The organism is Methylobacterium mesophilicum (genome assembly GCF_022179445.1).
Lineage (GTDB): Bacteria > Pseudomonadota > Alphaproteobacteria > Rhizobiales > Beijerinckiaceae > Methylobacterium > Methylobacterium mesophilicum.
This window is the reverse complement of sequence record NZ_BPQU01000032.1, coordinates 1-57,671: the sequence shown is the minus strand read 5'-3', so window position 1 is coordinate 57,671 and position 57,671 is coordinate 1. Positions and strand designations below refer to the sequence as shown.

The window sequence follows — 57,671 nt, the reverse complement described above, 5'->3', positions numbered from 1 at the left end:
TCGCCCTCGGCGACGCGGCTCGCGGCGGCGACGGCCCGCTGCAGGCCCCGGGAGATCGACAGCGACAGCCAGATCGCCATGGCGAGCCCGACCGCCACCGCGCCGAGGATCACCGCGAGCAGCACCGTCCGGGTGGTCTCGTAGGCCGCCTGGGTGTCGCGGACGAAGCTCTGGGCGATACCCTCCTCGTAGGCGCGCAGCTTCAAGGCCTCGTCGACCACCGCCAACCGCGCCTGCGTGAACGGGCCGATGAGGACCTGCAGCGCCTTGGAATCGGTGTTGGCGAGACCGAGGGTGAAGATCCGCTCTGCGATCGGCTCCCAGGTCCGGACAGCGGCGGCGATGACCTTGACCGCGTCGAGGAAGCCGGCGGCGCGGCCGGCCTCGGTGAGCCGGGCGAGGTCCTGCTCGAGCTGGCGGCGATGCTCCTGGTACTGGTCGGCGTATTTCGCGAGCAGCCCGTCGTCGCCGATCATCACCTCGCGGTAGATCTCGGCCAGCAGCCGCGTGACCCGCAGCTCGATGGCGTCGACGAGGCGGCGGTTCTCCACCGACAGGTCCGGGCGGGCGGCCAGCTCCTCGATCCGGGCCATCACGGTCGCGTAGGCGGCCGTCTGCTCGCCGCCGGCCAGGGCGACGGCATTGTTGTTGCCGTTCTTGGACGAGAATTCCATGCCCTTGGCGCCGGCCTCGGTCAGCCGCCGCCACGTGTCCTGCAGGGGCAGGATGCGGGCGCGCTCGTCCCCGGTGGTCTGGTCCGAGAACTCCTGCAGGAGCGCGCGGAACCGGTCGTCGGTGGCCTTGAAGTCCACCACGAGCTTCGCGCGACCGGCATCGGTCGGCTCCAGGAGCGTGCGGTTGAAGATGCGCCCCGCCTCGACCGATAGGGTTTCGAAGCGCAGGACGCGCTGGACCTGCGCGAACGGGCCGGACGCGAAGCCCTGCATCCGCGCGTTCGACGCGCCCAGGCTCGCGATGGCGAGGTACCCGGCCCCGCCCAGGAGGACGAGAAGCAGACCGAAGCTCAGTGCCAGTTTGACTCGGATCGTGAAACGCATGGATCTGCTCTGCTGGGTGTCGGGTCCGAGGGCGCGCGCCGCCGACGGGGAGACCGGTTCGGCGGCGCGCGCGCCCTATCGAGGCGTTGGAGTCGAGCCCGATTGCACCGCGATCGGGCTCGACTCCGGGTGTCCGCTCACGCGGCGCGGATGAAGTCCGCGTCGCGGGCGTCGCGGGCGTCGCCCTCGCTCATGTCGAGGTCGAAGCCCCCGCCGGAGGGCAGGGTCTGCCGGCCGGGACGGGCCTTCACCCGGGCCGAAGCCGGGGGCGTCCCCATCCGGGTTGCGGTCGCCCGCAGCCGAGCGGCCGCGGCGTCGCCCCCCGTGGCCGCCTCCTCGATGCGGAAGTAAGCGATGGTGGCCTGCAGCCGCTCGGCCTGTGTCGCCAGCTCCTCCGAGGTCGCCGAGACCTGCTGGGACGCGCTGGCGTTCTGCTGGGTCACCTTGTCGAGCTGCTGGATCGCCTGGTTGATCTGCGCCGAGCCGACATCCTGCTCCCGGCACGCCGCCGAGATCTCTTCCACCAGAAGCGCGGTCTTGCGGATGTCGGGCACCAGCCGCCCCAGCATCTCGCCGGCCTGCTGGGCCGCCTTGACCGTGTCGGCGGACAGGGTCCCGATCTCGGCAGCCGCGGCCTGGCTGCGCTCGGCGAGCTTCCGCACCTCCGAGGCCACCACCGCGAAGCCGCGGCCGTGCTCGCCGGCGCGGGCCGCCTCGACGGCGGCGTTCAACGCCAGCAGGTCGGTCTGCCGGGCGATCTCCTGCACGATGGTGATCTTCTGGGCGATGGTCTGCATGGCGTCGACCGCCCGGCCGACCGCGGCGCCGCTCGCCTCGGCGTCCTTGGCCGACTGGCGCGCGATCGCCTCGGTCTGGCTGGCGTTCTCGGCGTTCTGCTTCACGTTGGCGGCCATCTCCTCGACGGAGGCGGACGCCTCCTCGGTGGAGGCGGCCTGCTCGGTGGAGCCCTGCGACAGCTGCTCGGCCGAGGCCGACAGCTCCTGAGAGCCCGCCGAGACGTTGCCGGCGGCGGTGGCGGCCTCCGTCACCACGGCCCGGAGCTTGCCCAGCATCTGCTCCAGGGCGATGCCGAGGACGTCCTTGTCGGACAGGCGCTTGGCCTCGACGGTCAGGTCGCCCGCCGCGATCGCCGAGGCGACGCCGGCGATCACCTGCAGGTTGTCGGTGGTCGCCCGGAGATGGGCCTGGACCTCGCTGCTGAGCCCGCCGAAATCCTGCGTGAGGGTCTTGGTGAAGTCGCCGAGCGAGGCGGCGGCCAGCACGTCCGAGATCTCCCGGAAGGCCTGCTCCACCGCCTGGGCGGTGCCCTGGATCCGGCCGACCTCGTCGAGGCGGCCGGTGTCGAACGGCGTCGCCAGGGTCGCCAGGCGGGCGCTGATCGCGGTGACCGGCTTCGCCACGGTGCGGACCAGCACGAACCCGATCGCGACGGCGATCACGAGGTTGGCCGCGATGCCGAGCAGGATCATCTGCGTCGTGGTCTCGAAGGCCGCATTCTGCGCGTCCTGGCGGGTGCGCATCAGGGTGTTCTCGACGTTGACCATCTCGGCGACCTCGGCGCGCAGGCCGTCCATGGCCGCCTTGCCGGCGCCGGCGATCTCGGTCTGGCGCGCGGCCTCGCGGGTCTCGGGGTTGGCCATCCCGGCGATGCCCTTCTCGGCGACGCCGTCGTGCCAGGCCTCGGCCTGCTTGCGGATCGTCTCGAGCCGCTCCTGCTGGGCCGGGTTGTCGGAGGTCAGCGCCTTGGCCTGCCGCCAGGCGGCGTTGAAGGCCTCCCAGCCCTTCTGGTAGGGCGCCAGGAACTTGGCATCCCCGGAGAGCAGGAAGCCGCGATAGCCGGTCTCCTGGTTGACCATGCCGGCCAGCGCCCGGTCGGCGGCGTCGATCACCTTGATGGTGTGGTCGGTCCAGTTCACCGACTGACGGATCTCGGCCGATTTCCAGTACACCACGCCGTTGATGCCGAGGCCGACCAGCAGCATCAGGGTGAAGGCCAGGAACAGCTTTCGCGGTATCGAGATGTTGTCGAGCATGTTCATGGCCTTCGTCCTTCGAAGCGGGGATCTCGGTCGGGAGCACCCTGCGGCTGGCGGGGTCCGGGCGGGCCCGGACGGCGGTTGATCGTGGTGGTGCCGGCCGGGACGGGACGCCCGGTCGGCGCCGCTCAGGCGGCGCGGATGAACTCCGAATCGCGGGCGTCGCCCTCGTTCATGTCCAGGACGAAGCCATCCTGTGAGGCCGCCGCGACCGGAGCGTTGATCCGGGCGGGGCGGTTCTTGGCTGCGGCCTTGGCCGGCGCGGCCATCCGGGCCGCCGTCCTCCGCAGCTGCGCGGCCGCGGCGTCGGCCCCCGCCGCGTCGATGCGGAAGTAGGCGATCGTCGCCTGCAGCCGCTCGGCTTGCGTGGCCAGCTCCTCCGAGGTCGCCGAGACCTGCTGGGACGCGCTGGCGTTCTGCTGGGTCACCTTGTCGAGCTGCTGGATCGCCTGGTTGATCTGCGCCGAGCCGACATCCTGCTCCCGGCACGCCGCCGAGATCTCTTCCACCAGCCCCGCGGTCCTGCGGATGTCCGGCACCAGCCGCCCGAGCATCTCGCCGGCCTGCTGGGCCGCCTTGACCGTGTCGGCGGACAGCGTCCCGATCTCGGCGGCCGCGGCCTGCGAGCGCTCGGCGAGCTTCCTAACCTCCGAGGCCACCACCGCGAAGCCGCGGCCGTGCTCCCCGGCCCGGGCCGCCTCGACGGCGGCGTTCAAGGCCAGCAGGTCGGTCTGCCGGGCGATCTCCTGCACGATGGTGATCTTCTGGGCGATGGTCTGCATGGCGTCGACGGCCCGGCCCACCGCGGCGCCGCTCGCCTCGGCGTCCTTGGCGGATTGCCGCGCGATGGTCTCGGTCTGGCTGGCGTTCTCGGCGTTCTGCTTCACGTTGGCGGCCATCTCCTCCATGGACGCCGAAGCCTCCTCGGTGGAGGCCGCCTGCTCGGTGGAGCCCTGCGACAGCTGCTCGGCCGAGGCCGACAGCTCCTGCGAACCCGCCGACACGTTCCCGGCCGCGACCGACGCGTCGGCCACCACGGCCCGGAGCTTGCCCAGCATCGTCTGCAGCGCCCGGCCCATCGAGTCCCTGTCGGAGAGGGGGCGCGCCTCGACCGTGAGGTCGCCCGCCGCGATCGCGTTGGCGATCCCGGCCGTGTCGTTGAGGCTGGCGGTCATGCGGTTCAGGGCGGCGACGAGGTCGCCGATCTCGTCCCGCGAGGTCGCGGTGATCGTCGTGCCGAGGTCTCCCACGGCGACGGCCTCGGCGAGCGAGACCGCCCGCAGGAGACCGCGCGCGATCGAGACGGCGAGCCAGGTGGCGATGACGAATCCGAGGAGAAGCGCCCCGGCGACCGTGGCGATCAGGATCGTCCGCCCGTCGCGCATTTCCAGCCGGGCGCGCTCGGCCGTCTCGGCCATCTGCTGGGTCTCGTACTGGACCAGGGCGTCGAAGGCCTGGAGCGTCCCCGTGCTGGCGGCGGCGTAATCCCCCGCCGCAAGGTCGGCGGCCCGGATGGTCGCGCCGTTCTCGACCGTGGCCAGGGCCTTCCGGAACGAGGCGATCCAGAGGTCGAACGCGGGTCGGACGGGCGTCCCCTGGGCGTGGTCGCCGGCCATCCCGCGCTTGGATTCGATCAGGGCGCGGAGCAGCGCGTCGAGGCTCGGCGCGAGGTCGGCTTCCATCCGCCGCGCGGCTTTCACAGACTGCTCCAGAACGGGGTAGCTGGTCGCCCCGGTGGTGGCCTGCAGGCCGCCCCAGGCCCGTTCGATCCGGATCTGGAGCGCCGCGACGGCGCGGGCCACGCCGGCGTCGGCGCCGGCCTTCGCCGAGACGGCCTCGAGATCCGCCTGCAGCGCCCGCAGCGCCGGGGTGCCGACCCCATCGATCTCGGCCCAGGTCCGGACATTGGAATTGACCTGGGTCAGCGTGATGACCTGCCCGGCGATCACCTTCTGCTTCTCGAACCTTTCCTTGGCCTCATCGTAGAGCCGCAGGCCCTTCTCGGCGTCGATCAGATCCTTGACCCTGGACAGCTTCGCCTGGACGGCGTTGCGCTTCTCCGCAGCCTGCTTGGCGAAATCGGCCATCTGGTCGTCGTCGACTGAGATCACCGCGGCGCGCGTCAGCGACATGGCGCCGAGCAGATCGGCCTTGGCCTCCTGCACGAGGGTGTTCAGGTCCGCGCGGCCGAGCACGTATTGCAGGGCCGCGTCGGCATTCACGAGCTTGTAATAGCCGACCCAACCCGCCAGGCCGACGAGGATCAGCATGACCCCGAACCCGGCCGCGAGCTTGGCCTTGATTGAAAAGCGCATCGATAATCTCCAAGCGCAATCAGTTCAGTATTTGCTGCATATCCGGAATAATGACGAAATCTTCTCCGGACTTCACAATGGAGCGGATGTATTCGGGCCGCCACGCCGTGCCGATCTTGGGCGCGGGCTGGCGGGTCTCCAGCGGAACCGCGGTCACCTCGAACACCTTGTCGGCCACCAGCGCGACCAGGGTCGGGTCGCCGTCGAGATCGAGCTCGATCACCACGAAGCGGGTGTCCGGCGTCGCGGCGTCCATCGGCATGCCGAAGCGCTCGCGGATGTCGGCGAGCGGCACGACGTTGCCGCGCACGTTCACCACGTGGCCGAGATGCGGCCGCGCCCCGGCGACCCGGGTGGTCGGGATCGGGTCGATGATCTCGCGCACCATCCCGGCCCCGAGCGCGAAGGTCTCGGTGCCGATCCGCATCATCACGACCTGGAGGGCGTGGCCCTGCTCGATCGCCTCGACGAAATCGGTCATCACGCCACCTCGCGGTATTCGCGCGGCCCGTCCGGGGCGGCGCCGATCTGTCCGCCGGCCATCAGCTGGGCCGGGTCGATGATGAGCGCCGCGGTGCCGTCGCCCAGGATCGTGGCGCCCGAGAAGGTCGTGACGTCGGCGTGCAGCTTCGACAGCGACTTGATCACCGTCTGGTGGTTGCCGAGGATCTGGTCGGCCACGAGCCCGAACCGGGCCTCGCCTACCGAGACGATAATCACCTTCTGGTACGGGTCCGGCTCGCCGGCCTCCGCGAACAGGCTGCGCAGCCGCAGGAACGGCACGAGGTCGCCGCGGATGTTGAGGAAGTCCCGGCCGCGCTCGCTGCGCCCGCCCTCGGGCAGCTCGACGCATTCCTCCACGGCCGCCAGCGGCAGCACGTAGCGGCCCTCCCCGACCCGGATCAGCAGGCCCTCGATGATCGCCAGCGTCAGCGGCAGGCGCAGCACGAGGGCGGTGCCCGCCCCCGGCGCGGTGGCGATGTCGATCGAGCCGCGCAGGGCCTCGATGGTCCGCTTGACCACGTCCATGCCGACGCCGCGGCCCGACAGCGCCGAGATCGCTTGCGCCGTGGAGAAGCCCGGCGCGAACAGGAACTGGTAGACCTGCTGGTCGGTGAGCGGGGTGCCGGGGGCGACGAGCCCGCGCTCCTCGGCCTTGGCGCGGATGCGCGCCACGTCGAGCCCGGCGCCGTCGTCCCGCACGGTGACGTGGACCTGGGCGCCGACATGCTCGGCGCTGAGCGTGATCCGCCCGGTGGCGTCCTTGCCGGAGGCGCCCCGGCGGGCCGGGTCCTCGATGCCGTGATCGATCGCGTTGCGGATCAGGTGCACCAGCGGGTCGGCCAGGCGCTCGATCACGGTCTTGTCGAGTTCGGTCTCCTCGCCCTCGGTCACGAAGGTCACGGGCTTGCCGAGATCCCCCGAGAGGTCGTGGACCAGGCGCCGGAACCGGCCGAACAGCGCCCCGATCGGCACCATGCGGATGCTCATGGTGGTGTCGCGCAGCTGCGCCGACAGGCGCTCGATCTCCTCCGCGATGGTCTGGAGCCCGGCATCGGCGTGGAGGCCGGCGAGCTGGCTCAGCCGGGCCTGGGCGATCACCAGCTCGCCGACCCGGTCGAGCAACTCGTCCAGCCGCTCGGCCTCGACCCGCATGGTGCCGGCCGTGCGCGGCTCGGCGTGGCGGGCGGGGCCCCGGCGCTCGGGGGTTTTCGCGGCCGGCGGGGGCGCAGTCGGCGGCCGGGCCACGGGCGCCGTCTCCGACACCGCCGGCTCCGGGACGCCCGGGGGCGCGTCGCGCGGTGCATCCAAGGGCGCCAGGGTCAGGACCATGTCGTCGCGCACGAACAGGAAGACGTCCTCGATCGCCTCCCTTGTCGCGGCGCCGCGCAGGGTCACGTCCCAGCCGAGCGCCAGGCTCTCCGGGTCCAGGGCGGCGAGGTCGGGCAGCGCGTCGAGGCGGGGTACGATCGTGCAGGGGCCCAGCTCGCGCAGCTCGTCGAGGAGCGCGAGCGGGTTGGTGCCGTTGCGCAGCACCTCCGGGGCGAACGCGATCCCGATCCGCCAGCCCGCGGCCGGCTCCGGCGCGTCGGCGGCCTCCTGGGCGGCCTCCTGGGCGGCCCCCGCCCGCTGAGCCGGCTGGGCCTGCGCCCGGCCGACCAGGCGCTCGAGTTCGGCCAGGATCGCCTCGCCGATCACCGGGGCGGTGGCGTCGGGATCCTCGATCAGCGTGCGGATGTAGTCTTTCGCCGACAGCGAGACGTTGACCAGTTCGGCGCTGATCGGCACCGCGCCGCGCCGGACCAGGTCGAAGGCGGTCTCGAAGTCGTGCGTGAAGGCCGCGACCTGGTCGAAGCCGAACATCGCCCCCGATCCCTTGATCGTGTGCAGGGCCCGGAACGCGGTGTCGACCAGCGCCGTGTCGCCGGGCCGGTCGCCGAGGTCGAGCAGCGTGGTCTCGAGGCGGTCGAGAAGCTCGTTGGCCTCCGCCAGGAACACCGCGCGTGGATCGTGATCAGTCATCGTCGAGCGGATCCCGTTGCGCCGTCTTCGGATATACCGGGGCGATCACGCGCCCGCTGAGGGCGCCAGCCGAAGGCTAGACCGCGCGATCGACCCAAGATTCGGCCTGCCGATCGGAGCGTATCCTACTTTAAAACCGTTAAAAAATGAAGACCTGATGCCGTTAAAAATCACAAGCCTTCGCTTTTTTCCCCGACGAGATCATTTTTTGAAATGATCTAATTTGGCAACGACCCTAAAGATCTAGGTTTAATCTTTCTGTATGTGATATTTATTGATCTCGATCATAATATCCGGCATCGGATCCGGTCTTTTCGCCATATAACCTGCGGTAGTAGCACCAGATACGTTCATCGCGCTCCGAAGACGGACGCGAATTCAGAACAGATCGACGCCGGCCGGGGGGTCGTCGTCGTGCGGCGGCGCCGGCGCCGCCTTGCCCAGCAGGCGGCGGGACATCCGCTCCCGCACCTCGCCGAGGGTGCAGCCGGCGATCATCGCGGCCGCCCAGTCCCGCTCCGCCTCGGCGCCGGCCTCCGGGGCCGCCCGAAGCGCCCGCAGGATCGCCTGCAGGTTCTGCATCCGCTGCTTGGCGAGGTCCTGGAACTGCATGGCCACGATCGCGCCCGAGACGTCCTGGGTGATCGCCTCGGTGGTCTGCACGGTCTGGCTCAGCACGCCGGCGAAGCGCGAACTCTGCTCGACCAGGGCCTGCATCACCAGGCGGACCCGGGCGTCGGCGTTGCGGCTCTCCACCGACATGTCGATGGTGGCGATGTCGTGCAGCAGGGCGTGGCTGCTGCGCAGGCCGCCGGCGATCGAGCCGATCTGCTGCTTGATCACCCCCGACAGGGCGTTGATCGTGCCGGCCAGGCTGCGCACCTCGTCGGCGACCACCGCGAAGGCCTTCCCAGCCTCCCCGGCCCGGGCCGCCTCGATCTTGGCGTTCAGCGCCAGAAGGTTGGTCTGGCGGTTGATCTTCTCGATCTCGGCGACGCTGCCGTCCACGGAGGACAACTCGCCGAGCACGCCGTTCAACGCGCCCTCCATGGTGGCGCCGCGCGACGCCATGAAGCCGATCCGGTCGTTGAGCATCGCCAGGATCTCGCCGAGCGCCGCCGCGACCTCGGCGAGCGGCCGCTCGGCCCCGTCGATCCGCACCGACTGCACCGCCGTCACCAGCCCCTGCACGATCTCGGACTGGCCCCGCGTGGTCGCGGCGATGCGCTGGAACCGGTCCGACAGGCCGTGCACGTCCGTCTCGACATCCGCCGAGATGATCCCGAGCTCGTCGATCAGCGCGTCCAGGGTCCGGCGCTGGACCTCCGACAGGCCGAGCCGCGCCTGGAGCAGGTCGGCGGCCGCGCTGCGGCCCTCCGGACACGCCGCCACCGGCTCGGCGACGGGCTCGTCCCGCTCGGGCACCTGAGCCGCGCCCGGCTCGAATGCGTCCGCCGGAACGGCCCTCGGATTCGCGCGCCCCCAGAAGACCATCACCGTGTATTCCTCGGACTCTGCCAGATCTTGCCGGGGACAGGCTCGAACGCAGGACTGTCGATCACCCGGTTCCTAGCTGCCTCATCTGAATGAAAAGTTATGCTCCAGGCTGTATGACGCCTGATCATGCAGATGATGTGACTCAGTGTGCTTCGACATGACCACTATCTCAAGAATGCCGAATATCAATACGATCCGTGTATTGGTGCTGAAATACGATCGGATACCAATGCTCGCCGGATAGGCCGATCGAAACAAAGCCTATGAATTCGCCAAATATAAAATCCGCGATCGGCCCCATCCGTGCGGTTTTCAACAGGAATCGCGACACGACGGGTCGGACAATCCCGACCGCTATGGTCAGTTCAAGGAAACTTTAACGGGCGCGATTCTTTAAGCGTCGGGCGGCAGCCAGCCCGGCCGCGCCTCAGCAGCGGATTGCTCATGGCCGAACACGTCACCCTCACGATGCCGGCGGATTGTACGCTGCGGACCGCGCAGGCGCTCCAGGGCGACCTGCTCGCGGCGGTCGAGGGCGGGTCGCGGCTCGTGCTGGATTGCGCCGCGATCGAACGGGTGGACGTCACCTTCGTCCAGCTCGTCGTCGCGGCCGCCCGGACCGCCGGCCGGCGCGGCCTCACCCTGGACCTGACCAACCTGCCCGACACGGCCGCGGCGGCGTTCCGGCGCGCCGGCATCGCCCCGCACGCCCCGTTCGACGCCACCCCCGCTCTCTGATCCCAGGACCGCGCCCCACCATGGCCACCGTTCTCGCCGTCGACGATTCGCCCAGCATCCGGCAGATGATCAAGATCGTGCTGAGCCCCGCCGGCCACACGGTGATCGAGGCCGCGGACGGCGCCGAGGGTCTCGCCAAGGCGAAGGCCGGGGCGATCGACCTGGTGATCACCGACCTCAACATGCCGGTGATGAACGGCATCGAGATGATCCGCCAGCTGCGCACCGTGCCGGTCTGCGCGGGCGTGCCGATCCTGTTCCTGAGCACGGAATCGGACGAGTCGGTGAAGCAGCAGGCGAAGTCCGCCGGCGCCACCGGGTGGATCACCAAGCCGTTCAAGCCGGAGCAGCTCCTGGCGGTGGTCTCGAAGCTGGTCCGGGCCTGAGCCGCGCCCGCGCCCCGTGTGGGCGAAGATGCGCACAGATCGGCCCTCATAGGGCGCGACGAACCCCCTCTCCCGTTCGGGCTGGCGGATTCACAGATCGGTCTGGGCAACACGGTCGGAGGATCAGGCGCGGGTCCCCTCTCCCGCACGGGAGAGGAAGCCGGTCGCGCTCCGTCCCGAGCGGCGGTGTCCGATGCAGATCCGTGAACATCGTAGCGCACGGGAGAGGGGATCCGCGGCTCGGCCGTTAAGGCGTGGATCGGCCGGCCCTCGCGTTAGCGGGGGCGCGCTGCGGCCTGCACGAACGATGCACCCCACATCCCGTGTCGACGGCAGCGCGGCCGGACGAGGAACGTGCGTGCAGCCCCCCAAAAAGCCCCCGCCCCCCGCCGCGTGCGGGAATCCACAGGTCCGTGTGGATGACGGCGGCAGCGGCAACGTGGGATCGGAACGGGGACCCGACCGGCACGTTGACCGGCGCAATCACGAACCAATCACGGCGTCTCACACAGTTCGACACAGCGGGTCGGGTACAGAATGGGCGGTCAGCCACCAGGGTCCGGAATGGCTGCGCCGCCGGCGGCGGACCAGGCGGGAGATCCTTCGCACGGGGCTGCGGTGACGGGCAGCGTCGCGTTGAGCGACAGCTTCCGGCGGTTCGCCGACGTGGTGCCGCTGATGCTGTGGCGCTCGGACGAGAACGGCCACGCGGTGCACCACAACGAGTGCTGGCTGGACTTCACCGGCCGGCCCCTCGAGGAGGAGCTGAGCGTCGGCTGGCGCAGCGGCCTGCACCCGGAAGATTTCGAGCGCCACGCCCAGATCGTCTCGGAGGCCTTCGCGGCGCGCTCGCCGTTCACGGTGGAATTCCGGCTGCGGCGGCACGACGGCGTCTACCGCTGGCTGCTCGACACCGCCCGCCCGCTGGTGGAGGACGGCCGCTTCCAGGGCTATCTCGGCTCCTGCTTCGACATCACCGACCGCAAGCACGCCGAGGAGCATATCGAGCAGGCGCTCGCCGAGAAGGAGGCGCTGCTCGCCGAGGTCTACCACCGGGTCCGCAACAACCTGCAGGTGATGGTCAGCCTGATCGGCCTGTATGGGCGGGCCGCCCCGGAACCGTGCCGCGGCAGCTTCGAGGCGCTGGGCCAGCGGGTGCGGGCGATCGCCCTGGTGCAGCAGCACCTGCACGAGGCGCCCCACATCGCGTCGATCGACCTGCACGACTACCTGCACCGCCTGGCCTCGGGCCTCGGGCAGCTGCGCCGGGCCGGACGGATCGGCGTGCAGGTCGGCGGCTCCGGCACCGGGCTGGTCGAGCCGCGCACCGCCAACGCGCTCGGCATGATCGTCGCCGAGATCGTGGCCGAGTGCCTGGACGCCACCGCCGAGCACGTCGCCTGCTCGATCGCCATCGAGATCGAGCGCGCGGAGGGGCAGCCGCTGCGCGTCTCGATCGTCTCCGGGGTGAGCGAGATGGCCGCCACCGGACGGTCCAACATCCCCAAGCTCGGGCCGCGCCTGATCGCGGCCTACGCGGCCCAGGCCGAGATCCAGGTCGCGGGCGATGCCAGCACGGCCACGCCCCTGATGCTGACCCTGCCGCCGACGCAGCCGCCGGAGACCTGATCCCCGGCGCCGCGCCCCCTGGCGGTTCGCGCGGGAGTCGCCAGATCTCCCCCAGCGCCGTATAGCGGCCCCGCCCAAGTCCGGATCCGGTCCACCATGGTTCCCCCGATCGACACCATCGTCGAGAATTTCGCGTTCATCGACGATTGGGAAGAGCGTTACCGCTACCTGATCGAACTCGGCCGCGCCCTGCCGCCGCCGGACCCGGCGCTGCACGCCGAGGCCAACAAGGTCCAGGGCTGCGCCAGCCAGGTCTGGATCGACCTCGACGTCGACCGCTCGGACTCGGAGCCGCGCCTGCGCATGCGCGGCGACAGCGACGCCCACATCGTGCGCGGCCTCGTGGCGCTGATGATCGCGCTGTTCGACGGAAAGCCCCTGCGCGAGGCCGCCGAGACCGACGCCTTCGCGCTCTACACCAAGCTGGGCCTGGGCGAGCACCTGACCCCGCAGCGCTCCAACGGCGTGCGCGCCATGGCCGACCGGGTGCACCGGGATTCGGTGCGGTTTTTGGGGGCCGAGGGGTAGGGTGCGGGGCTGGGCGCCGATCCGTTCGACAGGACCCTCCCACCCTCCCCCTCGTTCTCAAAGGCGGTGAGCCTTTCGATTCATCGCGCGCGACAAACGGTAACGCTGCAGCATTCCTCGGGAGGTTCATCCCGGCTTCCGATCCGAGGTGGGACATCCCCCGAAGGTTTTGGCCCGAGGTCGATGACGGAGCGCGACACGCCCCCTCTCCCGTGCGGGCTAGCGGATTCACACATCGGGGCCGCCAGGATACGCGAGACACACCGCGGTTCTCCCTCCCCCCTATGCGGGGGAGGGAGACGCGTCTGGGGTTGGCCTTGGCCCTCATCCGGCAGCGATGTGTGAACGTCGTAGCCCGTGCGTGAGAGGGCTGGGGTGAGGGAACAGATCCATCCGGAATGACCTGATCCCTCACCCTGTCCCTCTCCCGCACGGGAGAGGGGACCCGCGGGTCGTGCTGAGGCATAGTCCCGTCCGGCGACGCTCAGGCGTCGGGTGCATGGGACATCGAAGGGCGATCGATCGAAAGACTCACGGCCCCACAGGATGAGGGCCAGGGTTGGAGTTCATGCCCCCCCCTCACGCCCGCCACAGCCGCAACCGCGCGTGGTCCGGTCCGGTCACCTCGCGCGCCAGGCCGTAATGCTCGGCCAGCCGCCCCAGGGCGATGCGGACCACGACCTTGGCCGAGCGGGCCGGCCAGCGGCGCTCCGCCTCGATCCGCTCCAAGCCCTTGAGGAAGCCGCACAGGTCGATCAGCAGCCCCGACAGGTCGCCGCCCACGGCGTCGAGGGCGCCGCGGACCCGCTGGCGGGCGGCGATCACCTGATCGGAGGCGGCGGCCGGGTCGCGGGCGCCGCCGCCGTCCACCCGGGGGGCGCCGAGCTCGATCCCCATCCGGGGCAGCATCGCGGCCGTGGTCATGTCCCGGCGCAGCCGCTCGCCGGCCTCGAAGGCGGCCGGGTCGATCAGCGGCGCGCCGTCGCCGCCCCGGCGCCGGACCATCCAGGCCAGGGGATTTTCCGACGCGTTGCGCAATGTCGGCTCCGGCGCGCCGCCTCGCTCGACCGTGAGGTCGTGGTGCTGGGCCAGGAACGCCATCCCGTCCGGGGCCCCGCCGCGCCGCAGCCGCGCCTGCCCGGCGGCGGCGAGCGTCAGCCGGGTGCCGCCCGGGTTCCAGGCGGCGAGGTCGGCCTCGACCAGGGCCCGCCCGGCCGCGCAGGAGAAGCGCCCGCTCCCGACCGAGACCCCGTCGCCGCCGCGCCGGACGATCAGGCCGTCCTCGGTGAGCGGGTCCGGCCGGGCATAGGCCCCCGCCTCCCCGAGCCGGGCCAGGAGCCGCGCCGCCTCGGACGTCAGGGACACCCCGGCCGTCGCACGCGCCGCCGCCTTCACCCGGCTGGACTTCGCCTTTTTGTTCATGTTTTGTTCCAATCCTGGTGCGCAACGTCCCGCCGCCACGCCTACCGTGCGATCGGCCCCGGTGTCAAGGCTTTTTTACCTAGAACGGGATTCAGGTCCGGCGCTGCCCCGTCGGCGGCTGGCGGAGGATCTCGGCGATCTCCTCTTCGGACTTGCCCCGGACCGCGTAGCCCAGATCTTCGAAGCGATCGATCAGCGTCGCGCTGTCGGCGGTGGAACGCGCGGCCCATTCGGAGAGGACGGCGTTCACCCGCTCGATGTCCTCCGCGGGATCGCCGTCCTGCGGATCGGGAATGGCGTTCATGCTCAGCACCTCGGCGCCGGACGGGCGTTCGACGGCCTCGCAGGAAGCGCGCCATCGCACCCCAACGCCCGACGGCGTCGCGGTTTCCCCGCCCCGGGTCCCGGTCGGCTCGCCCTCAGGCGGCGCTCCGGAGGGCGTCGGGCCGGCCCAGCCCGATCGCCTTGGCCAGTTCGGAGCGGGCCTTGGCGTAGTTCGGCGCCACCATCGGGTAGTCGGCGGGGAGTTTCCACTTCGCGCGGTATTGCTCGGGGCTCATCCCGTACTTCGAGCGCAGATGCCGCTTGAGCGACTTGAACGTCCGCCCGTCCTCCAGGCAGACGATGTAATCCGCCGTCACCGAGCCCTCGACCGGGACCGCCGGCTCCGCCCACACGTCCGCCGGGCCGGCGTGGTCCTCCACGACTCGTTTCAGGGCCGCGTGGACGTTCCCGAACAACGGCCGCAATTCGCTCACCGGGACGGCGTTGTTGCTGACATAGGCCGCCACGATGGCGGCCGTCGCACCGACGAGATCGATCGCGTTCCTGTTCTCTTTCACCACGAGCCCCCAGATTTCCGAAGACGCGTACGCTTCGCGTCCACCCTCGCCAGTCGAAGCATTGCCTGCCGCAGGCATCAGGACAGAGTGATACCCAGCACAAACAAGCGGCCCCACGCCGCGCGTGCACCAATCGATCCCTCATACGAAGGTACAACAGTCGATTTTGTATTACAAGTTAGAATGGCACTACGGACGCCCATCGGGTGCTTCGGTTGTGCGATACTTAAAGGCTCGATTTTCCAGCCATAAGTAGACGATCGTTGCTTCAAGCCCACTTAAAGTTATGTCCCGGCCGGTTCCGGCGTCGCGGCGGCTTGCGTCCCGGCCCGCGGCGGGACACATCCCCAACCGGGCGTGACGGGACCCGGCGGGAGAGACGATGACGGATATCGGGCGCGGCCTTCTTGCTCACCGGACCGGGGCGCCGGTCGCCGAGATCCGGCCGCGGCGCTTCAGCGTCCACGGCCGGGAGATCGTCGACGACTACGCGTGGCTGAAGGCGGAGAACTGGCAGGCGGTCCTCAAGGACCCCGCCGCCCTGCCCGACGACATCGCCGCCTACCTCAAGGCCGAGAACGCCTTCGCGGAGGCCGCCCTCGCCGGCGCCGCCGACCTGCGCAGGACCCTGGTCTCCGAGATGCGCGGCCGCATCCAGGAGGACGAGAGCGGCGTGCCCGATCCCGACGGGCCCTACGCCTACTACACCCGCCACCGGGAGGGCGGGCAGCACCCGCTGGTCTGCCGGCGGCCGTCCACGTCGCCGAACGTGCCGGAATCCGGCCCCGACCCGGACGAGACGATCCTGATCGACGGCGACCGGGAGGGCGAGGGCCTGCCGTTCTTCGAGATCGCCGCCGCGGTCCATTCCGACGACCACGGCCGTCTCGCCTGGAGCGCCGACACCAAGGGGTCGGAACTCTACACGATCCGGGTGCGGGACCTCGCCACCGGGCTCGACCTCGACGACCGGGTCGAGGCGACCTCCGGCGAGGCGGTCTGGGCCGCGGACGGGCACAGCTTCTGGTACGTGGCCCTCGACGCCAACCACCGCCCCGCCAAGGTCATGCGCCACCGGCTCGGCACCGGGCAGGCGGACGACGAGACGCTCTACACCGAGCCGGATGCCGGCTACTTCGTCCATATCGGGCGCACCCAATCGGGGGCGTTCCTCGACGTGACCGCTAGCGACCACGAGACCTCGGAGGTCCGGCTGCTCGACCGGCACGCGCCGTCGGCCGCCCTGCGCCTGGTGCAGGCGCGCGAGCCGCTGCTGATCTACGACGTCGAGCACCGGGGCGACCGGCTCTACATCCGCACCAACGCGGACGGCGCCGAGGACTTCAAGATCGTCACCGCGCCGCTCGACGACCCGGGCCGGGCCCACTGGACCGACCTCGTGCCCCACCGGCCCGGGGTGATGATCCGCCACCTGCACCTGCTGGCCAGCCATCTGGTCCGCCTCGAGATCGAGAACGCCAGGCCGCGGATCATCGTGCGCGACCTCGCCGATGACGGCGAGCACACGGTGGCCTTCGCCGAGGAGGCCTACGCGCTGGGCCTGCGGGGCGGCCACGCGTTCGACACGGCGACGATCCGCTTCGTCTACTCGTCCATGACGACGCCGTCCGAGACCTGGGACTACGCCTGCGACAACCGCGGCCGGACCCTGCGCAAGCGCCAGGCCGTTCCGTCCGGGCACGATCCGGCCGCCTACGTGACCCGCCGGCTGTTCGCCACCGCCCCGGACGGCGAGCAGGTGCCGATCTCGCTCCTTCACCGCCGGGACCTGGCGCTCGACGGCTCGGCGCCGCTCCTCCTCTACGGCTACGGCTCCTACGGGACGCTGATGCCGTCCGGGTTCCGCACCAACCTGCTGAGCCTGGTCGACCGCGGCTTCGTCTACGCGATCGCGCATATCCGCGGCGGCACCGAGAAGGGCTGGCGCTGGTACCTCGACGGCAAGCGCGAGAAGAAGCCCAACACCTTCACGGACTTCATCGCCTGCGGGCGGGCGTTGATCGCGGCCGGCTACACGGCGGAGAAGCGGATCGTCGCCCATGGCGGCTCGGCCGGCGGCATGCTGATGGGCGCGGTCGCCAACCTCGCCCCGGAGCTGTTCGCCGGCATCGTCGCCGACGTGCCGTTCGTGGACGTGCTCAACACCATGCTGGACGCGGAATTGCCGCTCACCCCGCCGGAATGGCCCGAATGGGGCAACCCGGCCGAGAGCGTCGCGGCGTTCGAGACGATCCTGTCGTACTCGCCCTACGACAACGTCGCCGCCAAGGCCTATCCGGCGATCCTGGCGCTGGGCGGCCTCACCGACCCGCGGGTGACCTACTGGGAGCCGGCCAAATGGGTCGCCCGCCTGCGCGCCACCATGACCGGCGGCGGCCCGATCCTCCTGCGCATCAACATGGAGGCCGGCCACGGCGGCGCGGCCGGCCGCTTCGACCGGCTGGAGGAGGTGGCGCTGATCTACGCCTTCGCGCTGATGGTGGTGGGGACGGTGTAGGGGCGCTACCTAAAAAGCTATAGGATTGCAAAAAATTGAGCATTTTTTGCAATCCTATAGCGCAGATTGCGCGAGATTAAATTCTTAGGCAACATTTAATTCGCCACACCCAAGTTCAGATGACAAATGACGAACATAGACCTCATGCTGCGGGTGACCAAAATTCTTTCGATGATCAATCAAATGATCTGTCAACGCATTCTTTGCGTCGTCAAGCTTACCTAGCTTCCAGTAGATCATAGCAACATCAAGCAGTGGAGCCGATGACATTTTATCTTTTTTATATATAGATTCGGTTAGCTCTTCAATTATTGTGTACCGCGAACAAAATCTATCCAGAAATGGTATGCCAAACTCATTTATCAAGCAAATTGCTTTATCCGTCAATAAATCAATATTATCAGATAGGTCCCACCAGATATCGTCATTCGACGCAATTAAACTGAGCCGGCGGCGAATCTGACAATGCGTGCAGTTCACGGAATTGCGAGAACGTAGCTTAAAGCTCATTCTTTCGAATACTTCCGGCACAAATACAGCGATTTCTATGGTGAATTTTCCGTATAAATTTGGACGCAGATTCAATATTTCCGTATGAGATGGCGGCCCGACATTATATCGTCCCGCCTGGAAATCGATTAAATGCTGAATATCGCCATCAACCAATCTCATTAGACTTCGTCTTCTACTACGAAAACCGAATGAATTTACATTTTCAAATACATTTTTTTGAATTTTATTGAGCACTTGAACATGCTCTGATCTATACATCATTGAACTCAAATCCAGATAGGACAAATGGTGGGTTAATATATCACTCGGATCGTTATAAATACTGCAAAATCGATCAGCCTCAGACCTTAAATTGCTTAGTTGGAGCAGCCATTTCGATATGAGGCGCGGAACACCACAAAATTACCTCAGGGCAATAAATTCGTAAATTTTGCAGTCGCTGAATTTGCGCAACGTCGGATATACTTGATTATGGCCGTGCTTCCGGCGGCATTGCATCCTGAGGATGTGCGACCGCAGGGTTCTCGTTCGCTTCTCCTCGATCACGCATCTGTCGCGCCGCGTCCGCCGCCGCCTTGTCGGCGGCGGCCTTGAGCGCGGCGGCGCGGGCGCGGTCCATCTCGATCCGGGCGCGGCGGCGCTGGCGCTCGACCTGGTCGGCCTCGGTCAGCTCGATCGTGTCCAGCTCGCGCTGGAGCACGAAGGCCGCCAGCCCGTTCGACAGGGCGCCGACGTCGAGCACGCGCTCGGGCGCCGCGAGGGACCCGGTGAAGCCGAGCTGGACGGCCGGGGGGCCGGCATTCCAGCCGCGGGGGACCGGGCCGCCGGACAGGAGCCCGCGGGCGTCGAGCCGGCCGCCGCGCAGGTCGTAGCCGAGGGTGCCGGACCAGCGGGCGGCCCCGAAATCGAGGTCGAGGGGGCCGGCTCTCAGGACCCCGCCCACGAGGGTGACCGGGCTGCTCGCCGGCGCCTTCGCCTGGGCGCCGGCCTTGCCGAGTTCCTCGGCCACCAGGGCCTGCAGCCGGCCTTCGCGGAGGGGGTCGTCGATCTCCACCGCCCGGGCGAGCGCGCGGCCGAGGGAGGCCGGGTCGGCCCCCGGGACGCTCAGGTCCTTGAGGGTGAGGCTGCCGCTGCCGGACAGGTTGTCGGCGAGGCCCGGGGCGGTCTCGGCCGTGGTGACGAAGCGCGCGGACGCGGTCAGGCGCCCGCCGATCGGGCCGCCGGCCAGGGCGGAGAGGGCCACGTCGTCGAGGGCGCCCTCGCCGGTGACCGACGCCTCGGCGCCCCGACGGGTGAGCGTGGCCGAGCCCGCGATCCGCCCGCCTGCGAGCTTGGCCGTCAGGTTGCGCAGGGTCAGGACGCCGTCCGCGAGGCCCAGGGCCAGCCCGGCCTCCGTGGCGGCGAGGCCCCGGCCGAGGTCGAGGGTCGCGACCCGGGCCTCGAGCGCGAGGGGGGCGAGCGGCTGCGGGACCGGGCCGAAGCGGTCGGCCTTGGCCGGGTCCGGCGGCAGCAGCAGGGCCGTCGCCAGCTGCGGCACCGACAGGCGGTCGAGGCTGAGGCGGCCGCGCAGCGCCCCGCCCGGGGCCCGCTGCAGCCGGCCGCTCAGGGTCGCACCCGCGACCGTCCCGGTGGTGTCGGCGGCGCTGTCGCTGCCGTCCTTGGCGAGGACGAAGGTCAGGTCGGCCGGCCAGGCGCCCGGCGCCAGGCGCGCGGCCCCGGCCAGGGTCAGGAACGGGGCGAGGTCGGCGGTGGCGGCCCGGATCTCGCCGCCCCCCGGCAGGGCGTCGGGGCCGACCAGGATCGGCCGGGCGGTGGCGAGCTTCAGGCCGGCGAGCGTGCCGTCGACAGTCAGCGCCAGGGTGTCGGCGTCCGGCCGCTCGGCGCTCAAGTGCAGCTCGGCCGGCTGCTGCAATCCGGGGATGTCGGTGCGCCCGAACCAGGGGCCCGCCCGGGGGGCCGTGAGGGTCGCGGTGCCCCCCTCGATCCGCGTGCCGCGGCTCGCCAGGGTCAGGTCGAGGGTGCCGCCGCCGGCGCTGCCCTTGATCTGGCTGCGCAGGGCGTCGGACGCGCCGCCCTCCCGGTCCAGGGTCACGGCGAGGTCGAGGGGCGCCTCGCGCAGGAACGCGGGCAGCAGGCGGATCTCGCCGACCCAGACCCGTTCGAGCAGGCCGAGCAGCGGGGCCGCCACGGGGGCCTTCAGGCGCCCGGAGACGCGGCCGGTCCCGTCCGCGCCGATCCGGCCGGACAGCTTGGCGCTGGCGCCCGCGAGGTCCGTCACGTCCAGGCTGTCCACCACCAGGCTCGACCCGTCCGACTGGATGCTGGCCGCGATCGTGCCGTTGCCGGAGCCCGCCGGCCCGTAGCGCACGTCCTTGGCCTCCAGGGTCAGGGCGAGGTCGTGGTCGCGCAGGCTGCCGAGCGTCGTCCCGAGCGGCGGCAGGGCGGCGATGTCGATGCCGCTGGCGCGGATCTGGGCGTCGAACCGCCCGCGCGCGCCGGCTTCCGCGGCGGTGTAGCGGGCGTTGCCGGTGACGCGGGCCGGCCCCAGCGCGAGGCGCAGGTTGCGCACGGACAGGCTGGAGGCGGCCGCCGCGAGGTCGGCCGCGGCCTCGACCCGGCGCCCGTCGAGGAGCGCGGTCAGGGGCCCCTCGACGCCGAGCCGGCGCAGGTAGCGCCCGAGCGGGTCGGAATCGGCCGCGACCAGCGCCACGGGACCGGTCAGGCGCAACGGCGCCGCCTCGACCTGGCCGCTGACGGTCAGGGTCGCGTCGCCGGGTCCGGTCGCGGTCAGGCGGCGCAGCAGCAGGCCGCCCGCGCGCTCGACGGTGCCGGCGAGCGCGAGGTTCGACCATTCCTCGCCGCCCAGCACCGCGCTGCCCACCGACAGGTCGAGGTCGAGCATGGCCGGCAACCCGGCCCCGGCGCCCGGCAGGCCGCGGCCGATCAGGTTCTGGCCCTCCGGGGAGGTCAGGAAGGCGTCGAGGTCGAGCCGGCGGGCCTCCAGGGTCAGGCCGGCGCGCCATTGGCGCAGGTCGAGCCGGCCGGTGCCGCCCAGGCGCAGCGCCCGGCCGCCCGGATCGATCGCCAGCTCGACGCCCTCGAACCGGACCTGGGTGCCCCGGGCCTTGAAGCTCCCGCCGAGCGAGAACGGCAGGTATGGGCCGGCCGCCTGGGTCGGCGGCCCGACCACCAGGCGGGCCGAGCCTTCGGACTCGATGACCGCCCCGTCGGACTCGGTGGGGACGAGGCCCAGCCGGGCGTCGGCCTCAAAGCGGGGATGCGCGTCGCCGCCGCCGGCGATCTTCACGGCGAGCCGCCCGTCCGCCCCGGGGGTCCCGCTCACCGCCCGGAACGGGACGCCGCCGCTGGTGCCCTCGACCCGCCACGGCCCGACGAGCGCGGGGGTCTGCAGGTGCAGGTCCTGGACGTAGAGCTGGTCGGTCCGGCCGGTGGCCGGCACCTGGGTGGTCACCAGGAATTGCTGGACGTGCAGGTCCTCGATGGCGAAGTCGCGGGCGCGCAGGGCCTCGCCGAGATCGGGCGGGATCCGCAGGGCCTCGCTGGCCACCACCGGGAGCTTGATCTCGGCCCGGCCGATCCGCGTCTCGGTGAAGCGGAACTCCCCCTTCAGCAGCGGCGTCAGAGCGATCTCGGCCTTGACGAAGCGGGCGTCGAGGGTCGGGCGGGCCGGGTCGGCCCCGAGATGCAGGCGGTCGATCCGCAGCCGCGGCGAGGGCAGGAGCCGGACCTCGATCCGGCCGTCGGTCCGGGCCGGCACCCCGAGGGACCGGGTCAGGCCCCGGTCGACGAGCGCGCGCTGGGCCTGCCAATCGATGACGGGCGGAACGGCCAGAGCCGCGACGAGAACCAGGATGACGGCGCCCGCCAGCGCGGTCAGAAGATCACGCACGCTACCCGTTCCGCACTCGCTTCCGCGCGGGCCGGCATCATCGCGATGCCCCGCCGTCGCGTGCCCCCCTGGGCAACCTGTCACCGGCCATAGCACGATAAGTCCCGGACGGCGCCAGAGGCGGCCCGCATGGGCGATCCACCGTCGGGGCCGCTGCGCGGCGCGCCCTGTGCCGGGTCCCGGATCGGGCTCCGCTGCGCTCCACCGGTCCGGGAAAGGGGGGGAGTTGAGGGTGAATCGCGACGCCCTGTCCCGGGCGGATGCAGCGCCAGCGGAATGCGATCCGGGACCCGGCACGAAGCGCGCCGCGCCGCCGCTCCGCCCCGAACACCCTCGACGCCGTTCGCGATTTGGTCCAGGGAAGCGGAATGCAGAATGGCCCGCACGCGCAGCCCGCCGGGGACGGCGCTCAGACCTCCATCGCCGCCCGCGCCATGGGCGCCCTCCGGCGGGACGCCGCCAGCTATCTGGAAGGGCTCAACCCCGAGCAGCGCCGCGCCGTCGAGGCGACGGAGGGTCCGGTGCTGGTGCTGGCCGGGGCCGGCACCGGCAAGACCCGGGTGCTGACCACCCGGATCGCCCACCTGATCGCCACCGGCCGCGCCCGCCCGTTCGACATCCTGTCGGTGACCTTCACCAACAAGGCCGCCCGGGAGATGAAGCTCCGGATCGGCGCGCTGATCGGCCCGGCCGGCGAGGGCATGCCCTGGCTCGGCACCTTCCACGCCATCGGCACCAAGATCCTGCGCCGGCACGCCGAGCTGGTCGGGCTGAAATCGGACTTCACGATCCTCGGCACCGACGACCAGCTGCGCCTGATGAAGCAGGTGATCGCCGACCAGAACATCGACGAGAAGCGCTGGCCGGCCCGTGCGCTCGCCCACACCATCGACGGCTGGAAGAACCGCGGCCTCTCGCCCGAGCAGGTGCCGCCGGGCGAGGCCGCGTCCTTCGCGTTCGGCAAGGGCGGCGCGCTCTACACCGCCTACCAGGCCCGGCTCGCGACGCTGAACGCCGTCGATTTCGGCGATCTTTTGCTGCTCTGCCTCAAGCTCTGGCGCGAGAACCCGGACATCCTCGCCAATTACCAGGACCGGTTCCGCTACATCCTGGTGGACGAGTACCAAGACACCAACGTTGCCCAGTACCTGTGGCTGCGGCTGCTCGCGCAATCACGAAAAAACATCGCGTGCGTGGGCGACGACGACCAGTCGATCTACGGCTGGCGGGGCGCCGAGGTCGACAACATCCTGCGGTTCGAGCACGATTTTCCGGGCGCCGTGGTGGTGCGGCTGGAGCGCAACTACCGCTCCACCGGGCACATCCTGGCCGCCGCCTCGGGGCTGATCGCCAAGAACGAGAGCCGGCTCGGCAAGACCCTGCGCACCGAGGACGAGCCGGGCGAGCGCGTCACCGTGACCGGCGCCTGGGATTCCGAGGAGGAGGCGCGCCAGCTCGCCGAATCGATCGAATCCCTGCAATCTAAGCAGCACCCCCTGTCGGAGATCGCCGTGCTGGTGCGGATCTCGGCGCAGATGCGCGAGATCGAGGACCGGTTCGTCCAGCTCGGGCTGCCCTACCGGGTGGTCGGCGGCCCGCGCTTCTACGAGCGGGCCGAGATCCGCGACGCGCTGGCCTACCTGCGCGTCACCATGAACGTCAGCGACGACCTCGCCTTCGAGCGGATCGTGAACACGCCCAAGCGCGGTCTCGGCGACGCGACCCTGCAGCAGCTCCACACCTTCGGCCGGGCCAACCGCCTGCCGCTGCGGATCGCCGCCCAGCGCCTGTGCGAGACCGACGAGCTCAAGCCCCGGGTCCGGGCCACCCTGCGGGCGCTCACCGAGAGTTTTTCGCGGTGGGCCCGGCTGGTGGAGACCCAGCCGCACAGCGAGGTCGCCCAGACCATCCTGGAGGAATCCGGCTACACCGAGATGTGGCAGAAGGACCGCTCCGCCGACGCCGCCGGCCGCCTGGAGAACCTGAAGGAATTCGTCCGCTCCATGGAAGAATTCCCCGACATGGCGGCCTTCCTGGAGCACGTCTCCCTGGTGATGGAAGCCTCCGAGGCCGAGGGCGCCGAGCGGGTGTCGCTCATGACGCTCCACGCCGCCAAGGGCCTGGAATTCGACACCGTGTTCCTGCCCGGCTGGGAGGACGGCCTGTTCCCCAACCAGCGGGCGCTCGACGAGAGCGGCCGGGCCGGCCTCGAAGAAGAGCGCCGCCTCGCCCATGTCGGCCTCACCCGGGCGCGCAAGCGCGCGAAGCTGTCGTTTGCGGTCAACCGGCGGATCCACGGCCTGTGGTCCTCCACCATCCCGTCCCGGTTCATCGACGAGTTGCCGGAATCGGCGGTCGACGTGGTCGAGGCCCCCGCGCATTTCTCGGCCGGCGCCTCGCGGTTCGACCGCAACCCGACGCCGTTCGGATCGAGCTACGGCACGCCCGGCTGGCAGCGCGCCCAGGCCAACACCGCGGCCGGCGCCGGGAACCGGTCCGGCTTCGGCAGCGCGCCCGGCGGACGGTCCGGCGGCCCGCGCCAGATCGAGGGCGAATTGATCGCCAAGTCGAGCGGTACGCCGTCCGCGTTCCAGGACGGCCAGCGGGTCTTCCACATGAAGTTCGGCCCCGGGACCATCGCGGGCGTGGACGGCAACAAGCTCACCGTCGACTTCGACAAGGCCGGCCGGAAGATGGTCCTCGACAGCTTCATCCAGGCTGGAACGAGCTAGTCCCGCCGGCCGAGCCCGGACGTTCGGCTCGGCCGGCTTCACCCATGCTGGCCTGCGCATTCCCGCATCGCAGCCCGGATCCTTCTCGGCGGCAGGAGACGTCGCAGCGCGGCAGACGCGCGCTCTCCCTCCCCTCCTCTGCGGGCTTTTTCATTCACACATCGGCTTGCGAAAGCCGCGACGCGCCCCCTCTCCCGTGCGGGAGAGGGTTGGGGTGAGGGATGCGACCTCTCCGGAAAGACCTGATCCCTCACCCTGTCCCTCTCCCGCACGGGAGAGGGGACCCGAGCCTTCAACGGCTCACGGAACAACCACAAACCCGTGTCGTCCGTGGCCACTCGGAAGAGGAGGGCGCCGTCCACCGGGCGATCTGTGAAGAGAGCGCGGTCGTGCCGGATGCCGCGCCCGCCTGGATCCCCGGTCATCGGCCTGATGCAGTCCTGCCAGCACCGCGGCTTTTCGCGCGCCGCGGCACCGACCGTCACCCCCTGGTCACACCCCCCGAGCAAACGTCCCGTGCGAATCGCGTTGGTGCGCCGCTTGCACTGCGTATTCGACCCCGGGCGAGGCGGCGTGACGCTCTCCACAGGCGAATAGCACGGGGCGGAACCTTCGGCATGGCGCCGGAATTAGTTTCGGAATAGAGTAAGTCCGGGAGCACAAAGGTAAACGGCAGTTCATCGACAGATCCAGGTTGGCAAGTCCCGTTGGAGTGTTGATCCATGAAGCGACGCCGCACACGACTTGAACTGGTTGAAGACCGCACGCCCCGTGTTCACCGCACCCGCTTCGACGAAGAACGCAACCTCAGTCCGATCCAACCGCTCACCGACCGCCAGGCCGAATATCTCGACGCCCTGGCCAGCTCCGCCCAGGTGATCGTCCTCGGGCCCGCCGGTACCGGCAAGACCTACATCGCCGGGACCCGCGCCGCCGACCAGCTCCGCCAGCGCCGCATCTCCAAGGTCGTGATCACCCGCCCGAACGTGCCCTCGGGCCGCTCGCTCGGCTTCTTCCCCGGCACCCTGGAGGAGAAGATCGCCCCCTGGGTCGCCCCGCTGACCGAGGCCATGAAGGAGCGGATGGGCCAGGCCGCCTTCGAGATCGCGCTCAAGACCGGCGACATCGAGATCGTGCCGTTCGAGGTGATGCGCGGGCGCACCTTCAAGAACTGCCTGGTGATCCTCGACGAGGCGCAGAACACCACCACCGCCGAGATCAAGATGTTCCTGACCCGGATCGGCGACGACTGCCAGGTCATCATCAACGGCGACGTCTCTCAGACCGACCTGCGCGAGACCTCGGGCCTGCGCACGGTGATGCACCTGATCAAGAGCCGGATGATGCCGATCCCGGTGGTGGAGTTCACCCGCGACGACATCGTCCGCTCCGGGATCTGCGCCGAATGGGTGAAGGCGTTCGAGGAAACGAATCTCTAACCCAGAAGTTGATGGCGGCGGGTCCTCGCGGGCCCGCCGTGCCCTCACCGGCACGAGACGGCTCTCCGAACCTCCCGTCCGGGAGGATGAACCGGGCGCCATGCCCGGAGATCAGAACATTGGAGTCTCCTCGTGAGGAAACTGACTTTCGCCTTCGCGGTTCTCGCCTCGATCGGCGGCGCCGCTCTCGTCCAGCCGGCCAGCGCCGCCCCCGGCCTGCCCTCGGGGATCTCCGCACCTGAAACCGTCACGCAGGTCCGCATGCACCCGGTGGAGCGGCGGATGATGCACCGGCGCATGGAGCGCCGGATGATGCACCGGCACATGCACCGCAAGATGATGCATCGCCGGATGATGCGCCGCATGTGATCGCGATGGGCGGGGCCTTCGGGCCCCGCTTTCATGTCCGGCGCGCGTTCGCGTCGGGAACGCGTTTCCGGCGTTGCTCCGCACCCCGCGGATTCCTATCTCGTCACCTGAGAATCGCGCAGTCAGGCGGCCGATGCGGCAGCCGGCCGATCCGGGAGACCACGATGCCCCCCTCGAACCGACTGTTCGACGACCTCGCCCGCCTGATGACCGACGCGGCCGGCGCCGCCCAGGGCGTGCGCCGCGAGGCCGAGACCGTGGTCAAGGCCCAGGCCGAGCGCCTCGTGCGCGACCTCGACATCGCCTCCCGCGAGGAACTCGACGTGCTGCGCGACCTCGTGACCAACCTGCGGGCCCAGAACGACGCGCTCACCGCCCGGGTGGCCGCCCTCGAGGCCAAATCCGGCACCGCCGCGGCCGGCGCGGCGGGGCTCAGCGAGGCGATCTGAGTCCGCACGGCAACGCTTCAGGCTTTTGCACAGGAAGCGCAGCCGACGATTTCGTTTCCTGTTCACCGAGCGTGACCTGCACTTTGTGTCGCGAGTCACGGCCGGTCTATAGTCGGGCATAGGGTGATTCGACGGCCGCCGGGCGATGTCCGCAGCGCTTTGACAGTCGATCGCGTCACCCCCGGCCCGTCTCCGACGGTCGTAGCAAGTTCTCGGAGTGTTCTCACACTCCTTCTCGCGTCCCCGTCACGTCGGGCTGGATCGATTCCGGGCCGTCCTTTTGGATCGTCATGCCGCTTCTCCACGTCGACTTCCACGACCCTGACCGGAACGAGCATCCGCTCGACGTCGTCGAGCGTCTGGCGTCCCTGCGCGACTGGATCTTCGACCGGGCCGAGACCGACGAGATGTCGATCACCAGCCCCGGCCGGTGGACCGACTACCATGTGGCGTTCACCTGGATCGAGGATGTCGAGGCCCTGCACGTGGCCTGCGCCTTCGACCTCAAGGTGCCGGAGCGGCAGCGGACCGAGGTGCTGCGCCTGATCGCGATGATCAACGAGCAGCTCTGGATCGGTCATTTCGACCTGTGGTCGAGCGACAGCGTGGTGATGTTCCGGCACGCGCTGCTGCTGGCGGGCGGCGCGGTGCCGACCCACCCGCAATGCTCCACCATGATGAAGACCGCCGTGGATGCCTGCGAGCGCTACTTCCAGGCGTTCCAGTTCGTGCTCTGGGCCGGCAAGAGCGCCCGCGAGGCGCTGGACGCCGTGCTGTTCGAGACCGAAGGCGAGGCGTGACGGCCGCCCCCGACGCCGCGCGGATGCCGCCGTCCCTGGTCCTGGCCGGGGCCGGCAAGATGGGCGGCGCGATGCTGGCGGGCTGGCTCGATTCCGGCCTCGATCCTCATGCCACCACCATCGTCGATCCGGTGCCGTCCCGCGAGATCGCGGACCTGTGCAGCGCCCGCGGGATCCGGCTGAACCCGGCGGAGGCCGAGCCCGGCGCCGTGCTGGTGCTGGCGATCAAGCCTCAGGGCCTGGAGGCGGCGGCGCCCGGCCTCGACCGGCTGGTCGGCCGCGACACGCTGCTGGTGTCGATCCTGGCGGGCAAGACCGTCGCGGACCTGCGCGCCCGGCTGCCCCGGGCCCGGGCCGTGGTGCGGGCCATGCCGAACCTCCCGGCCAGCATCGGCCGGGGCGCCACCGGCGCCTGCGCGAGCCCGGAGGTGACGCCGGCCCAGCGCGACGCGGCCGACGCGCTGTTCTCCGCCAACGGCGCGGTGGCGTGGCTCGCCGACGAGGCGCAGATCGACGCCGTGACCGCCGTGTCCGGCTCCGGGCCGGCCTACGTCTTCCTGCTGGCCGAGACCCTGGCCGAGGCCGGGATCGCCGCCGGGCTCGATCCGGACGTGGCTCGGACCCTGGCGCGGGCCACGGTCTCGGGGGCCGGGGCGCTCCTCGAAGCCAGCCCGGCCGAGGCCGCCGAGCTGCGCCGCAACGTCACCTCCCCGGGCGGCACCACGGCCGCGGCCCTCGACGTGCTGATGCGGCCGGACGGCCTGGCGCCGCTGATGCGCGAGGCCGTGGCGGCGGCCCGGCGCCGGGCCGCCGAGCTCGCCGGCTGACATCCGTGCGGCATCGCCGCGCGACGGCCCTGCCCATCGCCGCCGCCATCCCTAGATAGGGGCTCGACGACCGACAGGAGCGGGCGACAGACCCATGACCGAGACCAGAGCCCCGTCGAAGCGTACCCGCAAGGGCGCGAGCATCCCGCAGGATGGCGCGGCCCCGGACCAGGCCGGCCCGGCCGGCCCGGCGCCGGAGACCCAGGCGCATTCCGAATCTTCGCCGAAGCTGTCGCCCCGCGAGGCCGCGGTCGAGGCGCTGATGCGGCTCGCGGCCGAGCAGCCCTGGAACGACATCGAGATCGGCGACATCGCCCGCGAGGCGGGCCTGACGCTTGCGGAGCTGCGCGACCTGTTCCCCTCGAAGGGCGCGGTGCTCGGCGGCCTGACCCGGATCATCGACCGCAAGGTCCTGGAGGGCGACAGCGCCGGCCTCGAGGAGGAGCCGACCCGCGAGCGGCTGTTCGACGTGCTGATGCGCCGGCTCGACGCGATGACCCCCTACAAGCCGGCGCTGCGCCGGATCGCCTACGCGCTGCGCGGCGAGCCGCTGTCGATGCTGGCGCTCAACAGCGTGATGCTGAACTCGCACCGCTACATGCTGGCGGCGGCTGGGATCGACACCGAGGGGCCGCTGGGCCAGTTCAAGCTCCAGGGCGTGGTGATCGCGTTCGCCCGCGTCACCCGGGTCTGGCTCGACGACGAGGATCCCGCGCTCGCTCGGACGATGGCCAAGCTCGACAAGGAGATCCGCAACGGCGAGCGCCTCATGGAGCGCGCCGAGGATGCCCGACGGCTGACCGCGCCGTTGCGCGCGCTCGGCCGGTCCCTCCTCGACCGCCGCCCCCGGAGCCGGCGCGAGCCGGACGGCGACGAGACGGATCCCGCGGCGGCGATCTGACCGTTCGAATCGGGTGCCGCCTTCGGCGCCTGCGTCATCCCACCCCCGCCCCTCATCCTGCGCAAGGGGGAGGGGAAAAGCGCCTTCCTTCCAGAACCTTGGGGTTCGGGAGAGACGGGTGAATCCCGCAGCCCGAACGGAAGAGAGGATCTGAGCCGGATCCCTGCGGCCGGGTTGCCCGGCCCGATGCGGGGATCCGCAAGCGCCCCATCCTGGGGCGCCCGGCGACCGAAAAGCGCCCCGCCTCAGGCCGCCTGGATGTCCCGCAGGAAGCCGTCGACCTCCTGGCGGACCTTCTGGGACTGGCTGGCCAGCTGGGACGCCGCGTGCAGCACCTGCGTGGCGGCGCTGCCGGTCTCCCCGGAGGAGGCCAGCACCTGGGCGACGTTCGACGAGACGTCGCGGGTGCCGCGGGCGGCCTCGCCGGCGTTGCGCGAGATCTCGCTGGTCGCCGCGGTCTGCTGCACCACCGTGGAGGCGATCGCGCCGCTGATCTCGTTCACCGCCGTGATCGTGCGGGCGATCTGCTCGATCGCGGCGGCCGCCTGATGGGTGGCCGCCTGGATCGCCGCGATCTGGCCGCCGATCTCCTCGGTGGCCTTGGCGGTCTGGCCGGCCAGCTCCTTCACCTCCGAGGCCACGACGGCGAATCCCCGGCCCGCATCGCCGGCCCGCGCCGCCTCGATCGTGGCGTTCAAGGCCAGCAGGTTGGTCTGCCCGGCGATCCCCGAGATCGTCGTCACCGCCGCACCGATCTGCTCGGAGGCGAGCCGCAGGCTGGCCATGGCGGTGTTGGTGGCCTCGGCCTCGTGGGCCGCGTGGCCCGCAACCTCGTTCGAGCGGATCACCTGCCGCTCGATCTCCTGCAGCGACGCGACCATCTGCTCGGCGGCGGCCGCCACGGTCTGGACGTTGGTGGAGGCCTGCTCGGCGGCGGCGCTGGAGGCCACCGCCTGGGTGTTGGTGTCGTCGGCGACCTGGGTCATCGAGCGCGCCGTGGCATCGAGTTCCGTGGCGGCCCCGGTGACGACCTCGAGCGAGGCGGCGACGTTCTGCTGGAAGGCGCGGACCAGCTGGTCGACCCGCTCGGCCCGGCTCAGGCGGGTCGCCTGCTCGGCGGCCTGGGCGGCCTCCAGGTCGGCGCGGGCTATGGCGTTCTGCCGGAACACGTCCACCGCCTTGGCCATCTCGGCCATCTCGTCCCTGGCCCTCGGCGCCGGAACCTCGACAGCGGTGTCGCCCTCGGCGAGGCGCTTCATCGCGTCGGTCATGGCGGTGACCGGCCGGATGACGCTGCGGGCGATCAGGAAGGCCAGAAGACCACCGACCCCCACGGTCAGGCCGACCAGGCCGATCTGCCCCCGCTGAGCGCTCGCCACCGCGGCCGACGTCGTCGCCGAAATCTCGGCGACCTGGGACATCACCCTCGTGCGCGCCGTCTCGGCGTGCTGTTCGATCTTGTCGGTTTGCGACTTGATGCCAAGCTCGAAGGTCGCTTTGACGTTGCTCGCCGCGTCGTCATAGGCAGTAACGGTGCCGGCATAGGTATCCAGCGCTTTGGCGATGGCCGTGACCATCGGCATGAGTGTTGCGCCGCCCGTCTCGAACGCCCGCAAGGCGGCGCGGGTCTGCTCGACAGCCTCCGCGAAGACGCCCCGATCCTCCGGACGCAGTCTGATCGTGAGGCGCGCGGCGGCGAGCCGGGTCCGCAGCACGGCGTTCTCGACCGCCTGAACCCGATAGATCAATGCGTCGTCGCCACGGCCGCGCGCCTCGGCGATCAGTGCGTCGGCGAAGCGCGTGAGCTGATCCCCGCCCGCAAACATGGCGGTTCTGGTTTCGGTCAACGTCGAGCCGGCCGCCGCGAGTCGCTCCAGTCCCGGCTTCAGGGCCCGCGCCTCGTCGCGGATCTCACCGTAGATCCTGCGCCGCTCTTCACTCGGGGTCGCCACGAGGTGGTTGATGCTCGCGGCCTCGATCGCCTGGCGCATCTGCTCGATCGCGGCGACCTGCGCGGGATCCGACTCGAAGCGGTACTTCTCTGCGGCGCCGGTCAGGCGGAGGGCGAGGTTGCTGATCGCGAGGATCGACCGCGAACCTTGGTCCAGACGAGAGCGCGCGTCGTAATACCCATCGATCGTGCTCTGCTGATGAAGCGAGAAGGCACCTATGCCGGCAGCGATCAGCACAAGCATCGCAAAGCCGGCGTAGAGCCGGTGGCGGATTCCCAAGGTCACAGGCGTACAACTTTCATTGATGCGTACCATCGATGGGCACGGCACCCATAAAAATCGGTCGAATGACATTCATGTGTCAAGATTAATTCGTAAATCATGAGAATAATTAAAAGATAAATTATCAAAATCTGATACTGGCGGGCCAATCATGCTTTGTGATGCGCCCCACATTCTCCAAATGCATGTTCACCGCGTTCGAGATTTGATAAAAGAAAAATCATTATCTTTCTGATCCGGGTTCTTTCCGAAACGAGATGAAACTTATCGATACATTGGGAACAGCGAGCTGAATTATCTGGTCTCCAAATGCATAGCCAGGAAACTTTATGGGCCAGGTGTCGGCGATAAGCAGACGAACCAGGATGGCACGGGGTCAGCTTTTCGTGGTGACGACCGGTGCATCGCCGGCGCGCTCCCCGGGATCCGGGGGTACGGCACCCGCCCCGGACGACATCCCGGCGCGCGGAATGGTGAGCGATTCGACGTGCGGCGGAACCTCCCGACATCCACGCCGCGCCAGGTCAGGCAACAAGTCTCGGGGGTACCGGACTCGCGAATCGGCCGGCGGGATACAGGCCCGTCAGGCCGCGCGGTTGGCCAGCGCCTCGCGCATCAGGCTCGCGACCATCCCGTCCTGGAACTGCTCGCGCTGGATGAACAGGGCGTCCGGAACCAGCACCGAGGCTTCCTGCGGCGGCGGGTCGAACGGATCGCTGGACAGGACGATGCGCAGGCCCGGGCGCAGGGCCCGCGCCTCGACCGCGAGCTGCGCGCAGCACAGGCCGCCGCCCTGCAGGGCCGCATCCACCACCATCACGTCCACGGGCAGCCCGAGGGCCAGCACCGTCATGGCGTCGACGCCCCGGTCGCAGGCGGTCACCTGATAGCCCAGCATCCGGATCTCGGTGGAGATCTCGTCGCGCCAGCGCTTGTGGCGGCCGACGACCAGCACCTGGATCCGGTAGCAGACGCCCTGGGGCAGCCTGCCGGAGGCCGTCTCGACGTCGGTTGTGGGCATCGTCCGCACTCGACCTCGCTCTGGCATTGCGATGCACCATGCTATGCCGGGAACCAAGCCTCGCGCAAGTCTGCCGCCGCGAAGACGCCGCATTCGGCGGCGGCACTGCCCAAAGCGCATGCAGCCTCACAGTTGAGCAGCACACGTGCTGAGGCCGCCGACGCGGCCCGCCGCCCCACGCGGCGGCGGCGTACGGTTGACGGCCCCGGGGTCGCGCGGGCAACACCGGGCCGCCGCGGGACGCCCCGCGCGCTGCCGGAGCTTTGAGTCGATGTCGTCCGCGAAATCCCCGCCCGTCTCTCCGCTGGCGCCGCGCGCGGTGCCGGAGCTGCCGCCGCTCCCGGGCGTGCGGATCGCCACCGCCCAGGCCGGCATCCGCTACAGCGGCCGGACCGACGTGCTCTACGTCGACCTCGCCGCCGGAACCCGCGCGGCCGGGGTGTTCACCCGCTCGAAATGCCCGTCGGCACCGGTGGATTGGTGCCGCGAGGCCCTGGCCCACGGCCCGGCCCGGGCGCTGGTGGTCAATTCGGGCAACGCCAACGCGTTCACGGGCCGGCTCGGCCGGGAGGCGGTGGCCAAGACCGTCCAGATCGCCGCGCAGGCGGCCGGCTGCGGCGACCGGGAGGTCTACGTCGCCTCCACGGGTGTGATCGGCGAGCCGCTGCCGGCCGAGCGCTTCGAGGGCGTGCTGGCCGACTGCGCCGCCCGGGCCACGGACGGCCCGGCCGCCTGGGCCGAGGCGGCCCGGGCGATCATGACCACCGACACCTTCCCCAAGCTCGCGACCCGCACCGCCGAGATCGACGGCGTGCGCGTCACCATCAGCGGCATCGCCAAGGGCGCCGGCATGATCGCCCCCGACATGGCGACCATGCTGGCCTTCGTGTTCACCGACGCCGCCCTGCCCCAGGCCGCCCTCCAGGCGCTGCTGAGCGCGGGCACCAAGACCAGCTTCAACTGCGTGACGGTGGACGGCGACACCTCGACCTCCGACACCCTGCTGCTGTTCTCCACCGCCCAGGCCGGCAACGCCGAGATCGCCGACGCGGCCGACCCGCGTCTGGCCGGCTTCAAGGCGGCGCTCGACGGCCTGCTGATCGAACTGGCCCAGCTCGTCGCCAAGGACGGCGAGGGCGCGCGCAAGTTCGTCACCGTGCGGGTCACGGGCGCCGAGAGCGACGCCTCCGCGCACAAGATCGCCATGTCGATCGCCAACTCGCCGCTGGTGAAGACCGCGGTGGCCGGCGAGGACGCCAATTGGGGCCGGGTGGTGATGGCGGTGGGCAAGGCCGGCGAGCCCGCCGACCGGGACCGGCTCGCGATCTGGTTCGGCGACGTGCGCGTGGCCGTCCAGGGCGCCCGCGACCCGGATTACAGCGAGGACGCCGCCAGCGCGGTGATGCGCGAGCCGGAGATCGGCATCCGGGTCGATCTCGGGTTGGGCGAGGGCCAGGCCCGCGTCTGGACCTGCGACCTGACCAAGGCCTACATCGAGATCAACGGGGATTACCGCTCGTGAGGGCCGGCCTCGCCGGCCTTCTCCTGCTCGCCCTGCTGCCCGCCCGGGCGCACGCCGACGATGACGCGTGCAAGCGCCGCATCAGCGTCGTCGGGCATGCCGCGGAGGCGCGGGCGCCGGACTTCGCCGAGGTCACGGTCGGGATCGAGGCCCGGGGCGCGACCCCGGCGGCCGCCCTCGACGCGGCCTCGAAGGCGGTGGCCGGCGTCTCGGCGCAGGCGCGGGCGCTCGGCGTGACGCCCGCCGACATCGGCACCGCCGCGGTGACGCTCCAGGCCGGCGCGCGCTCCGTGACCCGGCCGGGCGGCCTCGTCACCGAGGAGCCCGACGGCTACCGCGCCGGCAACACCGTGACCGTGCGCCTCGCCGACATGGACCGCCTCGGCGACCTGCTGCGCCAGGCGCTCGATGCGGGCGCGAACCGGATCGACGGGGTGAGTTTTGGCCTGCGCGATCCGGACAAGGCCGAGGCGGCGCTCCAGGTCGCCGCCGCGCGCGATGCCCGGACCCGGGCCGAGGCCCTGGCCGAGGCGCTCGGCGCCAAGCTCGGGCCGGTCTGCGTGCTCACCACCGCGGGGGGCGCGGTCCCGCCGCCGCCGGTCTTCAGCCGGGCGCTGGCGGCGCCGATGGCGGCCAAGGGCCGGCGCGTCCCGATCGAGGCCGGCACGATCCAGCTCTCCTCCGAGGTCTCGGCCACCTTCGCGGTGGCGCCGTGAGCGGGCCCGGGACGCCCGCCCTGCGCCTGTTGCTGGTGGTCGCGGTGGCGCTGGTCGACGTCGACGGCCGGATCCTGGTGAGCGAGCGCCCGGCGGGCAAGCAGCTCGCCGGCCTGTGGGAGTTCCCCGGCGGCAAGGTCGAGGCCGGCGAGCGCCCGGAGGAGACCCTGATCCGGGAGCTGTCCGAGGAACTCGGCATCCGGGTCGAGGAGCCGTGCCTGGCGCCCCTGACCTTCGCCAGCCACGCCTATCCGGACTTCCACCTGCTGATGCCGCTCTACGTCTGCCGGCGCTGGTCGGGCACCCCGCGCCCGATGGAGGGCCAGGCGCTCAAATGGGTCCGCCCGAAGGCCCTGCGCGATCTCGCCATGCCCCCGGCCGACACGCCGCTGATCCCGTTCCTGGTGGAGCTGCTGGGGAGCTGAGGCGGGCTCGGGATGGAGGGCTATCGCCGTCCTTGCACACCGCAAAGCGGTGACGGCGCGGGATAGCCGGTCCGTACAGGGCACGCGCCTCCTCCCCCTCTGCGGGCTACTGGCTACACAGATTTGCGGAGACCCGGCGCCGGGACTGGGCGCGGGTCCCCTCTCCCGGGCGGGCTACTGGATTCACCCATCGGGCTGGGCGACACGCGGGCAGGTGAGGCGCAGGTCCCCTCTCCCGTGCGGGAGAGGGACAGGGTGAGGGATGCGACCTCTCCGGATAAACCTGGTCCCTCACCCCAGCCCTCTCCCGCACGGGAGAGGGGGCGCGTCGAGCCTCGCTCAACGCGTTGTGTGAACATCGTAGCCCGCACGGGAGAGGGGCACGTCGCGCCGCTTCGTCGGCGGCGGTGTTCAACGGAGATATGTGAATCCTCGTAGCCCGCGAGGGGGGAAGGGAGAGGCGGGCGTGTCGGGTTGCCGTCTTCATCCGCCGACGGGGTGCGGAGTGGCGAACATGCCGCCACTCCGGGCCTATCGGGGCGCCGACATCCAAATCCTCACAGCGCCAGAATCCCCTCCACCACCTCCTGCACGGCGAGGGCTTCGGCGAGGGTGGCGAGGGGGTGGGGTTCGCCGCGGGTCATGCGGGCGACGCCGTCGAGCTGGCGGCGCAGCGCGATCGGGCGGGCCTCCGCGTTGGGCATCGCGTCGGGGGCCGGGACGAAGCTCCCGTCCGCGGCGCGGCGCTCGGCGATAGCCCAGTCGCGCAGGCGGATCGCGCCGGCATCGCCCTCGAGCGTCCAGGTGTTGCGGTCGTCCTCCGCGACCCCACCGACCTGTCCGGCGAGCGTGACCGGGACGTCGCCCGCGGTGAGCGTCACGTCGATCGCCCGCTCGGAGCGGCCGGGCTCCGGGAACGCGACCGTGCCGGAAAGCCCGTGGAGCGGCCCGCACAGGCGGTGGCTGAGGAACAGGAAGTGCGAGACCACTTCGCGGGTGAAGCCGCCCTCGGCCCGGGCGTCGAGCCAGCGCGCCGCGTCGGCCTGCCAGGGGCGCGGCCAGCGGGCGAAGTCCACCGCGATGGTGAGCCGCCGGGGCGTCCCGACCGCGCCGTCGGCGATCCAGCGCTGCAGCGCCGCCACGCCGGGCGAGGAGGCGAACGGGAAGTTCACCGCCCCGGCCGCCCCGGCGGACGCCACGAAGGCGCGGGCCTCGGCGAGGTCGATGGCCAGGGGCTTCTCGCAGAACACGGTCCGGCCGGCGGCGAGCGCGGCCCGGGCGTAGCCGAGATGCGAGGCCGGCGGCGAGGCGACGTACACGCAGGCGCTGGCCGCCACGACCGCGGCGGAATCGGCGACCTGCGGCACCGCCGGGAAGGCGGCGCCGACCCGGGCCAGGGCCTCCGGCGACGGATCCCACAGGGCGGCGACCCGCACCGGCGCATCCGGCGCCCCGTGGAGGGCGGCGATCAGGCGCTCGCCCATGATGCCGGCGCCGATGATCCCGAGGGCGAGCGGCGCGTCGGTCGTGGTCATTCCTGGTCCCTGTGCTGGTGACGGCGCCCGGTCAGATCCGGCCCTGCCGGGCGTCGAGGCTGAACGGGCCGGCCCCGAAGGCCGCGACCTGAAGCAAGCCGCCCGCCACGGCGAGGTTCTTCAGGAAATGGAACATCTGGTTCGGGTCGGCCAGCGCCGTGTGGAAGGTGAGCGCGGTGGCCACCGCGAACCCGGCGAGCCCGAGGGCGACGAGCCGGGTCCGGTAGCCGAGGATCAGCAGCAGGCCGCCCACGACCTCCACCAGCGCCGCCACCGCAAAAGAAACCTCCGGCAGCGGCAGGCCGGCGGCCCGGATGGTGGCGAGCGTCGCCTCCGGGGCGGCGAGCTTGCCGATTCCGCTCACCAGGAACAGGGCGCTCATCAGGATCCGGCCGGTCACCGGCAGGAGGGCGGCGGCGGGGGCGGCGGCGATCGGGGAGGCCATGGCGATACTCCGTTTTCGAGGTGGGGACGTTCGCGCGGATCAGGCCGCGCCCGGTCGGGCGAGGCCGCGGATCCAGTCCGCCGCGAGGCCGACATCGGCCTGCGACAGGCCGTGGCCGACCGGCACGACCCGGTGCGCGACCGCGGCGCCGGCGGCTTCGAGCTGCCCGGCGAGACGGCGCGCGTTCTCGGCCGGGACGATCGGGTCCATCGCCCCGGAGAGCATCAAGACCGGCTTGCCCGCCAGGTCGGCGGCGGGCGGCTCGGAGAGCGGCACCATCGGGCGGATCAGCACGGCGCCGGCCAGCACCGCCGGGTCCAGCATCAGCAGCGCGGCGGCGATGTTGGCGCCGTTGGAGAAGCCCAGCGCCACGGGGGCGGCGATCCCGTAGCGCTTCCGCGCCGTGGCCACTAAGGCGGCGAGTTCCGCGGTGCGGCGGCGCAGGTCGGCCTCGTCGAACACGCCTTCGGCCAGGCGCCGGAAGAACCGCGGCATGCCGTTCTCCGTCACCGCCCCGCGGGGCGACAGCAGGGCGGCGCCCGGCGCCACGATCCGGCCGAGCGGCAGGAGGTCGTGCTCGTTGCCGCCGGTCCCGTGCAGCAGCAGCAGCGGGGGCGCGGCGGCGGCGCCGGGCTCGAATAGGTGGATCAGGCTGAAAGCGTCCTGGGTCATGGCGACCTCGCTGGTGGCATGGTTTGCGCCCCCGCCCCGTTCGTCCAGGGCGGGGGCATCGGTTCAGGCGACCTTCGGCAGCACCGCCTCGATCTGGGCCCGGTGGGGCTCCAGCCCGGCGGGTAGCTTGAGGGCGGCGCCGAGGGACTCCGCCGGCTCGTCGACCGTGAAGCCGGGGGCGTCGGTGGCGATCTCGAACAGCACGCCGCCGGGCTCGCGGAAGTAGACCGACCGGAAGTACTGGCGGTCCCGCTGCTCGGTGACCTGGAGGCCGAGCCCGGCGAGTTTGTCCGCCATCGCGGCCTGGGCGGCGTCGTCGGCCGCCCGGAACGCGATGTGGTGGACCGAGCCCGCACCCTGCCGGCCGGGCAGGAAGCCGCCCACCGCCCGAAGGGTCACGAAGCCGCCCAGCGCCGCGCTGCCGGCGAACCGGATCAGGTTGCCCTCGCGGGCCTCCTCGCGCAGGCCCAGCACCTCCGTGAGGATCGCGGCCGTGGCCTCGGCCGTCTCCAGCAGGAGCGTCACCCCGTGCAGGCCGCGGATCGCGTGCTCGGCCGGGACCTCGGCCGAGGCCCAGGCGGGCTCCGCCTCCGCGCCGTCGACGCCCACCAGCGCCAGCATCATCCCGTCGGGATCGCGGAACCGCAGGGTCGGCGCGCCGAACACCTGGACCAGCGGCTCGTGGGCGACCCCCTTCTCGATCAGCCGGTGGGTCCACCAGCCGATCGAGCCCCGGGGCACCCGGAACGCGGTCTCCTGGGTCTCGCCGATCCCGACCCGGCCGGGGGCCGCGTGCGCGATCGGAAAGAAGGTCAGGATCGTGCCGGGCTGCCCGGACGCGTCGCCGTAATACAGGTGGTAGGTGCCCGGATCGTCGAAGTTGACGGTCTTCTTCACCAGCCGCTGCCCGAGCACGCGGGTGTGGAAGTCGAGGTTGCGCATTGCCGGGCCGGAAAAGGCCGTGACGTGGTGGAGGCCGGACTGCACCATGACGCTGTCTCCCGAGAAGCCGCCGCGGATGCCGCGGGGCGTTTGCGATGACGGCAATCTGGCCCTTGCCAACGGATCCGAAAATAGAAACGCTGGAAACCCATCGTTTCCGGAATGCAACCCATGCGGCTCCCCGATTTCGAGGCCTGGGCGGTCTTCGCCAAGGTGGTGGAGGTGGGCTCGTTCGGCCGGGCCGCCGCGGATCTCGGCCTGTCGAAGGGCACCGTCTCGAAGGCGGTGGGCCGGCTGGAGGCCCGGATCGGCGCGCGGCTGTTCAACCGCACCTCGCGCAAGCTCGCCCTCACGGAGGCCGGCCACGCCGCCAAGGCCGGCGCCGCGCGGATCCTGGCGGAGGGCGAGGCCGCGGAGGCGCTGGCCGTGGCGGGCGCCGCGGAGCCGCGCGGCCTGGTCCGCCTCGCGGCCCCGATGACCTTCGGGGTGATGCATGTCGCGCCGCGGCTGCCCGATTTCCTGCGCCAGCACCCGGCGGTCTCGGTGGACCTGCACCTGTCCGACGCGGTGGTGGACCTCGTGGGCGGCGGCTTCGATATCGGGCTGCGGATCGCGGCGCTGCCGGATTCCTCCCTGCGGGCCCGGCGGCTCTGCGCGATCCGGCGCTCGCTGGTGGCGACGCCCGCCTATCTCGACCGGCACGGGCGGCCCGGACATCCGGACGACCTCGCCCGCCACGCCTGCCTGGGCTACGCCTACCTGCCGACCCCCGACCGCTGGCGGTTCGTCGACGCGGCCGGCGTGGAGGCCGTGATCGTGCCCGGCGGACAGCTGCGCGCCAACAACGCCGAGGCGCTGGCCCCGGCGCTCCGGGCCGGGCTCGGCCTCGCCCTGCAGCCGGACTTCATGATCTGGGACGACCTGGAGGCCGGGCGGCTCGAGCGGGTCCTGCCCGGCTGGTCGCCGCCGCCGATCGCGCTCCACCTCGTGACGCCCCCCGGCGACCCGCGGCCGGCCCGGATCAGCGCGCTGCTGGGCTATCTCGGGCAGACGCTCGCCCAGGCGCCCTGGGCCGGCCCGGCGCCGGGATAGGGCCGCCGCCACGGGCGGCGTGAGCGGACATCGAAGGCGTGCGCGGGCTGAAACCCTAACCTGCGTGAGTGCCGGTCAGCCAAGAGCACAGGACAAGAGCACCGGACCATCGCGGCCCGACTATGTCCCTACGGTTGCTACACTTTGAATGACTTTATACAAAACTTCTTGACTCGCACGAGTGTATCTGGCGAAATCAAATCGCTTGATGACCCGACCTTTCCAGGGATGGCCGGGGCCGAAACCGATCGACGCGCGTCCGCCCGCGTCCGGCATCCGCTCCAACCGCGTGCCCGGCTTGTGCCCTCGAGCCCCGTCCGTTCGAGGCCCCGATGCTGACCGCGGTTCCCTCTCGCTCCGTGCCTGACCGCCTGCGCCACAAGACCGTGGCCGCGGCCGTCGCGGAATCCCTGCGCCAGAGGATCCTGACCGGCGAGTTCCCGGCCGGCACGCAGCTGCGCCAGGACGCGCTGGCGGAGGAGTTCGGGATCAGCCGGATCCCGATCCGCGAGGCGCTGCTGCAGCTCGAAGCCACCGGCCTGATCAAGATCATGCCGCATCGCGGGGCCGTGGTCTCGGGCCTGTCGGTGGAGGAGGTCGAGGACATCTTCGCCCTGCGCGTCCGGCTCGAACCCGAGCTGCTGGCCCTCTCGGCGCCGCGCCTCAACGCGCAGGACCTCCAGGGCCTGCGCGACCTCACCGAGGAATACGGCGCCGCCCTGGAGGCCGGCGAGATCCTGCTCTGGGGCGAGTTGAACCGGCGCTTCCATCTCGACCTGCTGCGGCATGCCGGGCGCCCGCGCTCGCTGACCATCGTGGCCAGCCTGCTGCAGGATTGCGACCGCCCGACCCGGCTGCAGCTCTCGGCCTCCGGGGACGTCGCCCGCGCCGACCGGGAGCACCGGGAGATCCTCGCCCTGTGCGAGGCCGGCCAATTCGACGCGGCCGCCGACCACCTGCGCCGCCACATCGAGTTCGCCGCGCAATCCCTGATCGCGATCTACCGGCGCGCCCTCACGCCGTAAGGCGGCAGGCCGGGATCACCGGGGCCGCCTTACGGGCCGGCCGTCGGTCGAGCCGGATCGTCGAGCGCGATGCGCGGACGAAGACGCCTCCTGAAATGGATCACCCGCCCGGCAAGGTCGGCGCGGCGCCTTGGTTTCCAAGGCTGTCGCGACTGCGATAGGACGGGGTGCGCGCGGTCGCCCGGCGGGCGGCCTTCAGCACGGGTGGGGATGCCATGGCAGGCAAGGACGAAGCGACATGGCGGGTCGGCGTCCTGTTCTCCCGCAGCGGGGTCAGCGGCGTCACCGAGACCGAGCACTTCCTCGGCACCGCCCTGGCGATCGAGGAGATCAACACGGCCGGCGGCGTGCTCGGGCGGCCGATCGAACCGATCTGCTACGATCCGGCCGGCGACAACGACGCCTATCGGTCCTATGCCCGCCGGATGCTCGCCGAGGACGGGGCCGAGGTGGTCTTCGGATGCTCGCTCTCGGCCAGCCGCAAGTCGGTGCTGTCCACCGTCGAGCGGCACAACGGCCTGCTCTGGTACCCGTCGATCTACGAGGGCTTCGAGTACTCGGAGAACATCATCTACACGGGCGCGACCCTCAACCAGAACGTCTTCGCGTTGGCGGACTACCTCCTGCAGGAGCATGGCCCCCGGATCTTCCTGATCGGGTCCGACTACATCTACCCGCGCGAGTCGAACCGGGTGATGCGCGACCTCGTGGAGGCCAAGGGCGGGACCATCGTCGGCGAACGCTACGCGCCCCTCGATGCCGACGATGCGGCCCATGCCGACATGGTCGCCGAGATCCGCCATGCGGCGCCGGACGCGGTGTTCTCCACCGTGGTCGGGCGCGGCGCCGAGCGGCTCTACCGGGCCTACGCGGCATCGGGGATCGACCGGAGGCGCTGCCCGATCGCCAGCCTGACCCTGGCGGAGGGACAGATCCGGGCGATCGGCCCGGACCTGTGCAGCAGCCACGTCCTGGCGGCCTCGTATTTCGCGGCGCTTGCGGGCGAGGAGAACCGACGCTTCGTCGCCGCCTTCCGGACCCGGTTCGGGTCCGAGCGCCCGACCAGCATGTGGTCTGAGACCGCCTACGCGCAGGTGCATCTCTTCGCCCGCGCGCTGGCGGAGGCCGGCACCCTCGATGCCGAGCGCCTCGGCGCCGCGGCCCTGCGGCAGCGCCTCGCGGCACCGGAAGGCGAACTCGCCTTCGATGGCGAGACGCGGCACGTCTGGCTCACCCCCGGCATCGGCGTCGCCCGCGCCGACGGGCAGTTCGATGTCGTCTGGCGGGCGCGCCGGCCGGTGCGGCCCGATCCGTACCTCGCCTGGTCCCGGTTCGAGACGAACTGCCTGGACGAGGGGATGGCCGCGTGACGGCGCCCGCCCGCAAGATCCTGGACGACCTGAGGCGCGCCCGCGCCCTGGTCATCCATCCCGCCGACGAGGAGGGCGCCGCGCTTCTGGAGCAGCTCCGGCGCCTCGGCTGCGCGGTCTCCCTCGCCTGGCCGCCGCCGGCCGCCCTGCCGCCGGACATCGACACGCTGTTCATCCAGCTCGACGACGCGCAGGTGATGCACCTCCTGCCGTCGATCGAGGAGATCGAGCCCGCCGTCATCGCCATCGTGGCCTACGAGAGCCCGACGTCGCTGAAGGCGATCGCCGACGTCAACGCGCACGGCGTGCTGAACAAGCCGCTGCACCCGCGCGGCGTGCTGACCCAGTTTGCCCTGGCCCGCTACCGGCGCGGCTACGAGGGTCGGTTGATCAGCAAGATCAACCGGCTGGAGGAGACCATGAAGGGCCGCCGCACCGTCGAGAAGGCGGTCCGGCTGCTGGTGGAGCTCAACCGGATCGACGAGGAGGCCGCCTACAAGATGCTCCGGGATCGTGCCACCGCGTCCCGCGTGCCGATGGCGAGCGTGGCCGAGAGCGTCGTCTCGGCCCACGAGGCGATGAGCGGCCTCGGTTTGCGCATCGCGTTGGCGGAAAAGACCTGAATGCAGCAGCCTGCCGCAAATATCACCTTGCGACCGGTCTTCAGGCGCGTATCGTAGTCTTATCGGGCAAGGTTGCCCCGCAGCAGCAGTGCTGCATGACATCTCGGCTTTGGAGCCTCTGGTCCGCGGATGACGTCCGCGCCCAGGGGCTTTTTGCGTTTTGGAGCCATCATGATCCAAGCGAGCGATCCCGCACGCCCGCCGTTACGGGTGTCCTGCATCCAGTTCGAACCGCACTTCGGTGCCGTCGCGGCCAATATCGCGCAGGCCTCGGATCTCATCCGCGCCGCCGCGGCGGGGGGCAGCGGGCTGATCGTCCTGCCCGAACTCGCCAGCACCGGCTACGTGTTCGAATCCGACGCGGAGGCGGCCTCCCTCGCCGAGCCGGTGCCGGACGGGCCGACGGCCCGGGCCTGGGCGGCGCTCGCGGCGGAACTCGGCGTCCACATCGTGGCCGGCATCGCCGAGCGCGCGGGCGGCGCCCTCTACAACGCCGCCGTGATCGTCGGGCCGCAGGGCTACATCGGCACCTACCGGAAGGCGCATCTCTGGGACCGGGAGAACGTGTTCTTCGCCAAGGGCGACCTCGGCTTCCCGGTCTTCGACACGGCGCTCGGCAAGATCGGGGTCGCGATCTGCTACGACGGCTGGTTCCCCGAAACCTTCCGGCAGCTCGCCCTCGGGGGCGCCGAGATCGTGTGCATCCCGACCAACTGGGTGCCGATGCCCGACCAGCCCGCGGGCGAGGCCGCCATGGCCAACACCCTGCACCGGGCCGCGGCCCACTCGAACGGCGTCTTCATCGCCTGCGCCGACCGGGTCGGCACCGAGCGCGGCCAGCCCTTCGAGGGGCAGAGCCTGATCATCGGCCCCAAGGGCTGGCCGCTGGCCGGCCCGGCGAGCCGCGACCGGACCGAGACCCTCTCGGCCGTGGTCGATCTCGACGAGGCCGGCCGCAAGGATCTGAACGGGTTCAATTCCCTCCTGCGTGACCGCCGGACCGACATCTACGGCTGACCCCGCCACCACCTCGTCTTTCCCAGGAGCCCATTCATGGTGACACGTTCTCTCATCGGCACGGCGGCGGCGCTCGTGCTCGCGACCTCGGCTGCGCAGGCCGCCGACGAAAAGCCCATCGTCATCGGCGTGCCGATCGGCCTGTCGGGGGCCAACAGCGTCGTCGCGCCCTCGGTGGTGCAGTCGGCCGAGCTTGCGGTCGAGGAAATCAACGCGAACGGCGGCGTGCTCGGCCGGAAGCTCGTCCTGGAGGTGGCCGACGACGCCTCCGGCGCGGCCGGCGCCCAGAAGGCCTTCGACGGCCTGATCTACCAGAAGAAGGTCGACGTCCTGATCTCCATGGAGACGAGCGCGGCCCGCAACGCAGGCCTGCCCGCCGTCACCAAGGGCCGCGTGCCGTACATCTACACCTCGTTCTACGAGGGGCATTCCTGCAACAAGAACATGTTCGTGGATGCCTGGGTGCCGGAGCAGCAGGTGCCGCCGGTGATCGACGCCTTCAAGGCCAAGGGCGCCAAGACCTACTTCCTCATCGGCAGCGACTACGCCTTCGGCCGCGGCATGCTCGGCTTCGCCAAGAGCTACGCCGAGAAGACCGGCGGCAAGGTGGTGGGCGAGGAATACCTGCCGATGGACGGCAGCGACTGGACCGCGATCATCTCCAAGCTGAAGGAGGCCAAGCCCGACGCGCTGATCACCTCGACCGCCGGCGGCGCGCCGAACGTCACGCTCACCAAGCAGCTGCGCGGCGCCGGCGTGTCGCTGCCCTTCGCCAACCTCGCGCTGGACGAGGGCACCGCCAAGAGCATGGGCGCCGACGCCGAGGGCGTCTACCTGTCGGCCTCCTACGTGACCGGGATCGACAGCCCGGAGAACAAGACCTTCCTGGCCGCCATGAAGAAGAAGTTCGGCGCCGAGCTGCGGACGCCCAACGATCTCTCGGTGCCGGAATACGAAGCGATCTACCTCTACAAGGCCGCCGTCGAGAAGGCGGGGGGGACCGAGACCGCGAAGGTGCTCGAGGCCCTGCCCACCGTGAGCGTGACCGGGCCGCGGGGCACGATCCGCATGAGCAAGCAGCACCACGCACCCCTGACCATGTATCTCGGCCAGATCCAGGCGGACGGATCGGTCAAGGTCGCGGGCACCTTCAAGGATGTCGATCCCGGCGAGCAGTGCCCGAAGCTGCCGTGACGTGATGCGCCTCTCCCTCCCTCCCGGGGGAGGGAGCGTCCGGGATCGGCCGTCGGGCCGATCCGCTTACGCCGCGCGAAGACGCCGGCTCATCCGGAAGCTGCGATGCTGCTCATCCTCGACATCCTGACCACCGCGGCGATCCTGTTCGTGGTCTCGATCGGCCTCCTCGCGATCTTCGGCGTCCTCAAGATCATCAATTTCGCCCACGGGGCGTGGCTGACGATCGGCGCCTACTGCGCCGTGGTGACGGCCAGGCTCGGGCTCAATCCCTGGGCGGCGCTGCCGCTGGCCTTCGTGGTCGGCGCGGGCCTCGGCGGCCTGGCGGAGCACTTCATCATCCGCCCCCTCTACCGCAGGCCGCTGGACGCGATCCTCGCCACCTGGGGGCTCGGGATCGTGCTCGGCCAGCTCATCACCCTGGCCTTCGGCCGCGACGTCCAGCTCACCCCGAACCTGTTCTCGGGCACCGTCGCGATCCTCGGCGTCGATTACTCCGCCTACCGGCTCGTGGCCCTCGGCATCGCCCTCGCGATCGGGATCCTGTTCGCCCTCACCATCGAGCGGACGCGGCTCGGCCTGTCGGCCCGGGCCGTGATCATGAACGAGACCCTGGCCCGCAGCCTCGGCATCGATACCGGGCGGGTGCGCCTGGTGGTGTTCATGATCGGCGCGGGCCTCGCGGCGCTGGCGGGCGTCCTGCTGACGCCGCTGACCAGCGTCGATCCCAACATGGGGGTGAGCTGGCTGATCGGCGCCTTCATGCTGGTGATGGTCGCCGACGCGTCCTTCCTGGCGCTCGCGGCGGCTTGCCTCGTCTTCGGAGCCGCGCAGGTCCTGATCAGCACCTTCGTCAGCCCGATCCTGGGCAGCATCGCCGTCGCGGTGCTCGCGGCCCTCGTCCTGCGCGTCAGCCCGAAAGGTTTCTCCCGTGCTTGACACGATCCCCGCCACGGAGCGCGCCGCCCTCTCCGGTCGACGCCTCGCCCGGACGGCGCCCCTCGTGGTCGCGGCGGTGGCGGCCTCGGCCCTCTGGATCGCGCCGGCGTTCCTCGACACCTTCGCGGTCAACGTGCTGACCCGCTCGATGATCTACGCGGTGCTCGCCGTCACGGTGGACCTGCTCTGGGGCTTTGCCGGCATCCTGACCTTCGGCCAGGCCGCCTTCTTCGGCGTCGGCGCCTACGCCGCCGCCATGATCCTGGGCGCCTACGGGGCGACCCCGCCCGGGATTGCGGCCGGCATCGCCACCGCGGTCGCGGCGCCGGCCCTGCTCGGCCTCGCGGTCGGGTGGCTGTCCTTCTATCACCGCTCGACGCCGCTCTACGCCTCGGTGATCTCGCTGGTCGTCCCGATCGTCGTGACGCAGCTCATCTACTCGGGCGGCGAGTGGACCGGCTCCAGCAGCGGCCTCGTCGGGTTCGACGTGCTGCCGTTCGAGAGCGAGGGCTATTTCCGCCTCGCGGCCCTGTTCCTGATCGCCGTCACGCTGGCGGCCTGGATCCTGGTGCGGTCGGATGCCGGGCGCGCCCTCGTGGCCTTGCGCGACAACGAGGCGCGCTGCGCCTATCTCGGCCTCAACCCCCGGCGCCTGCAGATCCTCCTGACCGCTTCGCTCGCCGCCGTGGCCGGGCTCGCAGGGTTCCTGTTCGCCAACGCGTCCGGCGTGGTCGCCCCCGAGAATGCCGGCTTCCTGTTCGGCACCGAACTGGTGATCTGGGTGGCGCTCGGCGGCCGCGGCACGCTGCTCGGCCCGGTCCTGGGCACGATCGCCATCGACTACCTCGCGGCCAACCTCTCCGGCGACCTGCCCTTCCTCTGGCAGCTCCTGCTGGGGACGGCCTTCGTGGCGATCATCATCCTGCTGCCGGGCGGGCTCGCCGACCTCGCCGGCCGGCTGTGGCGGGCGCTGCCGCTCGGCCGGACGAAGCCCGCCGCCCCCGCCCTGGTGGCGCGGGACGCCACCGCCGCCGCGACCGCGACGGATGCTCCGATCCTCAAGGTGGAATGCCTGGCCAAGGCCTATGGCAGCCTGACCGTGCTCGAAGGCATCGACCTGGAGATCCGGGCGGGCGAGCTCGTCAGCCTCGTGGGCCCCAACGGCGCCGGCAAGACCACGCTGATGCGCTGCCTCAGCGACGGCACCGAGCCGTTCACCGGCGCCATCGCCATCGGCGGCACGGCGATCGCCGGGCTGACGCCGAACCGGATCGTCGGGCTCGGGGTCGGCCGCAAGTTCCAGGTGGCGAGCGTGTTCGAGAGCCTGTCGGTGGCCGATTGCCTGCGGCTCGCGCGGGCCCCGCATGACGGCCTGAACCCGGTCGGCCGGGCCCCGACGCTGGGCCTGCCGCAGGCGGCCCTCGACGTGCTGCGGATGACCGGCCTCGACCGCCTGCTGACGCAGCCGGCGCGCCTCCTGTCCCATGGCCAGAAGCAGGCCCTGGAACTCGCCATGGTGGTGGCTCTGGAGCCGCGGCTGATCCTGCTCGACGAGCCCACCGCCGGCCTGACCAAGGCGGAGCGCACCACCATCGGGACCGTCCTCAAGGCGCTGACCGCCGGGCGCCGGATCGCCGCCGTCCTGGTCGAGCACGACCTCGACTTCGTGCGGGAGATCTCGTCCCGGATCGTGGTGCTGCACCAGGGCCGCCTGGTTCTCGACGGCACCGTGGACGCGGTCGTCGGCTCCGAGCTGGTCCGCACCATCTATTCGGGAGGCGCCCATGGTTGAGGCCGCGCAACGCACCGCGCCGTCGGGGGCCGCCCTCGACCTCGATGCCGTATCGAGCGGCTACGGCGCCGTCTCGATCGTGAAGGGCGTGTCCCTGGCGGTGGGAGCGGGCGAGATCGTCGCCCTCCTCGGCAAGAACGGCATGGGCAAGACCACGCTGCTCAAGACCATCCTGGGGATGGTGGCCCTGCGCGGCGGCAGGATCACCATCGCCGGACAGGGGCTCTCCGGGCTGTCCCCCGCCAAGCTCGTGGCGCTCGGCGTCGGCTACGCGCCGCAGGAGCAGCCGCTGTTCCAGGACCTGTCGATCCGGGACAACCTGCGCCTCGCGGTGCCGTCCGACCGGCACCTGCCGGAGGCGCTGGAGCGCCTGTTCGGCCATTTCCCGTTCCTGAAGGACCGTCTCGCCCAGCGCGCCGGCACGCTCTCCGGGGGCGAGCAGAAGATGCTGATCCTCGGCCGCGCCCTGATGCTGCGCCCGCGCCTCCTCCTGATCGACGAGATCTCCGAGGGCGTGCAGCCCTCGATGGTCGAGCGCCTGCGCGCCGTGCTCCTGGCGGAGCGGGCCTCGGGCCTGTCCATGCTGGTGGTGGAGCAGCACGTCGCCTTCGCGCTGGGCCTCGCCGACCGCTACGCGGTGCTCAAGCTCGGCGAGGTCGTCGACAGCGGCTCGGCCAAGGCCCCGGATGCGCAGGCCCGCGTCATCGACCACCTCGCGGTGTGAGGCATGATGGAACTCAACACCTTCTCCATCGCCGCCCGGTGTCCCCGGACCGGGCAGCTCGGCGTCGCGGTGGCGAGCGCCGTGCCGGCCGTGGGCGGCCTCTGCCCGTACATCCGGGCGGGGATCGGGGCCGTCACCACCCAATCCTGGGTGAACCCCTACCTCGCCCTGCGCATCCTCGACGGGCTCGCCGGGGGGCAGCGATCGGACGCGGCCCTCGCGTCCGCGCTCGAGACCGACGACAGGCCTGACCTGCGCCAGATCGGGCTGGTGGATGCGGGCGGCGCGGCCGCCGCCTGGACCGGTGCCGGCTGCACGGCGCAGGCCGGGCACCGCACCGGAGCCGGATACGCCGTGCAGGGCAACATGCTGGCCGCCCCCGGGGTGATCGACGCCATGGCCGAGGCCTTCGAGCGCAGCGCCGCCTGCGACCTCGACGAACGGCTGATGCGCGTCCTCGAAGCCGGCGAGGACGCGGGCGGCGATCGGCGCGGCAAGCAATCGGCGGCGCTGAAGATCGTCGCCCGCGAGGATTATCCGTGCCTCGACCTGCGCGTCGACGAGCATGCCGCCCCCGTCGCCGAGCTGCGCCGCGTCCTCGCCGTGGCCCGGCGGCAGCTCGTGCCCTTCGTGGCCGGGATGCCGCGGCGGGAGGGGCCGGCCGGCGCGTTGCCGGAGGATGTCGCCGCGATGCTCCTTCGGTCTCCCGGCGAGCGGCCCGGCGCGGCGGCCGCGGGCGCCCTCGACCCGCTGCACGACATCGTCGGCCTGCCCCCGGAGGCGGTCGCACGGGTCGCGCACCTGCATGCGCAGTTCGCGCCGGTCCTGGCCGAGATCCGCCTGCTGCGCGACCTCGACCTCGCGGCGGTCCATCCCCCGGTCGTCTTCGACCCGAGCCTGCCCTATCGCCGGGTGCCCCATGACTGACGCCATCTGGTCCCTGCCGATCACGGAACTCGCCCGGCGGATCGCGGCGCGGGAGCTGTCGAGCGTCGCGCTCGTCGGCGCTTACCTCGACCGGATCGGGCGCCTCGACGGCGACCTCCAGAGCTTCGTGTGCCTGTCGCTGGCCGCCCTCGACGCGGCCCGCGCGGCGGACGGGGAGATCGCCCGGACGGGGCCGCGGGGGCCGCTCCACGGCATCCCGATCGGCATCAAGGACAATTACACGACCGCCGACCTGCCGACCCGGGCGGGCACCTCGGTCGACGCCCTGACCTTCCCGCGGCAGGACAGCCATTGCGTCGCGAAGCTGCGGGCGGCCGGCGCCGTGATCCTCGGCAAGCTGCGCATGCACGAATTCGCCTGGGGCATGGTCACGCCGCCGACGCGCAACCCCTGGGACCTCGCGCGGGTGCCCGGCGGATCCAGCGGCGGCTCGGGGGCGGCGGTGGCAGCCCGGCTGTGTCCGGCGGCGCTCGGCTCGGATACGGGCGGCTCCATCCGGATCCCGGCGGCCCTCTGCGGCGTCGTGGGTCTCAAGCCGACCTATGGGCGGATCGGCCGCTCGGGGATCGTCCCGCATTCCTGGTCCCTCGACCATGCCGGGCCGCTGACCCTGACGGTGGCCGACGCGGCGCTCCTGCTCCAGGTCCTGGCCGGCCCCGATCCGGCCGACCCGGCCGCCGCCTCCGCCCCCGTGCCGGATTACACGGCCGGCCTCGACGCGCCGGTGCGCGGGTTGCGGGTGGCGGTGATCCGCAACCACTTCTTCGAGGCGGTCGATGCGGACGTCGCCGCGGCGGTCGAGGAGGCGATCCGCTTCTTCGCCGGGCAGGGCTGCACGGTCCGGGACGTCACGGTGCCCGCCCTGCGTTACGGGCTCGGCGCCATCTACGCCATCGAGCTGGCGTCCTCCACGGCCTATCACGACCGCAGCCTCGCTCAGGGCCACGTGGCCGGCTTCGCCGAGGACGTCCGCGACCTCGTCGAGATGGGCCGGCTCGTGACCGGTCCGGACTACCTGCGGGCCGAGCAGGCCCGGGGGCTGATCATGGCCGAGATGGCCGCCGCGCTGGACGACGCGGACGTGATCGTCACCCCCGCCTCGCCGCTGACCGCGTGGCGGACCGACGAGGCGACCGTCGCGCTCGCGGGCCGGCAGGAGAGCGTGCTGGCGGCGTCCTGGCGCCTCACCTACCCGTTCAATCTGACGGGGCTGCCCGCCATCGCGCTGCCCTGCGGCTTCGACCGGCGCGGCCTGCCGATCAGCCTGCAAATCGCCGCCCGGCCCTTCGCCGAGGACATGCTGCTCCGGTTCGCGAACCGATATGAGCGAGCGCACGATTGGCGGCATCGTGTCCCGCAGTTCGCGCGTGAGCCGTGACGGAAGCCTCCTGAAGCGCAGTGCATGCTCTGGCTTGCTTACGGTCACGATGCCGTGGTGGTTCGGAGGACATGTCCGGGGGGCACGCATGACCGTCCCGGCCGCGAGGCGGCGACGCTACGGCGGGCCCGCGCGAATTCTGCATCGTCACAGGTAACGCAGGCCGGGCCAGGATGCGCGGCGCTTCCGATCGGCCTCGGCCTCGCGGCCGGGCTGCCCGCCATACCGTCTGCCATCGCGTCGATCATCGGCAATGGGGCCGGCTGCACGTTGAGCGAGGACGACGTCCATCCGTGCGTGATCGCCGGGATCGATCTCGGTCTACCCCTGACGCTGATGGCGCCCATGGGCTGGGGCGTCATCGCGATGCTGCCCGTCATGGCGCTTACGCTGGTGGCGGGCGTGGTTTGGGGCGGCGTCCGCATCGGTCTGGCGTGGCGTCGGTCTGGCGTGGCGGCGTCGGCGGAGAACGCGACGCGCCGCCGACCGTCCGGCCCCGTAGGGTCGGTTGCCGGTCCTCGATTGTGACGCTTGCTGCCTGCATGGTACGCCCTGCGGAACGGCTGAGCGAAACCTCGACGGATACGGCTCCATGGGCGACCCGACCGACGCATCACCGTGCTCCGCGCCGGTTCCTGGCGGAGGGCTTCGGGCATGACCTCCATCTCGGGTCTGCCCGCCTTCCTGCTCTACCTCGTGACGGCCGGGGGACTGATCGGATTCTACCTTCTCGTCTATACGCTCGCCACCGCCCACAACGAGGTCGCGCTGATCCGGCGGGACGTGGCGGCGGCCGCGGTGGCGCTGGGCTTCAGCCTCGTCGGCTTCGCGTTGCCGCTCTCGGTGGCGATCTACAACGCACAGTCCATCCTCGATTGCATCGTCTGGGGCCTCGTCGCCCTCGTCGTGCAGATCCTGATCTACTGGCTCGTGCGCCTCGCGGTGCCCGATCTGTCGCGGCGCATCGAGGACGGGCGGATGGCCGCCGCGGTGCTCCTCGGCGCGGCGTCCTTCGCGGGCGGCCTCGTGAACGCCGCCTCGATGACCGCCTGAGATGGCGGACGCGCGCATGGCCGGGCCCGGAGAAGACCCTGCCGAGGGCCGCCGGCGCAAGCGCTCGGCCGCGATCTCCCTCGTCCTGGTCACCGGGGCCGGAGCGGCGGCGCTCGGACTGGGCTGGCTGGATCCCTCCCAGAAAGAGGAGGACGCCCTGGTGTACGACAGCCTGTCCGCCTGCATCGGCCAGGGTCTTCGCACGGAGGAGGCCTGCACGACCGATTACGCGGCGGCCCAGGCCGCCTATTCCGCGACGGCGCCGCGCTACGCCACCGCGGAGGCATGCCGGGCGCATCACGGTCCGGACGGGTGCGTGGCGGGAGAGACGCTCGCCCCGGACGCAGCCGGCGCCTTCGTGCCCCTGATGGCCGGCTACATGATCGGGCGCACGCTGGAACAAGGCCTGCCGGCCCAGCCGCTCTACCGGCACGCGGAGGAGAACCAGGGGGCCGGCGGAGGCAGTGGCGGCGGAGGCGGCTACTGCACCGGTTCGGGCGGCCGGGTCTACGCCGCTGCGGGCCGGCCGGCGACCCGCGTCGCGTCCAGCGTGGCGCGCGCGACGGCGTCCGCACCGCGGATGGTGTCCCGGGGCGGGTTCGGTGGGACCGGGCGGGCGATCGCTTCGGCCGGCAGCCGCTCGGGCGGGTTCGGAGGCGGCTGATGCGCCGCGTGCCCGTCCCGGAGCGTCCCGATTGGCGCGATCACGCGGCGCGGGCCGGCTTCACCGTCCACACCTTCGACGACGAACCCTACTGGGACGAGAGCGCCTACTACGCCTTCACCCTGGCCGAGATCGAGGACGACATCGAGGCGCCCACGCGGGAGCTGCATGCCCTGTGCCTCACCTTCGCCGACCGGGCCGTGTCGGACGGCGCGATCCTCGCCTCCCTGGCGATCCCCGAGCACGCCTGGGACGCCATCGCGGACAGTTTCCGGCGGCGCGACCCCTCCCTCTACGGCCGGATGGACTTCTGTTACGGCGGGGCCGGCACCGGACCGGCCAAGCTCCTCGAATACAACGCCGACACGCCGACCGCCCTCTACGAGAGCGCCGTGTTCCAGTGGCTCTGGCTGGAGGATAGTCTCGCGCGGGGACGCCTGCCGGCGGGGGCGGACCAGTTCAACGCGCTCCACGAGCGGCTGATCGCCCGCCTTGCCGCCATGGGGCTCCCCGGCGCCCTGGCGTTCACGTGCTATCCCGACGCGCCGGAGGACAGGGGCACGGTCGCCTACCTGCAAGATTGCGCCGTGCAGGCTGGGCTCGCGGCGCCGTTCGTGCCGCTCGAGGCGGTCGGCCTGTCCGAGGACGGGCGGTTCCTCGACGCCGCAGGCCGGCCGCTGGCCGCCCTGTTCAAGCTCTACCCCTGGGAATGGCTGCTCGCCGACGCGTTCGGCCCGGCAATCGGCGCTTCGCCCACCCGCTTCGTCGAACCGCCGTGGAAGGCCGTGCTCTCCAACAAGGGCCTCCTCGCCCATCTGTGGGCGATGGCGCCCGGCCACCCGAACCTCCTTCCGACCTACTTCGAGGACGATCCCGGCAAGGCGGCCCTGGGCACCTCCTTCGCGAAGAAACCGCTCGTCTCGCGTGAGGGCGCCAACATCCTGCTCGTGCGCGACGGCGTGCTCCTGGAGCGCGACGAGGGCCCCTATGGTCGCGAAGGCTTCGTGCGGCAGGCGCTGGCGGAACTCCCCGCCTTCGATGGCCGCCACGCGCTCGTCGGCAGTTGGATCGTCGGGGACGAGCCCTGCGGCCTCTGTATGCGCGAGGGGCTGGGCCGCATCACCACGGACCGGGCACGGTTCGTGCCGCATCTCATCGAAGGCTGAAGCGGGGCTCGTCAGCGCCCCGCGACCAGGGCGGAACCGTCAACCGCCCCGATTCCAGTCTTCCCATCCGTCGACGCCGCCGTGAACACGGCGCGGCCCCACTCGTGGTCCCGAGCGTGAGCCGAGCGGTCTCTCCTGGGGCGCGGCGGTCGCGCCGTATCGTGCGGATGACGTGCGGCAGCGCCCTGCCGAGGGCATGCTCCGCCTGCCGGCTGGGGTGCCACGCCGTGGCATCCCGGTCACACGGCGTAGGGAAACCGCGTCTGCACAACCGACGGAAGCACCCGGCGGCCCATGTCTTCCTTGCCGATGCAAGCAATAAACATGCCATTCTGAAATTCAGTCGGCACCGCGACCCGAGACATACCGAATAAATTCCGATCAATATTCTACATCAACACAATTATTGATTGATTTCGTTGCCGTTTTGAAAAGCAAAATTCCACTTGCACGCCGCGTTTTACGAGATTTAATCTTCACCTATTCGCATCGCTCGCCGCGTCAGATTGAGAAAAACGACGATCCACTGCGGAGAACGACGGCGTTGTTTCCATTTCTACGGGAAAACGGGCAGATAAGATGCGTAGACATGCGTACGTCGATTGCACTGCAGGAAGTGGATTTAATCGTCGGCGCTTGATCGCGACCGCGTTGTGCCGTTCGACCCTCGGTCTGGCGGCCTTGGGTGCCTCGGTCTCGCACCACGCCCTCGCCCAGAGCCTCGCCAGCACCGACCCCGCAACGTGGCGCACGCCGGAATACCAGGCGGATTGGGGCCTGGAAGCGATGCACGCCGCCGACGCCTACGCGGCCGGCTATACCGGCCTGGGCGTCACCGTCGGGGTGGTCGATTCCGGCGTCTACAGCGCCCACCCGGAATTCGCCGATGGTCGCATCAAGCCGCTGACCTTGACCGGCACGTTCGGTGCCGACGGGTTCTACTTCATGGATTGGTCTGGAAACCCGATCAATCGATCACCGCGACCCACCAGCTTCTCCGGCGGCCAGCCCTACAGCGTTCCGGGCGCGTACAATGCTGCCTACAACGATCCGCACGGAACGCATGTGACCGGCACGATCGGGGCCTCCCGAGACGGCGTCGGCATGCATGGCGTGGCGTTCAACGCCAACGTCTACGTTACCAACACGCAATCCACCGACGAGATGACGTACGGTGCCAACGCCGATTACGCCTACTTCAAGAACGCTTATGGCAGCTTGGCTGCGGCCGGGGCGCGGGCCATCAACACGTCGTGGGGAAATTCACCGCCCGCGGACAATTACAACAGCCTCTCTGGACTGCGAAATTCTTATGCAAATTTTCTAGGTAAGAAAACTTATTTTGAGGCCGTCAGTGAGGTGACCAAACAATACGATACCATATTGGTTTTTGCCGCCGGGAATAATGCCTCTGCAAACCCAGATATTCGGGCTGTACTGCCGTATTTTCAGCCCGAGCTGGAACGCAACTGGGTTGCGGTGGGGGCCGCTCGAAAAGGCAACAACGGTCGCTTCGACCCCGCCAGTGTCGCATTGGACTGGTACTCCGTCAGGGCGGGCGCATCCAAATATTGGTATGTCGCGGCGCCGGGCAGTGCGATTGTCAGCACCGTGCCGCCCTCGACGTCAACGGATGTCTGGCCTCCCGGACATTGGAACATCGATCCTGCGCGCCAGACCGGCTATGCATCGGTGATGGGCACCTCGATGGCGGCACCGCACGCCACGGGCGCGCTCGCGGTGATTATGCAGCGCTACCCGTACATGACCAACCAGCAGGCCCGCGACGTCCTGCTCACCACCGCCTATCACCGCAATGCCGTCGACGGCGTCGCCGACGCCAACCCCAACGCCCCGAACGCGATGTGGGGCTGGGGTGTGATCGACCTCAACAAGGCCATGAAAGGACCTGGCCAGTTCCTCGGCCCCGTCGCGGCCAACCTCCCGACCGGCACCAGCGACACGTGGTCCAACGACATCTCCGAGGACGCGCTGATCCAGCGCAAGCGGGAGAACGACGCCGAGGCTGCGGCTTGGCCGGCGCGCAAAGCCGCCCAGGATCCGAAGCTCACGCTTCCCGCCCTGCAGGCGTCCATGCCGGAGACCCTGTCCACCCTCGATGGTGTCGTCCGGGCGTTCCGCAGCGGCAGTCAGACCGCCATCCGCGACGCCCTCAAGGCGAACGACGCCAGCCCCGTCGGCAGCCGGGTCGTGGCCACCTTCGTCGACACGAACAGGATCGGCTGGGCCTGGCCACTCTCCGATCCGAACTTGGCCTGGGCGCGCGGCAACATCGGCAACCGCCTGGCGAAGTACCTCGCGGGCCTGACCGGCGCCGACTACACCAGGGTCGCCACCGGCATCGTCACCGAGTGGCAGACCGAGGTCCAGGTCGAGACCACCCGCATCGCGTCCTTCGCGTCGATCCCGACCCGGGGCAGCCTGATCAAGACCGGCGGCGGCACGCTCACGCTCACCGGCACCAACAGCTATTCCGGCGGCACCACCTTCGCCGGCGGTACTTTGTCCGTGTCGCGCGACGCCAGCCTCGGCGCGGCCTCCGCCCCGCTCAGCTTCGACGGCGGCGTCCTGCAGGTCACCGGGACCGGCTTCACCGCCACCGACCGGCCGATCGCCTGGGCCGCGGGCGGCGGCGGGCTCGACATCGCCGACCCGGCCAACACCTTCACCCTCACCCAGTCGCTCACCGGCACCGGCGGCCTGGCCAAGCTCGGCGCCGGAACCCTCGCGCTGTCGGGCACCAACACCTACGCGGGCGCCACCACCATCGCGGCCGGCACCCTGCTGGCCCGCGGCGGCCAGGCCATCGGCGACCGCAGCGCCGTGCTCGTCGGCGCCGGCGCCACCCTGGCGCTCGCCGACGGCGAGACCGTCGGCTCGCTCGCCGGACAGGGCCGCGTCGCGCTCGGATCCGCCCGCCTCACCGCCGGCGGCGACGGCTCCTCCACCACCTTCGCCGGGACCCTCGACGGCACCGGCGGCCTGACCAAGGCCGGGGCCGGCACGCTCACCCTCGCCGGCACCAATACCTACACCGGCGGCACCACCATCGCGGCCGGCACCCTCCAGGTCGGGGACGGCGGCACCGCGGGCAGCCTCGTCGGCGATGTCGCCAACGCCGGCACCCTGGCGTTCAACCGGGCCGACGTCGTCACCTTCGCCGGCACCGTCTCCGGAACGGGCTCCCTCGCCAAGCGCGGCATCGGCACCCTGACGCTCGCCGGCACCAACACCTACACCGGCGGCACCACCATCGCGGCCGGCACCCTCCAGGTCGGGGACGGCGGCACCGCGGGCAGCCTCGTCGGCGATGTCGCCAACGCCGGCACCCTGGCGTTCAACCGGGCCGACGCCGTCACCTTCGCCGGCACCGTCTCCGGCCCCGGCGGCCTGACCAAGCTCGGCGCCGGCACGCTCACGCTGACCGGAGCCCACGGCTTCACCGGCCCGACCACCGTCGCCGCCGGCGGGCTCGGCCTCACCGCCTCCGCCAGCCTGGTCTCGCCGGTGATCACCCTCGCCGGCACCACCCTGACCCATGCCGGGACGCTCGCCGGCGGCCTGACCAACGCCGGCATCACCCTCACCAGCGGCACCATCGCGGGCGGGATCACCAACACCGGCAGCCTCACCGCCACCGGGGGCGCCCTCGACGGCGCCATCCGCAACGCCGGGCAGGTCGCCGTCACCGGGGCGGTCT

At 70.9% G+C, this 57,671-nt stretch carries 48 protein-coding genes (1 of these 48 running past the window's edge); 31 read left to right on the top strand and 17 right to left on the bottom strand.

The annotated features are described in order from the left end of the window. The 6 genes from MFF40_RS23475 to MFF40_RS23450 all read right to left on the bottom strand — a co-directional run. The coding region annotated (locus MFF40_RS23475) for a methyl-accepting chemotaxis protein (RefSeq protein ID WP_238262450.1) crosses the window boundary (this coding region is incomplete at its 3' end): on the bottom strand, positions 1 to 1,058 show 1,058 of its 1,321 nt. The annotated region extends 263 nt beyond the left edge of the window. A gap of 137 nt (positions 1,059 to 1,195) precedes the next feature. Beyond that, positions 1,196 to 3,118 carry a methyl-accepting chemotaxis protein gene (locus MFF40_RS23470; RefSeq protein ID WP_238262448.1) on the bottom strand — a complete coding sequence of 641 codons (1,923 nt, stop codon included), beginning with the start codon at positions 3,116 to 3,118 and terminating at the stop codon, positions 1,196 to 1,198. Between the two features lie 125 nt (positions 3,119 to 3,243). Continuing rightward, positions 3,244 to 5,430 (bottom strand): HAMP domain-containing methyl-accepting chemotaxis protein, encoded by a 2,187-nt coding sequence (locus MFF40_RS23465; RefSeq protein WP_238262446.1) that lies wholly within the window; start codon positions 5,428 to 5,430, stop codon positions 3,244 to 3,246. A gap of 19 nt (positions 5,431 to 5,449) precedes the next feature. Further along, on the bottom strand, positions 5,450 to 5,911 hold the full coding sequence (locus tag MFF40_RS23460; protein WP_147856894.1) for a chemotaxis protein CheW: 462 nt from the start codon (positions 5,909 to 5,911) through the stop codon (positions 5,450 to 5,452). Continuing rightward, complete coding sequence (locus MFF40_RS23455) at positions 5,911 to 7,953, bottom strand: chemotaxis protein CheA (RefSeq protein ID WP_238262444.1); 2,043 nt, start codon at positions 7,951 to 7,953, stop codon at positions 5,911 to 5,913. Before MFF40_RS23455 ends, MFF40_RS23460 begins: the two co-directional genes overlap by 1 nt. A 378-nt stretch (positions 7,954 to 8,331) precedes the next feature. Continuing rightward, positions 8,332 to 9,447, bottom strand: a complete 1,116-nt coding sequence (locus MFF40_RS23450; RefSeq protein WP_238262457.1) for a methyl-accepting chemotaxis protein — start codon at positions 9,445 to 9,447, stop codon at positions 8,332 to 8,334. A gap of 447 nt (positions 9,448 to 9,894) precedes the next feature. Here MFF40_RS23450 and MFF40_RS23445 point away from each other — a divergent pair, with 447 nt between their 5' ends. From MFF40_RS23445 to MFF40_RS23430, 4 genes are all read left to right on the top strand, one after another. After that, positions 9,895 to 10,188, top strand: coding sequence for an STAS domain-containing protein (locus tag MFF40_RS23445; protein WP_238262442.1), 294 nt, complete (start codon positions 9,895 to 9,897; stop codon positions 10,186 to 10,188). 20 nt (positions 10,189 to 10,208) lie between these two features. Then, positions 10,209 to 10,574 carry a response regulator gene (locus MFF40_RS23440; RefSeq protein ID WP_147857222.1) on the top strand — a complete coding sequence of 122 codons (366 nt, stop codon included), beginning with the start codon at positions 10,209 to 10,211 and terminating at the stop codon, positions 10,572 to 10,574. 537 nt (positions 10,575 to 11,111) lie between these two features. Continuing rightward, on the top strand, positions 11,112 to 12,203 hold the full coding sequence (locus tag MFF40_RS23435; protein WP_187277920.1) for a sensor histidine kinase: 1,092 nt from the start codon (positions 11,112 to 11,114) through the stop codon (positions 12,201 to 12,203). 96 nt (positions 12,204 to 12,299) lie between these two features. After that, entirely contained in the window at positions 12,300 to 12,731 is a 432-nt protein-coding gene (locus tag MFF40_RS23430) for a SufE family protein (RefSeq protein ID WP_147857220.1), read from the top strand. 579 nt (positions 12,732 to 13,310) lie between these two features. On the opposite strand, the gene MFF40_RS23425 is transcribed toward MFF40_RS23430, so the two are convergent. The 3 genes from MFF40_RS23425 to MFF40_RS23415 form a co-directional block, all read right to left on the bottom strand. Beyond that, positions 13,311 to 14,153: a DUF6456 domain-containing protein gene (locus tag MFF40_RS23425; protein WP_238262440.1), complete on the bottom strand. Its 843-nt coding sequence runs from the start codon at positions 14,151 to 14,153 to the stop codon at positions 13,311 to 13,313. A 91-nt stretch (positions 14,154 to 14,244) separates the two neighbouring features. Further along, a complete protein-coding gene (locus MFF40_RS23420) occupies positions 14,245 to 14,457 on the bottom strand; it encodes a hypothetical protein (RefSeq protein ID WP_147899485.1) in 213 nt (70 codons plus the stop codon). Between the two features lie 115 nt (positions 14,458 to 14,572). After that, positions 14,573 to 14,995: a Ros/MucR family transcriptional regulator gene (locus MFF40_RS23415; protein WP_378997448.1), complete on the bottom strand. Its 423-nt coding sequence runs from the start codon at positions 14,993 to 14,995 to the stop codon at positions 14,573 to 14,575. A 382-nt stretch (positions 14,996 to 15,377) separates the two neighbouring features. Between MFF40_RS23415 and MFF40_RS23410 the strand changes: the two genes are divergently transcribed. Beyond that, positions 15,378 to 17,513 carry a S9 family peptidase gene (locus MFF40_RS23410; RefSeq protein WP_238262436.1) on the top strand — a complete coding sequence of 712 codons (2,136 nt, stop codon included), beginning with the start codon at positions 15,378 to 15,380 and terminating at the stop codon, positions 17,511 to 17,513. A gap of 84 nt (positions 17,514 to 17,597) precedes the next feature. Here MFF40_RS23410 and MFF40_RS23405 read toward each other — a convergent pair whose 3' ends face one another. Both MFF40_RS23405 and MFF40_RS23400 read right to left on the bottom strand, forming a co-directional pair. Then, entirely contained in the window at positions 17,598 to 18,179 is a 582-nt protein-coding gene (locus MFF40_RS23405; protein WP_238262434.1) for a DUF4304 domain-containing protein, read from the bottom strand. A 316-nt stretch (positions 18,180 to 18,495) separates the two neighbouring features. Continuing rightward, positions 18,496 to 21,936 (bottom strand): AsmA family protein, encoded by a 3,441-nt coding sequence (locus MFF40_RS23400; protein WP_238262432.1) that lies wholly within the window; start codon positions 21,934 to 21,936, stop codon positions 18,496 to 18,498. A gap of 368 nt (positions 21,937 to 22,304) precedes the next feature. On the opposite strand from MFF40_RS23400, the gene MFF40_RS23395 reads away from it, so the two are divergent. From MFF40_RS23395 to MFF40_RS23365, 7 genes are all read left to right on the top strand, one after another. After that, a complete protein-coding gene (locus tag MFF40_RS23395; RefSeq protein ID WP_147898762.1) occupies positions 22,305 to 24,668 on the top strand; it encodes an ATP-dependent helicase in 2,364 nt (787 codons plus the stop codon). Between the two features lie 722 nt (positions 24,669 to 25,390). Further along, complete coding sequence (locus MFF40_RS23390; protein ID WP_147856747.1) at positions 25,391 to 26,107, top strand: PhoH family protein; 717 nt, start codon at positions 25,391 to 25,393, stop codon at positions 26,105 to 26,107. A 132-nt stretch (positions 26,108 to 26,239) separates the two neighbouring features. Next, positions 26,240 to 26,476, top strand: a complete 237-nt coding sequence (locus MFF40_RS23385) for a hypothetical protein (protein WP_147856748.1) — start codon at positions 26,240 to 26,242, stop codon at positions 26,474 to 26,476. Between the two features lie 164 nt (positions 26,477 to 26,640). Then, positions 26,641 to 26,925 carry an accessory factor UbiK family protein gene (locus MFF40_RS23380; protein WP_147856749.1) on the top strand — a complete coding sequence of 95 codons (285 nt, stop codon included), beginning with the start codon at positions 26,641 to 26,643 and terminating at the stop codon, positions 26,923 to 26,925. Between the two features lie 290 nt (positions 26,926 to 27,215). Beyond that, positions 27,216 to 27,725, top strand: coding sequence for a type III secretion system chaperone family protein (locus MFF40_RS23375; protein WP_147856750.1), 510 nt, complete (start codon positions 27,216 to 27,218; stop codon positions 27,723 to 27,725). Next, positions 27,722 to 28,552 (top strand): pyrroline-5-carboxylate reductase, encoded by an 831-nt coding sequence (proC, locus tag MFF40_RS23370; protein WP_378997454.1) that lies wholly within the window; start codon positions 27,722 to 27,724, stop codon positions 28,550 to 28,552. Before MFF40_RS23375 ends, proC begins: the two co-directional genes overlap by 4 nt. 94 nt (positions 28,553 to 28,646) lie before the next feature. Continuing rightward, positions 28,647 to 29,453: a TetR/AcrR family transcriptional regulator gene (locus tag MFF40_RS23365; RefSeq protein WP_238262430.1), complete on the top strand. Its 807-nt coding sequence runs from the start codon at positions 28,647 to 28,649 to the stop codon at positions 29,451 to 29,453. A gap of 245 nt (positions 29,454 to 29,698) precedes the next feature. Here MFF40_RS23365 and MFF40_RS23360 read toward each other — a convergent pair whose 3' ends face one another. Beyond that, on the bottom strand, positions 29,699 to 31,648 hold the full coding sequence (locus MFF40_RS23360; RefSeq protein WP_415623869.1) for a methyl-accepting chemotaxis protein: 1,950 nt from the start codon (positions 31,646 to 31,648) through the stop codon (positions 29,699 to 29,701). A gap of 622 nt (positions 31,649 to 32,270) precedes the next feature. Next, positions 32,271 to 32,708, bottom strand: a complete 438-nt coding sequence (locus MFF40_RS23355; RefSeq protein WP_147856417.1) for a response regulator — start codon at positions 32,706 to 32,708, stop codon at positions 32,271 to 32,273. 271 nt (positions 32,709 to 32,979) lie between these two features. Between MFF40_RS23355 and argJ the strand changes: the two genes are divergently transcribed. From argJ to MFF40_RS23340, 3 genes are read left to right on the top strand one after another with little or no spacing between them, the layout of a single operon-like run. Further along, positions 32,980 to 34,230, top strand: coding sequence for a bifunctional glutamate N-acetyltransferase/amino-acid acetyltransferase ArgJ (gene argJ, locus MFF40_RS23350; protein ID WP_238262426.1), 1,251 nt, complete (start codon positions 32,980 to 32,982; stop codon positions 34,228 to 34,230). After that, complete coding sequence (locus MFF40_RS23345; RefSeq protein ID WP_238262423.1) at positions 34,227 to 34,946, top strand: SIMPL domain-containing protein; 720 nt, start codon at positions 34,227 to 34,229, stop codon at positions 34,944 to 34,946. Before argJ ends, MFF40_RS23345 begins: the two co-directional genes overlap by 4 nt. Then, positions 34,943 to 35,371: a (deoxy)nucleoside triphosphate pyrophosphohydrolase gene (locus MFF40_RS23340; protein ID WP_147857802.1), complete on the top strand. Its 429-nt coding sequence runs from the start codon at positions 34,943 to 34,945 to the stop codon at positions 35,369 to 35,371. Before MFF40_RS23345 ends, MFF40_RS23340 begins: the two co-directional genes overlap by 4 nt. Positions 35,372 to 35,928: 557 nt before the next feature. Here MFF40_RS23340 and MFF40_RS23335 read toward each other — a convergent pair. The 4 genes from MFF40_RS23335 to MFF40_RS23320 all read right to left on the bottom strand — a co-directional run bounded on the left by MFF40_RS23335 (position 35,929) and on the right by MFF40_RS23320 (position 39,013). After that, positions 35,929 to 36,906 carry a Gfo/Idh/MocA family protein gene (locus tag MFF40_RS23335; RefSeq protein ID WP_238262421.1) on the bottom strand — a complete coding sequence of 326 codons (978 nt, stop codon included), beginning with the start codon at positions 36,904 to 36,906 and terminating at the stop codon, positions 35,929 to 35,931. Between the two features lie 31 nt (positions 36,907 to 36,937). Then, positions 36,938 to 37,351 (bottom strand): DoxX family protein, encoded by a 414-nt coding sequence (locus MFF40_RS23330; protein ID WP_238262419.1) that lies wholly within the window; start codon positions 37,349 to 37,351, stop codon positions 36,938 to 36,940. Between the two features lie 39 nt (positions 37,352 to 37,390). Then, on the bottom strand, positions 37,391 to 38,023 hold the full coding sequence (locus MFF40_RS23325; protein ID WP_238262416.1) for an alpha/beta hydrolase: 633 nt from the start codon (positions 38,021 to 38,023) through the stop codon (positions 37,391 to 37,393). Positions 38,024 to 38,086: 63 nt separating this feature from the next. Next, entirely contained in the window at positions 38,087 to 39,013 is a 927-nt protein-coding gene (locus tag MFF40_RS23320; RefSeq protein ID WP_238262414.1) for a ring-cleaving dioxygenase, read from the bottom strand. Between the two features lie 123 nt (positions 39,014 to 39,136). Here MFF40_RS23320 and MFF40_RS23315 point away from each other — a divergent pair, with 123 nt between their 5' ends. The 16 genes from MFF40_RS23315 to MFF40_RS28890 form a co-directional block, all read left to right on the top strand. Next, on the top strand, positions 39,137 to 40,057 hold the full coding sequence (locus tag MFF40_RS23315) for a LysR family transcriptional regulator (RefSeq protein ID WP_147898733.1): 921 nt from the start codon (positions 39,137 to 39,139) through the stop codon (positions 40,055 to 40,057). 332 nt (positions 40,058 to 40,389) lie between these two features. Continuing rightward, positions 40,390 to 41,082: a GntR family transcriptional regulator gene (locus MFF40_RS23310; RefSeq protein ID WP_147857353.1), complete on the top strand. Its 693-nt coding sequence runs from the start codon at positions 40,390 to 40,392 to the stop codon at positions 41,080 to 41,082. 215 nt (positions 41,083 to 41,297) lie between these two features. After that, a complete protein-coding gene (locus MFF40_RS23305) occupies positions 41,298 to 42,452 on the top strand; it encodes a transporter substrate-binding domain-containing protein (protein ID WP_147898731.1) in 1,155 nt (384 codons plus the stop codon). Further along, complete coding sequence (locus MFF40_RS23300) at positions 42,449 to 43,075, top strand: ANTAR domain-containing response regulator (protein ID WP_238262412.1); 627 nt, start codon at positions 42,449 to 42,451, stop codon at positions 43,073 to 43,075. The genes MFF40_RS23305 and MFF40_RS23300 overlap by 4 nt, the downstream gene beginning before the upstream one ends. Positions 43,076 to 43,246: 171 nt before the next feature. Further along, positions 43,247 to 44,092, top strand: coding sequence for a nitrilase family protein (locus tag MFF40_RS23295; protein WP_238262410.1), 846 nt, complete (start codon positions 43,247 to 43,249; stop codon positions 44,090 to 44,092). Between the two features lie 36 nt (positions 44,093 to 44,128). Next, positions 44,129 to 45,286 carry a substrate-binding protein gene (locus tag MFF40_RS23290; protein ID WP_238262408.1) on the top strand — a complete coding sequence of 386 codons (1,158 nt, stop codon included), beginning with the start codon at positions 44,129 to 44,131 and terminating at the stop codon, positions 45,284 to 45,286. Between the two features lie 105 nt (positions 45,287 to 45,391). Beyond that, entirely contained in the window at positions 45,392 to 46,225 is an 834-nt protein-coding gene (locus MFF40_RS23285; RefSeq protein WP_147856281.1) for a branched-chain amino acid ABC transporter permease, read from the top strand. Then, a complete protein-coding gene (locus MFF40_RS23280; RefSeq protein ID WP_238262406.1) occupies positions 46,218 to 48,017 on the top strand; it encodes a branched-chain amino acid ABC transporter ATP-binding protein/permease in 1,800 nt (599 codons plus the stop codon). The genes MFF40_RS23285 and MFF40_RS23280 overlap by 8 nt, the downstream gene beginning before the upstream one ends. Continuing rightward, positions 48,010 to 48,741 (top strand): ABC transporter ATP-binding protein, encoded by a 732-nt coding sequence (locus tag MFF40_RS23275; RefSeq protein WP_147857376.1) that lies wholly within the window; start codon positions 48,010 to 48,012, stop codon positions 48,739 to 48,741. Before MFF40_RS23280 ends, MFF40_RS23275 begins: the two co-directional genes overlap by 8 nt. A gap of 3 nt (positions 48,742 to 48,744) precedes the next feature. Beyond that, positions 48,745 to 49,668 (top strand): DUF1028 domain-containing protein, encoded by a 924-nt coding sequence (locus tag MFF40_RS23270; protein ID WP_238262404.1) that lies wholly within the window; start codon positions 48,745 to 48,747, stop codon positions 49,666 to 49,668. Beyond that, positions 49,661 to 51,067, top strand: coding sequence for an amidase (locus tag MFF40_RS23265; protein ID WP_238262402.1), 1,407 nt, complete (start codon positions 49,661 to 49,663; stop codon positions 51,065 to 51,067). Before MFF40_RS23270 ends, MFF40_RS23265 begins: the two co-directional genes overlap by 8 nt. Before the next feature lie 270 nt (positions 51,068 to 51,337). Next, complete coding sequence (locus MFF40_RS23260; protein ID WP_238262400.1) at positions 51,338 to 51,595, top strand: hypothetical protein; 258 nt, start codon at positions 51,338 to 51,340, stop codon at positions 51,593 to 51,595. Between the two features lie 126 nt (positions 51,596 to 51,721). Beyond that, positions 51,722 to 52,120: a DUF350 domain-containing protein gene (locus MFF40_RS23255; RefSeq protein ID WP_147898726.1), complete on the top strand. Its 399-nt coding sequence runs from the start codon at positions 51,722 to 51,724 to the stop codon at positions 52,118 to 52,120. Between the two features lie 16 nt (positions 52,121 to 52,136). Next, positions 52,137 to 52,784 carry a DUF1190 domain-containing protein gene (locus MFF40_RS23250; RefSeq protein WP_238262398.1) on the top strand — a complete coding sequence of 216 codons (648 nt, stop codon included), beginning with the start codon at positions 52,137 to 52,139 and terminating at the stop codon, positions 52,782 to 52,784. Then, positions 52,784 to 53,950, top strand: a complete 1,167-nt coding sequence (locus MFF40_RS23245; protein WP_238262396.1) for a glutathionylspermidine synthase family protein — start codon at positions 52,784 to 52,786, stop codon at positions 53,948 to 53,950. The genes MFF40_RS23250 and MFF40_RS23245 overlap by 1 nt, the downstream gene beginning before the upstream one ends. 651 nt (positions 53,951 to 54,601) lie before the next feature. Then, a partial coding sequence (locus MFF40_RS28890; protein ID WP_283206118.1) for a S8 family peptidase occupies positions 54,602 to 57,671 on the top strand: 3,070 nt, incomplete at its 3' end.

Coding starts and splice junctions, on each gene's coding strand:
- MFF40_RS23375 (WP_147856750.1), top strand. CDS start 27,216: ATGCCGCTTCTCCACGTCGACTTCCACGACCCTGACCGGAACGAGCAT.
- MFF40_RS23270 (WP_238262404.1), top strand. CDS start 48,745: ATGATGGAACTCAACACCTTCTCCATCGCCGCCCGGTGTCCCCGGACC.
- MFF40_RS23470 (WP_238262448.1), bottom strand. CDS start 3,118: ATGAACATGCTCGACAACATCTCGATACCGCGAAAGCTGTTCCTGGCC.
- MFF40_RS23465 (WP_238262446.1), bottom strand. CDS start 5,430: ATGCGCTTTTCAATCAAGGCCAAGCTCGCGGCCGGGTTCGGGGTCATG.
- MFF40_RS23430 (WP_147857220.1), top strand. CDS start 12,300: ATGGTTCCCCCGATCGACACCATCGTCGAGAATTTCGCGTTCATCGAC.
- argJ (WP_238262426.1), top strand. CDS start 32,980: ATGTCGTCCGCGAAATCCCCGCCCGTCTCTCCGCTGGCGCCGCGCGCG.
- MFF40_RS23285 (WP_147856281.1), top strand. CDS start 45,392: ATGCTGCTCATCCTCGACATCCTGACCACCGCGGCGATCCTGTTCGTG.
- MFF40_RS23330 (WP_238262419.1), bottom strand. CDS start 37,351: ATGGCCTCCCCGATCGCCGCCGCCCCCGCCGCCGCCCTCCTGCCGGTG.
- MFF40_RS23380 (WP_147856749.1), top strand. CDS start 26,641: ATGCCCCCCTCGAACCGACTGTTCGACGACCTCGCCCGCCTGATGACC.
- MFF40_RS23310 (WP_147857353.1), top strand. CDS start 40,390: ATGCTGACCGCGGTTCCCTCTCGCTCCGTGCCTGACCGCCTGCGCCAC.
- MFF40_RS23420 (WP_147899485.1), bottom strand. CDS start 14,457: ATGAACGCCATTCCCGATCCGCAGGACGGCGATCCCGCGGAGGACATC.
- MFF40_RS23275 (WP_147857376.1), top strand. CDS start 48,010: ATGGTTGAGGCCGCGCAACGCACCGCGCCGTCGGGGGCCGCCCTCGAC.
- MFF40_RS23365 (WP_238262430.1), top strand. CDS start 28,647: ATGACCGAGACCAGAGCCCCGTCGAAGCGTACCCGCAAGGGCGCGAGC.
- MFF40_RS23325 (WP_238262416.1), bottom strand. CDS start 38,023: ATGACCCAGGACGCTTTCAGCCTGATCCACCTATTCGAGCCCGGCGCC.
- MFF40_RS23290 (WP_238262408.1), top strand. CDS start 44,129: ATGGTGACACGTTCTCTCATCGGCACGGCGGCGGCGCTCGTGCTCGCG.
- MFF40_RS23435 (WP_187277920.1), top strand. CDS start 11,112: ATGGGCGGTCAGCCACCAGGGTCCGGAATGGCTGCGCCGCCGGCGGCG.
- MFF40_RS23455 (WP_238262444.1), bottom strand. CDS start 7,953: ATGACTGATCACGATCCACGCGCGGTGTTCCTGGCGGAGGCCAACGAG.
- MFF40_RS23265 (WP_238262402.1), top strand. CDS start 49,661: ATGACTGACGCCATCTGGTCCCTGCCGATCACGGAACTCGCCCGGCGG.
- MFF40_RS23445 (WP_238262442.1), top strand. CDS start 9,895: ATGGCCGAACACGTCACCCTCACGATGCCGGCGGATTGTACGCTGCGG.
- MFF40_RS23450 (WP_238262457.1), bottom strand. CDS start 9,447: ATGGTCTTCTGGGGGCGCGCGAATCCGAGGGCCGTTCCGGCGGACGCA.
- MFF40_RS23320 (WP_238262414.1), bottom strand. CDS start 39,013: ATGGTGCAGTCCGGCCTCCACCACGTCACGGCCTTTTCCGGCCCGGCA.
- MFF40_RS23390 (WP_147856747.1), top strand. CDS start 25,391: ATGAAGCGACGCCGCACACGACTTGAACTGGTTGAAGACCGCACGCCC.
- MFF40_RS23425 (WP_238262440.1), bottom strand. CDS start 14,153: ATGAACAAAAAGGCGAAGTCCAGCCGGGTGAAGGCGGCGGCGCGTGCG.
- MFF40_RS23410 (WP_238262436.1), top strand. CDS start 15,378: ATGACGGATATCGGGCGCGGCCTTCTTGCTCACCGGACCGGGGCGCCG.
- MFF40_RS23250 (WP_238262398.1), top strand. CDS start 52,137: ATGGCCGGGCCCGGAGAAGACCCTGCCGAGGGCCGCCGGCGCAAGCGC.
- MFF40_RS23255 (WP_147898726.1), top strand. CDS start 51,722: ATGACCTCCATCTCGGGTCTGCCCGCCTTCCTGCTCTACCTCGTGACG.
- MFF40_RS23395 (WP_147898762.1), top strand. CDS start 22,305: ATGCAGAATGGCCCGCACGCGCAGCCCGCCGGGGACGGCGCTCAGACC.
- MFF40_RS23360 (WP_415623869.1), bottom strand. CDS start 31,648: ATGCTTGTGCTGATCGCTGCCGGCATAGGTGCCTTCTCGCTTCATCAG.
- MFF40_RS23460 (WP_147856894.1), bottom strand. CDS start 5,911: ATGACCGATTTCGTCGAGGCGATCGAGCAGGGCCACGCCCTCCAGGTC.
- MFF40_RS23245 (WP_238262396.1), top strand. CDS start 52,784: ATGCGCCGCGTGCCCGTCCCGGAGCGTCCCGATTGGCGCGATCACGCG.
- MFF40_RS23295 (WP_238262410.1), top strand. CDS start 43,247: ATGATCCAAGCGAGCGATCCCGCACGCCCGCCGTTACGGGTGTCCTGC.
- MFF40_RS23440 (WP_147857222.1), top strand. CDS start 10,209: ATGGCCACCGTTCTCGCCGTCGACGATTCGCCCAGCATCCGGCAGATG.
- MFF40_RS23315 (WP_147898733.1), top strand. CDS start 39,137: ATGCGGCTCCCCGATTTCGAGGCCTGGGCGGTCTTCGCCAAGGTGGTG.
- MFF40_RS23335 (WP_238262421.1), bottom strand. CDS start 36,906: ATGACCACGACCGACGCGCCGCTCGCCCTCGGGATCATCGGCGCCGGC.
- MFF40_RS23305 (WP_147898731.1), top strand. CDS start 41,298: ATGGCAGGCAAGGACGAAGCGACATGGCGGGTCGGCGTCCTGTTCTCC.
- MFF40_RS23355 (WP_147856417.1), bottom strand. CDS start 32,708: ATGCCCACAACCGACGTCGAGACGGCCTCCGGCAGGCTGCCCCAGGGC.